The organism is Streptomyces sp. NPDC107765, from assembly GCF_055657085.1.
Window position 1 is genome coordinate 112,963 of the sequence record NZ_JBVKBL010000004.1, and the last position, 57,474, is coordinate 170,436.

Below are 57,474 nucleotides of genomic sequence, written 5' to 3' on the forward strand. Positions count from 1 at the left end.
GGACGAGCACGCACCGACGATCACCACGGACGAGCGCCCGCGGACGATCAGCACGGACGCCCCACGCGCGGCGATCAGCCCGAGCCGCTGCCGTCCACCGCCGGGCCCTCCGCCTCCGGGCCGCTCGTCGCCGGGCTTCCTTCGTCCGCCGCCTAGTTGCTGCCGGAGCGCAACAGCAGCCGCTCCCCCGCCGGGTCCGAGAACTCCGCGACCGCCGCGTACCCGGTGCGGTCCCCACGTACGGTCCGGCCGGCCGGCGTCTCGCACACGCCCGGCACATCGGCCGTCGGCACCTCACAGTTCACCTGGATGCTCCGGCCGTCCGGGCGCAGCAGGGTCAGTACGGCGCGCAGCGCGCCGCCGGTGACATTGCGGTAGTACGTCCGCGCCCAGGTCCGGCCGCGCTCGGTGAGCACACAGGTCTGCGCCTCGATGCCCCGCCCGGAGGCGAGTTCGGGGCCACAGTGGGTGATCCGGCCGGAGAGGAGCGGCAGCCCGAGGGCGTCGAGCGGGCCGTCGAGGGGGCCGCCGGGGCGGTGGGAAGCGGCGGCACCGGCACCCTTGACCTCCTTGGCGCCGCGTCCCCCGGCCTCGGCATCGCGTTCGCCCGCCTTGGTGCCGATTTTCCCCGGCTCGGCGCCGTTTCTCCGCGCCTCGATGCCGCTTTTCCCCGTCATGTCCCCTGCGCGCAGGGGGTGGTTTTCGGCCGTGCGCGTTCCTTGTCCGGCGCGGGGAGCCGCGGCCCGGCGGTGCGGGAGCAGTGATGCGGCCGGGCCGGCCGTCGCGGCGCCGAGCGGGACGGCGACGGCGAGCGCCGCCATACCGGCGAGCCCGGTCATGCGGACTTTCTGCGCACGCTGCATGGGCCCCACCTGCGATTGAGATGCCGTCGTCGACGCCGACGGCGTGACGGTGTGCCGAACCTATCGGCCGCGGGCGGTGCGTCCGGTCGCCCGGCCACCCGTTTCCCGTAGTGATCGGGCCCGTCACACCCGTACGGGTGAACCGCCCGCGGTTTCTTCGAGGTCGTCCGTGCCGCGCCCGTCAGTACGCGAGCCGGCTGCCGCCGTCCGGTGTGCTGGTGCTGGCCGTCACCAGGGCCTCGACGATGGTGGCCACCTTCGGCAGCCAGGGTGCGGCGGTGGTCGCTGCCGGCGGCCGCTCCCAGCGCACCCGGCCGGCGCCGATCTGGGACGGCGGGAGCACCACATAGCCGCCCTCGCCGTGGAACCGCAGCGAGCTGGGTACCCAGTCCTGCGAGTGCAGCAGCTCCCCCAACTCCGCGAGGTCGTACGGCGATACGAGCAGTGACCAGCGGGTGGGCGTGGCGACCACCGGGCCGACGCGGACGCCGAAGTGGTCCAGGGCGGCCAGCGCGCGGGCACCGGCGACCGCCGGCAGGCTCACCGCGCAGGGCGCGCGGCCGCCGGTGGCCAGCACGATCGGGGCGGACGGGCGGTTGGTCCACCACCAGCGCACCATCCGGGCGTCGGTGGTCGCCGCGAGCAGGCCGGGGTCGAAGGGATGCGCGCCGGGCACCACGCAGTCCGGGTCGGGGCAGCTGCACCGGCGGGCGGGCCGCTCGCCGAGGCCGAGCCGGGCACCGGCGGGCTGCCGGCCGGCGGGACCGAGGGCCACACCGGGAAGTACGGGCCACTGCCACTCGGTGGCGCAGTGGAGCGCCGCACCGAGCAGCGCCGACCTCCCCGTGCGCCGGAACAGGATCTTGCGTCGCCTTCCGAGGATCTCGCGCATGAGCGCTCGTTCCTTTCCGTTAACGCCGAGGGCTTGCCGAGGGCTTTGTCCATCGCTCTTCATGGCACTTCAAGGCACTGCGTGCCCGGTCCGCATGGTCCCGCACGGGCCGCTCGATGCCGTGGTGGCGCTCTTGCGGCCCGGTCATGCACGCCGGGGTCGATCGCGCGTCGATCACGCCACGTGGATCTCTGATCACCGCGTGTACAAGGCAGCGCATCACGTCGTACGCCGGGCGGGGAACGTGGCGAGGGGTGGCGCGCGCATGGCGCTTGCGCTTCCGGTGGTTCAGTCCCCGCCACTTGGGAGTGCGTGCGGTCGTCGCCGTATGAGACGTCGGTGCCCGCCGGAGAGTTCCCGATGCGGGCCCAACTGACCCCGCACCTTCCCGATTACGTACCCGCCATGGTGGTGATGACGCGCTGTCGATCGGCGCCAGTCGACCTCAAATTGACGCTCGTGGGGCTTTTTTCAGGCCAATCTACAGACCTCACGGACACCACAAACCCCACGGGGACAGTGCTGGACATCCCCTCTCTGGTGCGTGTACATCTGGAGCATTGATAGCGGAGCAGCATGACATGGGGGTTTGCGATGCTATTGAGGAAATTGAGCGCCCGAACGGATCGCACAACGTCACTCAACAAAAAGCCGCACTCCCTCACAATCAGCGGCCTGAACTGGAGCAATGCCTGGCGCGACGATAGCCGCCGGCCATGACTGCCCCTCACGTACCGAAAGTGGCTGGAATCGAACCAGCTCTGCCCGCTCCCCCGCACACTGTCGGCCCGCATGTGGCGAACACCCCCGCGGACCCCGGCTCCGACAGCCCGTCCGACCCCTCCGACGACGCGTCCGACACCGCCACCGACGGAGCCGGGAACGCCGCTCCCGACCCCCCGCCCGGCTCCGCCCCCGCCACCCCCGACGTCTCCGCCCTCGACCAACTCGCCGCCGTCCAGGACCGGCTGGCCGGCTGGATCTCCGACCTCAGCACCCTGCACGACCTGACCGAACGGCTCGCCCGCACGCGGACGTTGGACGAGGCGCTGCACGAGCTGCTGCGCGCCGGCGCCTCGCTGGTCGGCGCCCGCCGCGGTCTGGTCGTCCTGGCGCCGGCCGACGGACTCGGCCCGGAGACCACCGTCGGCCTCGGTCTCGGCCACGCCGAGATCGGGCACATCGAGACCGTGCCGCGCCGCGCCCTGTCGTACGCGCGGATACTGGACGGCCTTCCGGAGCCGGGCATCTCCGGCGCCGGCGACGACCCTCCCGAGGGCTGGGGCGGGCCCGACGACCCCACGGAGATCAGCGAGCCCGACATCCCCGGGGAGAAGGACCTCGACCCCCGGCTGCGGGAGGTCGCCGCCCGCCTCGGGTACGCCGCCAGCTACGCCGTGCCGCTCACCGCCGATCCCGTGGGCCGGACCGGCGCCGCGGTCTGGCTCTACGACGAACCGGCCGCCCCCACCGAGCGCCAGCGCCATCTCGTCGGCCTCTACCGCAGCCACGCCGCCGAACACCTCGCCCGCCTCCTCGAACTCCACCGCAGCCGGCAGGCCGCCGCCACGCTCCGCGCGGAGCTGCTGCCGCACCGGCTGCCGCGGGTCCCGGGCGTCCGCCTCGCGGTGCGGCACGCCACCGGCCCGCGCGGCGGCGGCGACTGGTACGACGCGCTGCCGCTGCCGGACGGCGCGCTGGGCCTGGCCGTCGGCTCGGTGACCGGGTCCGGGCCGAGCGCGGTGGCCGCCATGGGACGGCTGCGGGCGTCGCTGCGCGCCTACGCGGTCATGGAGGGTGAGGACCCGGTCGCGGTCCTCTCCGACCTGGAACTGCTGCTGCGGCTGACCGAGCCGGCGCGCAGCGCCACCGCGCTGTTCGCGTTCACCGAGCCGCCGCCGGGCGCCCCCGGCGGCCCGCCCGCGCCGCCGGTGCCGGGCGTGCTGCCGCGGAAGCTGGTGCTGGCCGGGGCCGGTCACTGCCCGCCGCTGATCCTCGGGGATCTGCGCACGGAGTTCGTGGAGACCACGCTGTCCGCGCCCCTGGGCATGCTGGCCTGCTGGGAAGCGCCCAGCGTGGAGATCGAACCGGCCGGCGGCGAGACCCTGCTCCTCTACAGCGACGGGCTGCTGCACCGCACCGGGGAGCCGATGGACCGCGCCTTCGCCCGGTTGCACACCGCCGCCGCGGGCGTCCCCCGGGCGATCCGCCAGGATCCGGAGGCGGTGGCCGACCACATCCTGCGCACCATGCTGCCGCGGGGGCTGGACGACCCGTCGTCGGAGGAGGACGTGGTGCTGCTGGTGGCGTACTTCGAGGAGTAGGGCCAGCGATTCCGCAGGTCAGACGGGTGGCCGGCGGTGCCCCGGAAAGGGGCGCGGCCGCTGCCCGACAGGTCACACCTTCTTGCCCCCTGGACCGTCATCCGTCGGCACATACGATGGAATGCGGTTCACTCTTAAAAGGAGGCATTGTGACCGACGAGCTCACGCCGGAGACCCCGGACGAGGACGAGCAGCCGATCAAGCAGCGCAAGAACGGCCTTTACCCGGGCGTCTCGGACGAGCTCGCGGAGAACATGAAGAGCGGCTGGGCCGACACCGAGCTGCGCGACCTGCAGCCGATCGAGCAGGCCCCGAACGCCGCCCGCCGCCGCGCCGCGCTGTCCGCGCGCTTCCCCGGTGAGCGCCTGGTGATCCCGGCGGGCAACCTCAAGACCCGCTCCAACGACACCGAGTACTCCTTCCGCGCCTCGACCGAGTACGTCTACCTCACCGGCGACCAGACCGACGACAGCGTGCTGGTCCTGGAGCCCACCAAGGACGGCCACGAGGCGACCCTCTACCGCCTGCCCCGTTCCGACCGCGAGAACGGCGAGTTCTGGCTCAACGGCATGGGCGAGCTGTGGGTGGGCCGCCGCCACAGCCTCACCGAGTCCGAGGCGCTGCTCGGCCTCCCCTGCAAGGACGTGCGGGAGCTGGCCGAGGCGCTCAAGGAGGCCACCGGCCCGGTCCGCGTCGTCCGCGGGCACGACGCCGGCATCGAGGCCGCGCTGACCGACAAGGTCACCGCCGAGCGCGACGAGGAGCTGCGGGTCTACCTTTCCGAGGCCCGGGTGATCAAGGACGACTTCGAGATCGGCCAGCTGCAGAAGGCCGTCGACTCCACCGTCCGCGGGTTCGAGGACGTCGTGAAGGTCCTGGACAAGGCCGAGGCGACGTCCGAGCGCTACATCGAAGGAACGTTCTTCCTGCGCGCCCGCGTCGAGGGCAACGACGTCGGCTACGGCTCGATCTGCGCCGCCGGCCCGCACGCCACCACCCTGCACTGGGTCCGCAACGACGGCCCGGTCCGCTCCGGCGACCTGCTGCTGCTGGACGCCGGCGTGGAGACCGACACCCTCTACACCGCGGACGTCACCCGCACCCTGCCGATCAACGGCCGCTTCTCCGACCTCCAGCGCAAGATCTACGACGCGGTCCACGAGGCCCAGGAGGCGGGCATCGCGGCGGTCAAGCCGGGCGCCGCCTTCCGCGACTTCCACGACGCGGCGCAGCGGGTGCTCGCCGAGAAGCTGGTCGAGTGGGGCCTGGTCGAGGGCCCGGCCGAGCGGGTGCTGGAGCTCGGCCTGCAGCGCCGCTGGACCCTGCACGGCACCGGCCACATGCTCGGCCTGGACGTCCACGACTGTGCCGCGGCCCGCACCGAGACGTACGTCAACGGCACGCTGGAGCCCGGCATGGTCCTCACCGTGGAGCCCGGTCTGTACTTCCAGGCGGACGACCTGACGGTCCCCGAGGAGTACCGCGGCATCGGCGTCCGCATCGAGGACGACATCCTCGTCACGGAGGACGGCAACCGGAACCTCTCGGCCGCGCTGCCGCGCCGGTCCGACGAGGTCGAGGCCTGGATGGCCGGGCTGAAGAAGTAGCCCTCGTTCACGGGCCGGTGGCGTCGTCCACCGGCCCGTGGCCTTCCCGCGCGTACGCGCCCGCGCGGGCCGCGGCCCACACTGCGGTGGCCGCGGATTCCGCCAGCGCCGGGTCGACCGGGCGGCGGGCGATCAGGATCCGGTAGTAGAAGGGCGCGCCGAGCGCCGACATCACCTGCTCGGGATCGGTGTCCGCGGGCAGTTCGCCGCGCGCGACGGCCCGCTCCACCATCCGGCCGGCCAGCGCCAGCCGTTCGCCGAAGAACGACCGCAGCACGGTGGCCACCTGCGGGTCGCGGGCCGCCGCGGACACCACCGCCTCGATGAGCCGCCGCGTCCGCGGCTCGCCGTAGAACGCGCTTATCGAGCGGGCGAGCGCATGCAGGTCGCCCGGGAGCGTGCCGGTGTCCGGCAGCGGCACGTCGGAGCTCAGTTCGGTCAGCAGGTCGCACACCAGGCCCTCGATGCTGCGCCAGCGCCGGTAGAGCGTCGCGACGTGGATCCCCGAGCGGTGGGCGACCTTCTCCATGGTGAGCGCGGCGAACCCGCCGGCGCCCAACTCCTCGAACACCGCGGCCAGTACGGCCTCACGGGTGCGCGCCGTGCGCCCGCCGGGTCGGGTCTCGCCCGGGGCGCCCCGGGGCTGGTGCGCTGTCGTCACGCCGGCTCCGTATTGCAGTGCGGGATCACGCCAAGTATTGTCCGGGAAAGACTAACGCGAGCATCTTCGCGTTAGATTTGGTGTGCGCCGGTCTCGCAGGGACAGGGGACGCCGCGGGGGAGGTCCTCCCACCGCGAGACCGCCGCCGCCAACCCTCCCGAGCAGGCACTTTCCGGCCAGCCCGCGGCCTCGCGAGGCACTCCCGCCCTTACACTCCGCGCCGCGTCCGATGTCCCGCCCAGCAGCCCCGGCGCCGTTTCAGGACGCCATGGGGAGCGCCGCGCCCTCGCGCCACTTGAGGATCTTGTCGAAGCTGACCACCGCGCCCGGGCGGCCGGTGCGGTTGCGGTAGCGGACGTGGTCGGTGAGGGCCTCGATCAGAAAGAGCCCCCGGCCTGCCTCCGCGTGCGCGGGGGCCTGGGCGGGGGCGGGGACGGGGGCCGGCAGGGGGCGGTCCGCGGTGCTATGGGGCGGGGCGGCGGGAGCGCCGCGGAAGCCGGGGCCCGAGTCGGTGACTTCGATGCGGCAGGTGTCGCCGTCGATGAAGACCGTCACGCGGTAGTCCTCGGGGGCTCCGTCGCCGCCGTGCTCGACGGCGTTCGCACACGCCTCGGACAGCGCGACCGACAGGTCGTAACAGATGTCCGGGTCCACGCCCGCCGTTTCCATCGTGCCCAGCAGCAGACGCCGGGCGAGCGGCACGCTCGCAGCCTCGCGCCGCAAATGGAGTGACCACCAGATGCTCATCGCTCCAGCCTCCTGGCCGCGGCTCGACATATCGATACGTATTGCCGTGCCCCAAGGTCCGTAAGCATGTCCGGGACGTGATACCGCTCATTCGGCGGATGCGAAGAGTGAGCGCATCGGTGTAGGTGCAGCGCCGCGCACGCGCCTCCGCGCGCCCTCCCGGACGCCCTGGACGCCCCCGACAGGCGCCGCCCCGGGCCGCCCTGCCGTAGGCCGCGGGCGCGGGCAGTGGGATGATGGCGCGGCCATGATTGCCCCGCCCGCCTCCCCAGCGCGCGCGGCCGCGGACCTGCGGCTGCTGAGGGCCGCGGTCTTCACCGCGGTCTGTGTCGCGCTGTCCGCGGCCGGGCACATGATCGCTTCCTGTGCCGCCGTCCCGCTGTGGACGCTGGGCGTCGCCGCCGCCGTGGTGTTCGCGGTCGCGGCGCCGCTGGCCGGCCGGGAGCGGTCGCTGCCGGGCATCGCCGCGGGACTCGCCGTGGGCCAGCTGGCACTGCACTCGCTGTTCGTGTGGGGGCAGGTCTGCGGCCTGACGACCGCCGAGCGGATGGCGCGGCAGCGGATGCCGATGGCCCAGATGGCGGCCGGCTCCGGAGGTTCCGGGCACGGCGCGCTGTCCGACGCGACGGCCGTGGACCTGGCCCGGCACCTGATGTGCGGGCTCGGCACGGGCCGGCTGGACGGTGCGCGGGCGCGGCGGCTCCTCGACGGGGGCGGCTACGACCTGGCCTCCGCGGCCGGTCTGGGCGCGTCCGGCGGACCGGCGAGGGCCGGTGGCGCCGCCACCGACCCGGCGATGACGCACGGTCTGCTGCCGTCGCTGCCCATGCTGCTGGGCCACCTTCTGGCCGCACTCGCGGTCGGCTGGCTGCTGCGGCGGGGCGAGGCGGCGCTGTGGCGGCTGGTCCGGCTGTCGGCCCCGGCGGCGTACGAGCTGACCGTCCGCGCCCTGCTCGGTGCGGTGCGCGGGGTGCTCGCGCTCGTCGGCGCCCTGCTCGCGGGCCTCGGCGCGGCGCACGAGGCACTGCTGCGCGCCCTCGTTTCGTACGGGGATGACAAACCCGGCCCGCAGGGCGCCGCGCTCGACCACAGTGTGATCCGGCGAGGGCCGCCTGCCGTGACCGCCCTGGCCCTCGCGGCCTGACGTCACGCGACGCACGTTCCCACGTGGAGGTACCTCCCGTGCCTTCAAGGCACGGGGGAGGGTACGGGGTCGCGGGGTGTCGCCGTGGGCGTGCCACCGATCACCGTCACCCGTATCTCTCTCCTTCCTGTGGAGTGCTTTCCATGCCGAACGCGTCGACCATGCCCAGCGAGCCCACGATGTCCGGGACTTCCGCTGCTTCCGCTCCTTCGAAGAGCTCCGGAATCGCCGGATTCCTCACGACCCGGCTGCCCCTGGTGGGCGGGATCGCGGCCGGCAGTGTGCTGCTGCTCGCCGGGCCGGCCTTCGCGCACGTCAGCGTGCAGCCCGGCGCGGCCCCCAAGGGCGGCTTCGCCACGGTCAACTTCAAGGTCCCCAACGAGCGGGACAACGCCTCGACGGTGAAGCTCGAGGTGACCCTGCCCACCGACCACCCGCTGGCGTCCGTCATGCCGCAGCCGGTGCCCGGCTGGAAGGTGTCGGTCACCAAGACCAAGCTCGCCAAGCCGATCGAGATGGAGGGCGAGAAGATCACCGAGGCGCCCTCGAAGGTCACCTGGACCGCCGACGGCAAGGGCGTCGAGCCCGGCCAGTTCCAGCAGTTCCCGCTCTCCATCGGCCAGCTGCCCGAGGACGCCGACCAGCTCGTCTTCAAGGCCCTCCAGACCTACGACAACAAGCAGGTCGTGCGCTGGATCGAGCCGACGAAGGAGGGCGGCCCGGAGCCGGAGAACCCCGCGCCGGTGCTCAAGCTCACCGCGGCCGAGGACGACGCGCACGGCGCGGCCGCCGACGCCAAGAGCGGGGACCACGGCGGGGACGCGAAGACCGTCGCGGCCGCCGACACCAGCGACAACACCGCTCGCCTCCTGGGCGCCGCGGGCATCGTCGTCGGCGTCATCGGCGTCGGCTTCGGCGTGTTCGCCGGCCGGCGGCGCAACGCCTGATCGCCACCACGGGCCGGCGGCGCCCCACCGCGCCGCCGGCCCGTCGCCCCGTTCCGCATGAGCGGGGCGCCGGACCACACCACACAAACGGGATACATCTGCAATGCGTAGCGCAATGCGTAGAAGGGCCCTGCTCGCCTCCGCCGTCGCGGCGGTCACGGCACTCGGCCTGACCGCCTGCGACCAGGGAAGCGACCGCGACCAGCCGGCCGCCGAGGTCTCCGGGGGCACGGCCGCCAAGCCCCTGGTCACGCTCGACACTCCGATGGAGAAGCCGGACCTGGTCCTGACCGACTCCCAGGGCGCCAAGTACGACCTGCTGGAGAAGACCAAGGGCCACCCGACGCTGATCTACTTCGGCTACACCCACTGCCCGGACGTCTGCCCGCTGACCATGGCCAACATCGCGGTCGCGGTGAAGCAGCTGCCCAAGGCCGAGCAGAAGGACCTGCGGGTCGTCTTCGTCACCTCCGACCCGGAGCGCGACACCCCCGCCGCCCTCAAGAAGTGGCTCGGCGGCATCAACAAGGACTTCATCGGTCTGACGGGCCGCTTCGACACCATCCAGGCGGGCGCGCGCAGCGTCAACATCGGGATCGAGAAGCCGGTCAAGAAGAAGAACGGCGATGTGGTCTCCACCCACGGCGCGCAGGTCCTGCTGAGCTCCCCCAAGGACGACAAGATCCACTGGCTGGGCATGCAGGAGGCGACCTCCGACAACTACACCACCGCACTTCCGAAGATCATCAAGGGACAGAACCCGTGAACCGCCGCACCACCCTCGCCGCCGCCCTCGCCCTCACCGCCGGACTCGCCCTGTCGGCCTGCGGCGCCGGGGACGCAGGCCCCCACTTCGAGGTCGACGGCGCCTACATGCCGCAGCCGGTCACCCAGGACATGGCCGGCGCGTTCTTCACGGTCAAGAACAACGGCGCCGCCGACAAGATCGTCGCGGTCACCAGCGACCTGGCCAAGGACGTCTCGATGCACAAGACGGTCGGCACCAAGATGGAGCAGGTCACGTCGCTGCCGATATCCGCGGGCGGCGAGCTCCGGTTCGCACGCGGCGGCACCCACCTGATGTTCATGGGCCTCAAGTACAAGCCGGCCAAGGGCGACGTCATCAGCGTCGAGCTGAAGTTCGCCCACGCCGAGCCCGTCAAGGTGAACGTCCCGGTCCGGGCCGCCACCTACCAGCCGAAGAAGTAACGGGCGGTCCGGTACGTCCCAGCACAGGCACTCACACGGCAGTTGAGGGAGCGATCCATGGTCACCACCGGCCTCCGGCCGCGACGGTCCGCCGCGCTGCGCCTGCTCGTCGTCGCGGTGGCGCTGGCGGGCGCGCTGCTCGGCGGTGCCGCCCCGGCCTCGGCGCACGCCGCGCTGACCGGCAGCACCCCCGCCCAGGGCTCGGTGGTGGACCAGGCGCCCGAGCAGGTGGCGCTCACCTTCTCCGAGGGCGTCGCGATGGGTGACGACTCCATCCGGGTGCTCGACCCGCAGGGCAAGCGGGTGGACCGCGGCAAACTGCGCAACCTGTGCAGCGACAGCACCGTCAAATACGGCACGGGGCTGCCGCCGGGCCTGGGCGACGGTACGTACACCGTCGCCTGGCAGGCGGTCTCCGCCGACAGCCACCCGGTCTCCGGTGCCTTCACCTTCTCGATCGGGGCGCCCTCGAAGACCACCGCGCCGGTGGCCCAGCAGGAGGCCGGCGGGGGGCTCGTGGGGGCGCTCTACGGCATCGCTCGGGCGCTGGCGTACGCGGGCTTCGTCCTGCTGGCCGGCGGTGCCGCCTTCGTGGTGGCCTGCCGGCCGGCCGCCGCCCGGGTACGGTCCGTCCAGCGCCTGGTCGTCCAGGGATGGGCGGTGCTGGCCGGCACCACCGTGGCGATGCTGCTGCTGCGCACGCCGTACACCGGCTCCGGCGATCTCGCGGACGTCTTCGACCTCGGCGGGCTGCAGCAGGTCCTGATCACCAAGCCGGGCGCGGCGCTGGTCTCCCGGCTGCTGCTGCTCGCCGCGGCGGCGCTCTTCGTGGCGGTGCTGTTCGGGGCGTACGCGCGGGCGCAGGAACCCCGAGAGGACGCTCCCGAGGGCCCCGACGCCCCCGAGGACCCCGCCGAGGAGGCCCGGCGGCGCAAGGACCTGTCGTTCGGGCTCGGCATCGGCGGGGTGATCGTCGCCACCGGCCTCGCGGCGACCTGGGCGATGGCCGAACACGCCTCGACCGGGCTGCAGCCCGCGATCGCGATGCCGGTCGACGTCCTGCACCTGCTCGCCGTCGCCACCTGGCTCGGCGGGCTGGCCGCGCTGGTGGTGTCCCTGTACTGGGGGCCGCCGGTCGAGCGGATCGCCGTCCGCCGCTTCTCCCGGATCGCGTTCGGCTCCGTCCTGGTGCTGGTGGCCACCGGCCTCTACCAGTCCTGGCGGCAGGTCGGCACCTGGACCGCACTGACCGGCACCACCTACGGGCGGCTGCTGCTGCTCAAGGTGGGCCTGGTGGCGGTGCTCGTGGGCCTCGCCTGGTTCTCGCGGCGCTGGACGGCGCGGCTGACGGAGGTTCGGGCGCCGGAACCGGAAGCGGCGGAGGCGGCCCGGGACGACGAGGAGGCCGACGCACCCTCCGAGAAGGTCTCCCAGAAGCCCTCCGAAAAGCCCTCCGAGAAGGCCGTGACGGTCCCGGCGGCCGTCCCGGCGGCCGGGAAGACGGATCGGAGCGACGAGGGACCGACGGCGCACTCGGCGGCCGGACCGGCGACAGAACCGGCCGCGGACCCGGCAGCCGAACCGGCGACAGAACCGGCCGCGGCGCCCCCCGCGGAACCGGACGACCCCGCCCGCGCCGCCCAACTCGCCCGCCAGCGGACCGCGTTGCGCACCGCCCGTACCAAGCGGCTGCGCGACGCCGATCCCGAGCGGCTGGGGCTGCGCCGGTCCGTGCTGGCCGAGGCGTCGGTCGCGGTGGTCCTGCTGGTGGTGACGACGGTGCTCACCGCCACCGAGCCGGCCCGTACCGAGGAGGCGGTCAAGGCCGCGTCGGGCGGGCAGTCGGCCACGGCCAACCAGCCGCAGGTCCTCACCGTCCCGTTCGACACCGGCGGTCCGGGCGGCAAGGGCACCGCCCGGATCGACCTCGACCCGGGCCGCAGCGGCAACGCCAACGAGCTGCGGCTGCGGATCTCCGACCCGAAGGGCCGGGCCAAGGACGTCCCCGAGGTGAAGATCGAGTTCACCCTCAAGGCCAAGAAGCTCGGGCCGCTGACGGTGGTGCCCCGGCACACCGGCAAGGGACACTGGCGCGCCAGCGGCGTCCTGCTGCCGGTCCCCGGACGGTGGCAGCTCTCGCTGCTCGTACGGACCTCCGACATCGACCAGGTGACCGAGTTCAGGAACGTGAAGATCGGCTGATGAGCAAGCGAAGCGCGCAGGCCCCCGAACCCCAGGCCCCCGAACCGCAGGCCCCGGCGCCCGAGCCGGCCGGCCCGCGGACCGCCCTGACGCTCTCCCGCCGCCGGCTGCTCGGCACCGTCGGCGCGGCGGGCGCCGCCGGGCTGGTCGTCGGCGGCGTCGGCGGTGCCCTGAGCACGGCCGCGGCCCATGAGGACGGGCCCGCCGCGGCCCTGAGCTCCCTGGGCTCGACCGAGGTGCCGTTCCGGGACGACCGGGCGAAGCAGCAGGCCGGGATCACCACCCCGCTGCAGGCCAGCGGCCACCTCGTCGCCTTCGACCTGGCACCGGGCAGCGACCGCAAGGCCGCCGCCGCGCTGCTGCGCCGCTGGTCGCGGACGGCCGAGCAGCTGATGGCCGGCCGGGCGCCGGACGCCGACACCGGTGTCGCGCTGGACGCCGGCCCGTCCTCGCTGACCATCACCTTCGGCCTCGGCCACAGCTTCTTCGACCGTACGGGTCTGACGAAGCACCGCCCCGGGCAGCTCGATCCGCTGCCGGACTTCTCCGCCGACGCGCTGGACCCGAAGCGCAGCAACGGCGACCTGTGGATCCAGATCGGCGCCGACGACGCCCTGGTCGCCTTCCACGCGCTGCGCGCCCTGCAGAAGGACGCGGCCGGCACCGCCCGGCTGCGCTGGCAGATGAGCGGCTTCAACCGCAGCCCGGGCGCCACCGCGCACCCGATGACCGCCCGCAATCTGATGGGCCAGGTCGACGGCACCAACAACCCCAAGCCGGCGGACGCGGACTTCGACGAGCGGATCTTCGTCGGGCGGGACGCGGCGCAGGAGTGGATGCGCGGCGGCTCGTACGCCGTCGTCCGCCGGATCCGGATGCTGCTGGACGACTGGGAGAAGCGCTCCCGGCACGAGCAGGAGCGGGTCATCGGGCGCCGCAAGGACAACGGTGCGCCGCTGACCGGCGGTTCCGAGACCACGCCCATGAAGCTGGACGCCACCGGTGCGGACGGGCTGCCGGTCATCCCGGCCAACGCGCACGCCCGGGTCGCGGCGCCGGAGTCCAACCAGGGCGCGGCGATGCTGCGCCGCCCGTTCTCGTACCACGACGGCTTCCGGGAGGACGGCGCGCCGGACGCCGGGCTGCTGTTCATCTGCTGGCAGGCCGACCCGCTGCGGGCCTTCACCCAGGTCCAGCGGAAGCTGGACCGCGGGGACGCGCTCTCGCCGTTCCTGCGGCACGAGGCGAGCGGCCTGTACGCGGTGCCGCCGGCCGCGGCGCCGGGCGGGTACGTGGGACAGCCGCTGCTGGAGGGCTGACGGCCCCCGCGCGCGGGCCGGGCCGGCCTGTCCGGCCCTCGGAAGCCCGGTCCGGGGGCCGGGACGGCTCGGTATCGTGGCAGGACAGGGAGACGATCGGCGGGGTGCCCCCGCAGTCACGCGAGGGAGTCCTCAAGGATGTCGGCCAGCCGCTATACGTATCTCGGACCCGCGGGCACGTTCACCGAGGCCGCGCTGCGCAGCCTGCCCGAGGCGGCGACGCGCGAGCTGGTGCCGATGGTGTCGGTGCCGGCCGCCCTGGACGCGGTGCGGGCGGGGGAGGCGGCGGCCGCCCTGGTGCCGATCGAGAACTCCGTCGAGGGCGGGGTGACCACGACCCTCGACGAACTCGCCTCCGGCGAGCCGCTGATGATCTACCGCGAGGTGCTGCTGCCGATCGCCTTCGCGCTGCTGGTGCGCCCCGGTACGACGCTCGACGGGGTCAAGACGGTGACCGGGCACCCGGTCGCCCAGCCGCAGGTCCGCAAGTGGCTGGCGGCCCAACTCCCCGAGTCCGTATGGGAGTCGGCGGCCTCGAACGCGGACGGGGCGCGGCTGGTGCAGGAGGGCCGCTACGACGGTGCGTTCGCCGGTGAGTTCGCGGCGGCGACGTACGGCCTGACGCCGCTGGTCACCGACATCCACGACGCACAGAACGCGGCCACCCGCTTCGTGCTGGTGGGCCGCCCGGCCCGGCCGGCGGCGCCCACCGGTGCGGACAAGACGTCGGTGGTGCTGTGGCTGGCCGAGGACCACCCCGGTGCGCTGCTCGAACTGCTCCAGGAGTACGCGGTGCGCGGGGTCAGCATGATGCGCATCGAGTCCCGGCCGACCGGCGAGGGCATCGGGCGCTACTGCTTCTCGGTGGACTGCGAGGGGCACATCACCGACCGCCGGGTCAGCGAGGTCCTGATGGGCCTGAAGCGAGTCTGCCGCGAGGTGCGGTTCCTCGGTTCGTATCCGCGCGCGGACGAGACGACGCCGAGCGTGCGGCGGCAGATGACCGACTCGGCGTTCACCGAGGCCGCGGACTGGCTCGCGCGCTGCCTGGACGGGCGGGGCTGAGCTCCCGGCGCATGGTCGTGGGGGGCGTGGAGCCGCCGCCGGCCAAGCCACGACCTGCGGCTTTGAACGGCCTGCGGGTTGTCCACAAAGTTATCCACAGGCTCGGTTCTCGACCTGTGGGTAAGTCGACATGACACCCGGACACAGTCGACAAATCGCCCTACCGACCCCACATCCCTCCACAGCACCCCACCTCGGACCCGTCAGCATAATTCCTGCGGTCCATCCTTTAGAGCGAGGCAATCCCACACGAAAGAGTGCGTGAACGGGGTTTGGACAGAGAATCCATAGCCGAGCAATTCGGAAGCGGAATGATCGTCGCCGACTTCCACAGATTTCACGCACAGCCTGTGGATAAAACTCCGGGAACCCCTCCACCCTGTGGACAACTCCGCCGCACGAGGGCCGCGAAGGCCGCCCAACTCCCCGCTCCCGCCTAGTGGATCACCGATCACCGGCGCGCCGCGAACGCCCGCATACCGGACGGTCCCCCAGTCACCCTCCAGAAGATCACGAGGGCAGCGAAGGGTAGCGAAGACGAGCGAATGGGCGGGAATTCCCCGGCGGATTTACCGCACCCCACCAACGGAATAAACCTCTCAAACCGGACAAACTGCAATGCCGGGGAATATCGCGTCGAAGCGCGGGGCCTGACCCCGGTAGCCTGGGGGTGTGATTGACCTTCGCCTGCTCCGTGAGGACCCCGACCGTGTGCGCGCGTCCCAGCGCGCCCGTGGAGAGGACGTCGCACTCGTCGACGCACTGCTCTCCGCCGACGAGCGGCGCAGGTCGTCCAGCGTCCGCTTCGACGAGCTGCGCGCCGAGCAGAAGTCGCTCGGCAAGCTCATCCCCAAGGCCACCGGCGACGAGAAGGCCGCGCTGCTGAAGAAGGCCGGCGAGCTGTCCGCCGCCGTCAAGGCCGCCGACGCCGCGCAGGACGAGGCCAAGGAAGAGACCCAGCAGCTGCTGCTCAAGCTCGGCAACCTCGTCCACCCCGACGTACCCGTGGGCGGCGAGGAGGACTTCACGGTCCTGGAGACGCACGGCACGGTCCGCGACTTCGCCGCCGAGGGCTTCGAGCCCAAGGACCACCTGGAGATCGGCCAGGCGCTCGGCGCCATCGACGTGGAGCGGGCCGCCAAGGTCTCCGGCTCGCGCTTCTACTACCTCACGGGCATCGGCGCGCTCCTGGAGCTCGCGCTGGTCAACGCCGCCATCGCGCAGGCCACCGAGGCCGGCTTCGTGCCGATGCTGACCCCGGCACTGGTCCGCCCGCACGCCATGGAGGGCACCGGCTTCCTCGGCCAGGCCGCCGAGAACGTCTACCACCTCGAGAAGGACGACTACTACCTCGTCGGCACCTCCGAGGTCCCGCTCGCCGCGTACCACATGGACGAGATCGTCGACGCCGGCCAGCTGCCGCTGCGCTACGCCGGCTTCTCGCCCTGCTTCCGCCGCGAGGCCGGCACCTACGGCAAGGACACCCGCGGCATCTTCCGGGTCCACCAGTTCGACAAGGTGGAGATGTTCTCCTACGTCGCGCCGGAGGACGCGCAGGCCGAGCACCAGCGCCTGCTGGAGTGGGAGAAGCAGTGGCTGAACGGCCTGGAGCTGCCCTTCCAGGTGATCGACGTCGCCACCGGTGACCTGGGCGCCTCGGCCTCCCGCAAGTTCGACTGCGAGGCGTGGATCCCGACCCAGGGCAAGTACCGCGAGCTGACCTCGGCCTCCAACTGCGACGAGTTCCAGGCCCGCCGGCTCTCCGTCCGCATGCGCGAGAACGCCGACGGCAAGCAGAAGGTCCGCCCGCTGGCCACCCTCAACGGCACGCTCTGCGCCGTCCCGCGCACCATCGTGGCGATCTTCGAGAACCACCAGCAGGCCGACGGCTCGGTGCGCGTCCCCGAGATGCTGCGCCCCTACCTCGGCGGCCGGACCGTGCTGGAGCCCGTCGCCGGTCGCCCGGAGTCCGGCGCCAAGTGACCGGATCAGCTCCGGCGGACGTCCCGCCCCTGCCGTACACGCTCATCGCGACGGACCTCGACGGGACGCTGCTGCGCCCGGACGAGACCGTCTCGGAGCGCACCCGCCAGGCGCTCGCCGCGGCCACCGCGGCGGGCGCGGCGCACATCGTCGTCACCGGCCGTGCGGTGCCCTGGACCCGGCACATCCTCGACGCCCTGGACTACAACGGGCTCGCGGTGTGCGGCCAGGGCGGGCAGGTCTACCACGCCGGCGAACACCGGCTGCTGACCTCGGTGACGCTGGACCGCCAGCTGGCCGGTCTCGCGCTGTCCAAGATCGAGGCGGAGGTCGGCCCGCTGTATCTGGCGGCGAGCCGGGACGGCCTGGAGGGCGAGGTGCTGGTCGGCCCCGGCTACCGCGTCCAGGCGGGCCCGCTGCCGAACGTCATGCTCGACGACCCCGGCGAGCTCTGGGCGGCCCCGATCAACAAGGTCTACCTCCAGCATCCGACGCTGGACGACGACGCACTGGCCGCGGCCGCCCGCCAGGTCGCCGGTGACCTGGTCGGCATCATGGTGGCCGGCCCCGGCGTCGTCGAACTGCTGCCGCTGGGCCTGACCAAGGCCACCGGGCTGTCCCTGGCCGCCCGCCGCCTGGGCCGCACCGCCAAGGAGACCCTGGCGTTCGGCGACATGCCCAACGACATCCCGATGTTCGCCTGGGCCGCCCACGGCGTGGCCATGGCCAACGCCCACCCCGAACTGAAGGCGATCGCCGACGAGGTGACCACCTCCCACGAGGCCGACGGCATCGCGGTGGTCCTGGAGCGGCTGTACGGGGTTTGAGTCTCCCGCCTGGAATACCGTCCCCTGCTGCCGCGTTGAGGCCCCGAGGGGGCGCTCGCGTCCCCTACGGGATCTGTTCGAACCACCCGTAGGGGTTCCGAAGGCCCCTTGAACCCTCAACGCCCAGCCTCGCGGCCTTCTTCCCTGCCGCCGCGGCCCTCTTCCCCACTCCCGCCGCCCGCTTCCCCCGCGGTGGCTCCCTCGGTCCGCGCGTCGGCTCCCGCTCCCCCCTCTCGCCCCGCGTCGGCTTCGGCCCCCGTTCCCTTCTCTTCCCCCGCGCCAGCTCCCTCCCCCTCTCCCTCCGCTTCCCCCGCCGCCTCCGCCGCCGGGGTCAACGGCCAGGCTGCGAAGCCCATGGTCAGTGCAATGGCGTGGCCGAAGTCAGTGAAGGTGGCGCCGGTCGTCAGGGGGATGGCGAAGAAGGCCAGGACGCCGACGAGATAGCCGTAGCGCCAGGGCGACCGCAGTCGGTACGTCAGTGCGCCGGCGGCGGCCGCCAGGCCGTACGAGACGCCGATGTCGACGACGTGCGTCATCGAGCGCGGCAGCTGGTGCCCCTCGATGGCGAGCAGGACGAGTTCCTGGCTGGCCAGGGTCGCGGCGACATGTGCCCCGCCGACCATCAGCAGCCAGCGCCAACTGCCCGTCCAGCGCTCGACGTTGGCGTGCACCAGCTCGAACATCACGACGTACAGCAGGAACGATCCGGGGTTCTCGATCCAGAAGCCGCTGATCAGCAGCGACGGCAGCGGATGCTCATTCAGTTCGTGGATGTTGCTGCTGGTGCGGTGGATGAGGAACTGACCCAGTCCCTCCGAGGCGGAGGCGATCACGAGGCTGGTGACGCCGATGATCAGCAGCCAGATGTGGGTTCCGGGGGACGACCTGACCCAGTTCTTCACCCAGGCCACGGGGTTGTCCGCGCGGCGCGCCCAGGGCTCGCGCGGCGGCTCCAGCAGGAGCCGCACCAGCGCCCTCATCGGCGGCGTCCCCGGGCCGCGGGCGAGCCGGCGACCAGCGGGCCCGGCCCCTTGATCTGCCGGATGCGGGGCGCGCTCTCCATCGTCCGTACGCCGGGCAGCGCCGCGACCCGGGTCGTCAGGTACGTGTAGAGGGCCCGGACGTCCCGGCAGAGCACCGACGCGAACAGGTTGTTCGGGCCGGTGGTGGCGCCGGCGAAGGCGACCTCCGGGTGTTCCGCCAACGCCGCGCCGGCCGCGGCGAGTTCGGCGGGGGCGACGGACAGCCAGAGGGCGACCATCACGCCGTACCCGAATTTCCGCAGGTCGTAATCGACGTCGTAATACAGCGCCCCGGTCGCGCGCAGTTCGGCGAGCCGGCGGCGGACGGTGGTGGGTGACCAGCCGGTGACGGCGGCGAGTTCGGCCAGCGGCGCCCGGCCGTCCCGGGCGAGGGCGGCGAACAGCCGTCGGTCGGCGTCGCCCAGCACCACCGGTTCGGCCGCCGGATCGACGTCCGGGGGCGGCGGGCCGAACCGGGCGGCCTCCTCGTCCGTCAGCGCACCGGACTTGCTGATCAGACCCTGCGGACCGCCGCAGAACTCGTGCAGCAGGCAGTGTGCGGTGATGCCGACCACGCTCGGGGTGCGCGGCAGCTTCTCCAGCAGCAGGGCGTCGCTGTGGTCGCTGCTGGCCGCCCGGCAGACCGCGGCGATCTCGGTGCCGCCGGACATCAGGCAGATCCACGAGGTGTCCGGGCGGCGGGCCAGTGCCTCGGCGACGGTGACCGCGGCCTCTGGCGCGCACTGCACCCGGACCATCCACTCGACCTCGCCCAACGCCCGTGCGTCGGACAGCCCCAGCACCTTGAGCGCACCACTGGTGCGGTGCCGCCCGTAGCGGCGGGCGACGGTCTGGTCGGACACCCCGAGCACCTCCGCGATCCGGCTGAACGGCGCGCGGCCGTCGAGCTGCAGCGCATGGGCCAGCCGGCGGTCGAGGGCGTCGAAACCGCCACCACCCGCGCCGGGCTTCCCGTCGGTTTTCACCGTCCGAGGCTAGCGCGGGTCGGATTGCGCCGCCGGGAGCGCGGTGGCTGGAGGACAGACGGGTGCGGAACCGACCGTGGGGTCGCCATCGAAGCGACGGAGAAAGAGGACAAGCAGTCATGCACGGACACGGCACACCCCACGGGCCCGGCAGAGGGCAAGCCGGCACGCACGGGCACGGTGCGCCCCACGGACCCGGCGGAGGACAACCAGGCATGCACGGGCACGGGGCACTCCACGGGCCTGCCGGTGGCGTGGCACCCGAGGGCGCCGCGGGTTCCGGCCGGCGCGGCAAGTGGTGGCCGCTGGCCGCCATCACCCTCGGCAACTTCCTGCTGCTGGTCGACGTGACGATCGTGAGCACCGCACTGCCCCGGATAGCCGACGGTCTGGGTGCCTCCTTCAGCTCGCTCCAGTGGGTGATGGACATCTACGCGCTGGCGCTGGCCGCGCTGCTGATGGTCGCCGGCTCGGCGGCCGACCTCTTCGGGCGGCGCCGGCTGTACGTAGCGGGGCTGGCCCTGTTCGCGCTCGCCTCGCTGGCCTGCGGGCTCGCACCGGGCCCGGGCGTGCTGATCGCGGCACGTGCCGTCCAGGGCGTGGGCGCGGCGGCGATGTTCGCCACCAACACCCCGCTGCTGATGGCCTCCTACCAGGGCCGGGACCGCGGTGTGGCGTTCGGCGTCTGGGGTGGCACCAGCGGCGCCGCGGCCGCGATCGGTCCCGTCCTGGGCGGGCTGCTCACCGAGTACGTCGACTGGCGAGCGATCTTCCTGGTCAACCTGCCGCTGACCGCGGTCGCGGCGGTGATCACGCTGCGCCGGGTCCCCGAGTCCTACGGCGACCTCCCCCGGCCTCGGACGGACCCGGCCGGCGGGACGCCCCGCGCCGCCCGGATCGACTGGCCGGGCGCGGCAGCCTTCACGGTGTGCGCGGGCGCGCTGACGTACGGGCTGATCCGCGGCGGTGAACGCGGCTGGTCGGAGGCCGGGACGCTGGGCTCGCTGGCGGTGGCGTTCCTGGCGCTGGCGGCGTTCCTCGTGATCGAACGGCGGGTGCGCCGGCCGCTGCTCGACCTGGGGTTGATGCGCCGGCCGTCGTTCGCGACGCTGCTGGCGGCGGCGCTCCTGCTGCAGGCGGCGGCGTTCCCGTACCTGACGTTCGTGGGGCTGTGGGTGCAGAACATCCTCGGGCTGAGCCCGGTGCAGGCGGGTCTCGCGGTGACGCCGATGGCGGTGATGTCGTTGCTGGTCGGCGCACTGGGCGGCCGACACCTGCAGCGGATGAGACCCCAACTCCCGGTAGGGATCGGTCTGTTGCTGACCGGTGCGGGTGCCCTGCTGCACTGGGCGCTGCTGGGTGCCGCCTCCGGAACCGGCTCCGGCTCCGGTCCCGGCCCCGGCCCCGGCTGGGCGACGCTGGTGCCCGGTCTCGCGGTGAGCGGGGTGGGCATCGGGATGGCGATGCCGGTGCTGGTATCGGCGGCGCTCGGCGCGGCACCACCGTGGCGCGCGGGCATGGCCAGCGGCGCGGTCAACACCTTCCGCCAGCTCGGCTACGCCCTGGGCATCGCGGTCCTCGGCACCGTTTTCGCCGACGCACTGCACGGCGTACGCGGATCCGCCGCGCACCCGGCCGTCTCCCGGCAAGCCGTCAACGCCGCCTACGTGTCCGGTCTGAGGGACATCGTGGTGATCTCCGGGCTGGTGGCCGTGGCGGCCGGCCTGCTGGTGCTGGCGGTCGTCCGGCAGCGGCGCGCGGTCGACGGCGCATGGCGCGGCGTAGCGTACCCGGGTGACTCTCGATGATCTGCGCGCCTTCGTGGCGGTCTGCGAGACGGGCAATCTCAGCGCCGTCGCCCGTGACCTGGGCTGCACCCAGTCCGCCGTCAGCCAGCGCATCAAGCGCCTGGAACGCGAGACGGGCATCGGGCTCCTGGAACGCCGGCCGCGCGGGGTCGCCCCCACCCAGGCCGGCCGGATCCTCCAGCGCGCCGCGGCGGACGGCCTGAGCGGGCTCGACCTGGCGCTACGACAACTCGGCGATCTGCGGGCGGGCGACGGCGGCACCGTACGGATCACCACCGGCGCGACGACCGTACGGCACTTCATGTCCGAGGCCGTGGTCGCCTTCCGCGGCCGCCATCCACACGTCAACCTGGAGTTCCGGACGGAGAGTTCGAGCCGCCGCTGCTTCGAGGCGGTGGCGGACGGCGACTCCGAACTGGCCTGGATCACCATCGGTCCACCGGTGCGCGGCATCGAGCAGCACCCGGTGATCGGACTGCCGTGGGTGCTCGCCGTACGCAGCGGTGATCCGCTCGCCGCCCGGGAGCGGATCGAGCCGGAGGAACTGGCCGGCATCCGGCACATACGGCTGCCGGAGAACTCCACCTCCCGCATGCGGCTCGACGGTCACCTCAGCCATCGACTCGACGAGCACCACAACCATCAGCTCGACGGCACCCACACCCATCAGCTCGACGGCCCCCACACCCATCGACTCGATGAGCGCCTCGGCCCTCGCTCCGACGAACACCACGACCAGCACTCCGACGGGCACCACAGTCATCGGGAGCCCCCTCACGGGGAGGGCTCCGGCGCCGTGCCACCGCCGAGCACCACCAGCGTCGCCGACTGGGACACCGCCCTGCTGCTGGCCGAACTCGGCGTCGGCCCCGCGGTCGTCCCCCGGCTCCCCGGCCTCCGGGCCACCGCCCACCCGTCCCTGCGGCTGGTCCCGATCCCCGCGCTGCCGCCGCTCGCCACGGGGTGGGCGGTGCGTCAGTGGGACGCCCTGAGCCCGGCGGCGGTGGCGTTCGCCAAGACCGTCACGGCGTCTCTGGGGCGGCCCGCACCACCGGTTCCTGGATCTCCGTGACCCACTTCTCCTGGTCCGGCGGGCACTCCAGATAGAGCTCGCGGGCGTATCCGGCGGAGCGGTAGCCGTTCGCGTCGATCCAGTGCGCCAGGTTCTGCGCGGTGGGCAGGATGCGGCTCATCGGCCCGCGGTGCACCACCGTGGCGGCGCACTCCAGCCCGGGCAGCGCGACCACGTCGAAGCCGAGGCCGGTCGCGGTGGGGGTGCCGGTGGCCGGCGCACCCGTCCCGCCGCGCTGGGCTCCGGCCCTGGCCAGCGCCTCCGCGGTGACCGTCAGCCCGGCGTGCACGACGACGGCACCGGGACCCGGCTCGTCCCCCGTCGCGCTTCCCTGCACATCCTCGTAGTACGCCAGACCCGGTCCCGCCGGGGTGACGCCGGCCGCGTCCAGGCGTGCGCACAGCTCCGTGTAGAGCGGCTGGATCACCGGGCCGATGTCCTCGGGACCGTAACTGGCGGCGGTCCCGCTCAGCTCCGCGAGCAGTACCGTCCCGGTCGGCTTGACCACCACATCGTCGGCAGACATGTGTCCCTCACTCTCGATGGAACGGAGCCTCGCCTCGACCTGCGCCAGCCGTTCGCCGGCCGCGGTCAGCGTCGCCTCCAGCTCCGCCCGGCGCAGCCGCAGCATGCCGCGCAGTTCCGGCACGCTCACCTCCTCGGCCAGGATCGCCCCCACCTGCTGGAGGCTGAATCCGAGGTCCTTGAGGGCGATGATCCGGTTGAGCCGGGCGAGCTGGGCCGCTTCGTAGAAGCGGTATCCGGTGACGGGGTCGGTACGGGCCGGGCACAGCAGCCCGAGCGCGTCGTAGTGACGCAGCATGCGCGCCGATACGCGGCCGTACTGGGCGAAATCTCCGATGCTGAACATGACGCCTTCCAGTGGAGTGCTTTCCACAGTGTCAAGGTCAAGAGCGACGGTCCACCCGATGGGGGACGGACGGTCCACCCGATGGGGACGGCGGTGGCCCACCCTGCCGCGCCCGCGCGGAACGAGTCGGCAGACGGCCCGGGGCGTCCCGGTAGTAGGCCGGCAACGAGCCCCGGCAGTCGGCCCGCAACGCGCCGGCCTCAGCCCGGAAAGAGCGGCGGTTCGGCCGGAACGCGCAGCGATTCGCCCGGAACGAGCGGTGGTTGGCCCGGAACGAACGCGGTTGGTCCGGAACGAGCGGCGGTTGGTCCGGAACGAGCGGCGGTTGGTCCGGATCCACAGCGTCACTCCTGTCCCACAATCGGCCACCGGGCAGCAGCATCGCGTCAAGTAGGGTCCACAACTCGTCAATGACGCGTCAGCATCCGGCGGAGGGGCCCGTTCTCCGGGCATAGCGTCGGCAGAGCCGAGCCCCGGCACACGCATCGTCATCCACCGGTCCGGGGCCGCCGATGTCCTGTTCTAGGAGCAACGCCGTGTCCCACCATCTCTACGCGGAAGATCCCGAGCCCTCCGATCGCGTCCCGGCCGGGCCTCTGTTCGTCCCCGTCCGGTCGGGCCCCGCGGGCTGTACGGCCCGCCTGTTCCGCACTCCGCTCGGCGGGCGTACCGCCGTCGGCTTCACCTCGGCCCAACGCCTCGCCGCGGCCCTCGGCGGCGGCCAGCCGTGGGTCAGGCTCTCCGAGCCGGCCCTGCGGGCGCTGGCCGAGCCCCTCGGGGCGACGGTCCTGACCGTCGATCCCCGTCTCACCCCCGAGGCACCCCGCGCCACCCACGCCCCGGGCGCACCACGCGTGCCCCAGGCGACCCGGACAGCGGGCGCCTCGCACCTGGCCCAGGCGTCCCGTACGCCGCGCCTGCGGGCCGTCTGAGAGGGGCGAACGCCATGAGCCACCACACCCTGCCCCGCACCGCCCAGGAGCCCGCCACCCCGGCACCGGCCGCGACCACCGGCCCCCTCACCGCCCCGACGCCCGCGACCGCCGGGCCCCTCGCCACCCCGGCGGCGGCACCAGCGGCCGCACCCGCACCAGCACCGGCCCCCACCGACCGTCTGAGGGCCCCGCTGCCCGATCCGCTGTCCGATCCGGTGCCTGTCCCGGTGCCCGATCCTCTCCCCGCCCCACCGCCCGACCCGCTCTCCGTCTGGCCCGGCTCCACGTTGCCGCACGGCACCGGTGACCTCACCCTCGGCGGCGTCCCGCTGACGGAACTGGCCGACCGCTTCGGTACCCCCGCCTACGTGGTGGACGAGGACGAGGTGCGCCACCGCTGCCGCGCCTACCTCCGGGCCTTCCCCGACGCCGACGTCTTCTACGCGGCCAAGGCATTCCTCTGCCGCGCCATGGTCCACTGGGTGCACGAAGAGGGCCTCGGCCTGGACGTCTGCTCCGCGGGCGAACTGGAACTCGCCGTCACCACCGGCTTCCCGCCCGAGCGGATCGTGCTGCACGGCAACGCCAAGAGTCCGGCGGACCTCCGGGCCGCGCTCCGCCTCGGCGTGGGGCGGATCGTCATCGACTCCACCTCCGAGATCGCCCGGCTGGCCGCCGCCGTCCCGGCCGGTACACGCCAGAAGGTGCTGATCCGGGTCGTCCCGGGAATCGCCGCGGGCGGTCACGCCAAGGTCCGGACCGGGACCGACGACCAGAAGTTCGGGCTGTCGATCGCGGACGGTTCCGCGCAGCACGCCGTCACCCGGGTCCTCGGCCAACCGCGCCTCGAACTCACCGGCCTGCACTGTCACTTGGGCTCCCAGATCACCACCGTCAAGCCGTACCTGTCGGCCGTACGGCGGCTGGTCGGCCTGCTGGCACGGATCCGCGAACAGCACGGTGTCACGCTGCCCGAGCTGGACCTCGGCGGCGGGCACGGCGTCGCGTACCGGCCCGGCGAGCCCGCGCTCGACATCGCCGCGCTCGGCGCCCGGATCCGCGCCGAGCTGGTACGCGGCTGTGCGGCGGCCGGTCTGCCGGTGCCCCGGCTCGCCGTCGAACCCGGCCGCGCGATCGCCGGCCCGTCCGGAGTCGTCCTCTACCGGGTGCTGTCCGTCAAACGCACCGGGACGCACCTCTTCGTGGCGGTGGACGGCGGGATGAGCGACAACCCACGGCCCGCGCTGTACGGGGTGCGCTACGCGCCCCGGCTGGTCGGCCGGTCCTCGTCGGCCGCCCCGGAACGGGTCACCGTCGTCGGCCGGCACTGCGAGGCCGGCGACGTACTGGCCGCCGACGCCCGGCTGCCCGGCGACCTCCGCCCCGGCGATCTGCTCGCCGTGCCCGTGGCCGGCGCGTACCACCTCTCCATGGCCTCCGGCTACAACCTCGTCGGCCGCCCCCCGGTCGTCGCGGTCACCTCGGGCACCGCCCGCCTCCTCGTCCGCCGCGAATCCCTGGCGGACATCCAGGAACGCGATATCGGTCTCTGAGGCGGGAAGCGCGGGAAGGGCGGGAAGGGGCAGGAAGCCTGGGATCGCTCCTGGCACGCGCTCTCCGCTCTCCGCTCTCCGTTCTCCGTTCTCCGTTCTCTGCGCGTCGCTGGGTCCGGGGTCCGGGCATGCCCCGGGCCCGGGCCGAGGCAGGCATGCCCCCGCGACTTCCGTGTACCATGAACCGATATTTGTAGGATGACTGGGCAACTGGCAACTGGCCTGGGCCCACCGTGCCCGGACGAGTAACAGGAACGCCCGGTCCCGTAACGGGAAAAGGCACAGGCACGCACATGGCACTGCAGGCGGCGGGACGGCAATCCCTCGTGGACACCGTGGTCGACGCGCTGCGGGCCCAGCTGACGGCCGGGGAGTGGCCGGTCGGCTCGCGGATCCCCACCGAGCACGCGCTCGCCGGGCAGTTGCAGGTGGGCCGCAACACCGTGCGGGAGGCCGTCCGGGTCCTCGTACACGCCGGAATGCTGCGCTCGCGGCAGGGCGAGGGAACCTTCGTCGTCTCCACCGCGGACCCGGGCGACATCCTGCGCGGGGTCCGGCGGGCCGGCATCCGCGACGTCCTGGAGCTGCGGATCGCGCTGGAGGCGGAGGCCGCCCGGCTGGCCGCGCTCCGGCACCGCCCGGACGATCTGGAGCGGATGCGCGCGGCCCTGGACGCCCAGGCCGAGCTGGCGGACGCGTCCGGGCAGCCCGGCTCCGGCAGCCTGGAGCTCTACGCCGATCACGACATCGCCTTCCACAAGGCCGTTGTCGACGCCGCCCACAACACCGCGCTGACCGCGACCTACGGCTGGTTCAGCAGCTCCGTAAGGGAGGCGCTGGTCAGCGCGCTGGACGACCAGGCGATGCCGAAGATCGTGCACGGCGACCACCGCGCCGTTCTCGACGCGATCGCCGCGGGCGACCCGGACGCCGCGGAGCGGGCCACCCGCGATCTGCTGGAGAAACCGAAACGGGCCGTGGAAGCCCTGCTCGGCGAGCCACCCCCAGCTGCCCCGCACGCCTGACCCCAGGATCTGGCTCCCCTCTCCCCACGGTCTCCCCGCCCCACCCCGCTCCCCCTTTCTTCTCTCCGTTTCCCGTAACGCTTGGCGAGGTACGTACGCATGTCAGGACCCCGACCCGCTGCTCCGTCGAGCCCGGACGCTCGGCTGATCGACGCCGAGGAGGATCTCGTCGCGGCACCGGCGGTCGCCGCGGCCCGGCGCCGGCTGCGGACCGTTCATCCGGCGCTCGTGCTGGCCGGGATCGTCCTCGCCGCACTCAACATGCGGGCGGCGCTCGCCGGAGTCTCGCCGCTGCTCGGGGAGATCGGCACGCACTTCCATCTGCCCGCCACGATCAGCAGCCTGGTGACCACCATTCCGCTGGTCTTCATGGGACTGGGCTCGGTCGTCGCACCCGTACTGGCCCGGCGCTGGGGCACCGAGACCGTGCTCTGCGGGGCGCTGGTGACGCTGTGCGGCGGCATCGTGCTGCGGATCGCGCCGCCGGTGGTCGCGCTGTTCGCCGGCTGTGCGGTGGTCGGTGCGGCCATCGCCCTGCTGAACGTGCTGATGCCCGGCCTGATCAAGCGGGACTTCCCGGACCGGGCCGCCGGGATGACGGCGCTGTACTCGACCGCGATGATCCTCGGCGCGACCGTCTCCGCCGCCACGGCCGTGCCGCTGGAGAGCGCGCTCGGCGGCTGGCGGGGATCGCTGGTCTCCTGGGCGCTGCTGGCTGCCGTCGCCGCGGTGGTCTGGATTCCGCAGGCGGTGCCGGCGCGGCGCGGCACCCGGCACGGCGCCGCCGCGGCCACGACCGCCCGCCCGGTCGAGCGCGGTCCGAAGCTCGCCCGCTCGCCGCTCGCCTGGCAGGTCACGCTGTTCATGGGCTCGCAGTCGCTGGTCGCCTACGTGGTCATCGCCTGGATGCCGACGATCTTCACCGACCACGGGATGGGCAAGGGCGAAGCGGGGCTGGTCTTCGCGTTCAGCACGCTGCTGCAGATGGCCGGTTCGTTCGTGGTGCCGGTGCTGGCGGGGCGGATGCGGCGGCAGCGGCTGCTGGGGGTGGCGGTGTCCGCCCTGATGGCCTGCGGCGTCGTCGGACTGCTCATGGCGCCGGTGGCGGGCGCCTGGCTGTGGGCGGCGCTGCTCGGCGTCGGGCAGGGCGGCGCGCTGGGGCTGGCCCTGACGATGATGGTGCTGCGCTCCGGCGACGCGCATACGGCTGCCCGCCTTTCCGGTATGGCGCAGACCGGTGGCTACCTCCTCGCCGCCGTCGGCCCCCTCGCCCTCGGCGCCGTCCACCAGACGACCAACGGCTGGACCGTCCCCCTCCTCCTCCTGCTCACCGTCTGCGCCGGCCTCGCCCTGCTCGCCATGGGCGCCGGCCGCAACCGCCGAATCGGGGAGACGGCGACGTACACACCCTGACGACGTACACCGAGCCCACCCTGACGAGCACGGCGCCGCCGGTGGGCACGCTCCCCGCCTACGGCCTGACGGCGGGCGCGCGCACGCCTGTGGGCAAGCCCAAGTACGACCTGACGGCGAGCGCCCGCGTCGGGCCCGACGGCACACGACGGGCAACGGACGACAGGTAGCCACCGAACAGGTAGCCACCGAGCCGACGGCAGGCGGCAAACGGCGAGCGGCGGTGGCGGGTGGCGGCCGGCAAGCCGCAGGCGGCGGGCAGCGGACGGCAGGCAGCCACCGCACTGGCGGCACCAAGACAGGCTGCGGACGGCAGGCGGTCACCGCCCTGACGGCAACGGACCGGCGGCGGGCCCCGACGGCGGAACGGCTCGGCGGTGACGTCGCGTGTGGGTGGGGGATGGCGGCCCGGTGAACGATCTCCGTCGTTGGCAACGATCCGGGGGTGGCCCGCCCGGGGGCCCGAGGGGCGTGGCTTACCGTGCCCCCATGAGCGATGTTCAGCACCCCGGTCGCCGGTCGGGCCCGCGGTTCTCCCGCACCGGCCGGCTCATCGTGGTGGCCGTGCTGGCCGTCCTGGTCGTCCTCGCCGTGGTCCTGGTGACCCGGCTGCTGCGGGAACGGGCGAACGAGGAGACTTTGACCGTCCCCGAGGGCCAGCGGGCCGCCCAGATCTACGCCGCCGCGGACAAGGCCCTCCACCTGCCCGGCGGGTCCACGGCGAAGGCCGCCAAGACGGCGCATCTCCCGCTGCCGGCCGAGGCGAAGGGCAACCCGGAGGGCTACCTCTTCCCGGCGACGTATCCGATCCGCTCGGACACCACCCCGGCGTCGCTGCTGTCGTACATGGTCAAGACCGGCAACCAGCGGCTCGCCGAGGACCGCATCACCTCCTACCGGACGGTGGTGATCGCCAGCATCGTGCAGGCGGAGGCGGACCGGCCCGCCGACATGGGCAAGGTCGCGCGGGTGATCGACAACCGGCTGGCCCGGCACATGCCGCTGCAGATGGACTCGACGATCAATTACGCGCTGGGCCGCAGCACGCTCCGCACCAGCCATGCCGACACCCGCACCAAGAGCCCGTACAACACCTACCGCTACGAGGGCCTGCCGCCCACCCCGATCGACAACCCCGGAGCGGACGCCCTCAAGGCGGCCGGCGCGCCGCCCGCGGGTGACTGGCTGTACTTCGTCACCGTCAAACCGGGCGACACCCGCTTCACCGCCGACTACCAGGAGCACCTGAAGAACGTGCAGGAGTTCAACGACCGGCAGAAGAATGGCGGCGGCGCCTAGGAAAGGTCCCCTGGGGCAGCGGGCACCCGCGCGGCGTCCTACTCCTCGCCCGCCAGGGTGAGTGCCTTCAGCCGGCGGCCGGCGTACCAGGTCGCGGCGGCGGTGAGGGCCACCAACATCCCTATCGCAAGCGGCAGTTGGACGGCCGAGGTGATCGCTCCTTCGGCGGCGGTCTGCTGGCCGACGGCGAGGGCCCACTGCTGGATGCTGAGGGTCCGCGCACCGGGAACGAGGTTGCCGACCAGCGCCTCCCAGACCAGGGCGTAGACCAGCCCGAAGACCACGGCGTGCCGGGTGATCGTGCCGAAGAGGAGGAAGAGCGCGCTGTAGGCGACCGCGGCGACGGCCGCGGACACGGCGTACCCGACGGCTATCTGCTGGCTGTTGCCGTTCAGCAGGAAGCCGGCGAGCAGCACGGGGAGGGCGGAGAAGGCGACCGTGACGCCGATGGCGACCAGCAGTTTGGTGAAGATGATCGTCGGCCGGGGGACCGGCTTGGACAGGAGGTAGACCACCGATCCGTCGTCGATCTCCGGCCCGATCGCGCCGGTGCCGGCGATGACGCCGATCAGCGGCACCATCGTGCCGAGGGCGAAGCCGCCCAGGATGCCGCCGGCGGTGGTGTCATCGGCGCCGGCCAGGGCACGGACGGCCACCGCGATGACGATGAGCAGGGCGGGCAGGACGAAGAGGATCAGGGCCCGCCGCCGGCCGAGCAGGGCTCGGTAGGTGAGCCGGGCGACGGTCGGGTGGAACAGCGAGGCCCGGGGTGCGGCGGCCGGTGGCGGCGGGGCGGTCGGGGTGGTCGTGCTCGTGGACATGCGTCAGGGCTCCTTTCAGCCTCAGGCCGCTACGAGGTAGGAGAAGACGGATTCCAGCGATTCGTCGGAGGGCGAGACCGTCAGCAGGCGGATGCCGTGGTCGCGGGCGACCCGCGGCAGGAGTGCGGTGAAGCGGCCGAAGTCGACCGCCTGGATGCGCAGTCCGCCCTCGACGAGATCGACCTCGATCCCGGACGTCGAGGGGTCGGCGATCAGCGCGCCCGCCAGCGCCCGGTCGTCGTCGGACCGGACGAGATAGCGGTGCGGGCGGTCGGTCATCAGCCGGCGGATCTTGCGGAAGTCGCCGGACGCGGCGTGCCGGCCGGCGACCACCACCTCGATGTGCGAGGCGAGTTGCTCGACCTCCTCCAGGATGTGCGAGGAGAACAGGACGGTGCGCCCCTCGTCGCCCATGCGGCGCAGCAGTTCCATCAGCTGCATCCGCTGGCGCGGGTCCATGCCGTTGAAAGGCTCGTCGAGCAGCAGCACGGACGGGTCGTGGACCAGCGCGGAGGCCATCTTCACGCGCTGCCGCATGCCCTTGCTGTACGTGGCGATCTTGCGGTCCTGGGCGTACTCCATCTCCACGGTGGCCAGCGCCCGGGCCGCCTCCCGCCGCCCGAGGCCGTGCAACTCGGCGTTGGCCACGACGAATTCGCGCCCGGTGAGGAAGTCGTACATCGCCTCGCGCTCCGGGACGATGCCGATGTGGCGGTAGATGCCGGCGTTGCGCCAGATCGTCGCCGCGTCGAGGGTGACCGAGCCGTTGGAGGGGGCGAGGAAGCCGCCCATCATGTTGATCAGCGTGGACTTGCCGGCGCCGTTGGGGCCGAGCAGGCCGGTGACCCCGGGGCCGATGGTCATCGTGATGTCGTTGACGGCCACGACATTGCCGAACCAGCGCGAGGCGTGGTCGATGTGGAGGGTACTCATAGACCGGCCTTCCGGTAGCGGCGCATCAGCAGGGCATAGCAGCCGGCGATGGCGATCAGGGTGACGAGGAGGTAGACGAATCCGGCGCCGGTCGACGGCGCGAGCCCGTTGGGGAAGGAACTGCTTCCGCCGAGGAACGTGGACTGCACCCCGTCGATGAGCGTGATCGGTGAGAACAGTCCGAGCCAGCCGACGGCCGACTCGCTGCCCTGGACGAAGGCGATGCCCTGGACCGCGCTCACCGCGCCGTACGGGATGGTGAGGACGGCGATCACGGCGGCGACGCCGAAGCCGCGGCGCGGGGTGAGCGCGGAGACGACCAGCCCTATCCCGGCGAACAGCAGCGACAGCAGCACCACGGAGACCAGCCCTTGGGCGAAGCCCTTGGTCTGCTCCAGGAAGTCCATCTTGGCCAGCAGTGCGCCGACGTAGAGGACGAGCAGCGGGGCGGCGGTGAGGACGAACAGGGCGCTCGCCATCGCCGCGAACTTCGAGGCCACGTAGTCGCCGCGCTCGATGGGGCGGGAGAAATACAGCGGCACGGTCTTGAAGCGCAGGTCCCGGGAGACCGACTGCGGGGCCTGGGCGGCCAGGTAGAGGCCGATGACGGCCTGGAGGTAGATGGCGTAGCGGGTGTAGCCGACCGGGAGGCTGCCGGCCTTGGTGAACACCGCGACCGCGACCATGATCGCGGCGGGCAGGCACATCACCGCGAAGAGCAGCATCGGCAGCACCTTGCTCTTGGCCGAGCGGCCGAGGCCGTAGGCGCCGCGCAGGCTCTGCGAGAAGAGGGACCGGCGGGCATAGGCGCGGCCCAGCCGCGGGCCGTCGTAATGGCGGTAGCCGATGTTGTGGATGGAGGCGCCGGGTGGGGCGGTGGATGCCGGGGTCATGGGCTCAGGCGACATCGTGGGCGCCTCCTTCCTCAGTGGTGTACGGGGCGCCGGGGGCGCCTGCGGGGGTGGGGTCGGCTTGGGCCCGGTCCGCGTCGCGGAAGACCTCGGCGATCTGGTGGCGACGCTGTTCCATCCGGATCAGGCCGAGGCCGAGTCCGGCGACGGTGTCCCGCACCAGGTCGTAGGTCTGCTCACCGGCCGCCTCGACGAACAGGAGGTGCCCGGAGGAGGGGAGGCCGCCGGCGCCCTGAGCGCCGGTCGTCACCGCGACGCCGGCGGCGGTCAGGGCCGCGCGCAGCGCCTCGGTGCCGTCCGGGTGGGCCTCGGTGTCCGTGACCTCCACCGCGAGGGAGGCCGTGACCTGCGTGAACTCATCGGTGGCGGAGGACCGCAACAGCTTGCCGCCGTCGATGACGACGACGTGGTCGCAGGTGCGCTCCAGCTCGCCGAGGAGGTGCGAGGTCACGAGGACGGAGATGCCGAAGTCGGTGTGGACCCGCCGGATCAGGCCGAGCATCTCGTCCCGGCCGGCCGGGTCGAGGCCGTTGGTGGGCTCGTCGAGGAACACCAGCTGCGGGTCGTGGACCAGCGCCTGGGCCAGCTTCACCCGCTGCTTCATGCCCGTCGAATAGCCGCCGATGGGGCGGTAGCGCTCCTCGTAGAGGCCGACGTGGCGCAGGGTGTCGGCGGTGCGCTCGCGGGCGGCGGTCGGCGGCAGCCCCGACATCCGGGCCATGTGCACGACGAACTCGGTGGCCGAGACGTCCGGCGGCAGGCAGTCGTGCTCGGGCATATAGCCGACCCGCTCGCGGATGGCGTTGCCGTCCTTGGCCACGTCCAGGCCGAGGACGCGCGCCGATCCCTCGCTGGCCGGGGCCAGTCCGAGCAGGATCTTGATCAAAGTGGACTTTCCGGCGCCGTTGGCACCCACCAGGCCCGTCACGCCGGGGGCGATGTCAACGGAGAGCCGGTCCAAAGCGGTCACCCGCGGGTACCGCTTGCTCAGGCTTTCGGTCACGATCACAGTCACGTCTTCGACGGTAGTGGCGCCCGCCACACCGGTCGTCAACCCACAAGTCGGTATCCGCATCCCCCTGCGGTATTACGAGCCCGTAGGGGTTCTCCTGCTTTGAGCGGCCCTCGTCTCAGGGTCGGGGTCGTAAGGGCGGGCCGTCCGGCTTCCGCCCGCCGGGTGTGTCGGCCCCCTTGACGCCGCCGCCGGTCATTGTCACATTCATCAGTGTCAAGTTACGGGCGCGTACCGCGATGAACGGCTCACGGACGGACGGTTGGCGATGGCCCCAGTCACCACAGCGACCTCAGCAGCGGCCGGCGAACTCACCGCAGAACTAAGGGGGTTCAGAGAGGTCCAGCGGCTCGCCTACGCCTGCGCGGAGGCCGTGGCCGCCCAGCTCAAGCCCGGGATCACCGAGCGCGCGGCGGCACGGATGCAGCGCGAGTGGCTGCGCGAGCGCGGGGTGCGGGACTGGTTCCACCTGCCGTTCGCCTGGTTCGGCGACCGCACTGCGTTCGTCAACTTCCGGATACCGCTGCAGTTCTTCCCCACCCACCGCGAGCTGGAACCGGGGATGCCCTTCATCCTCGACATGGCCCCCGTCCACCAGGGCTTCACCGCCGACATCGGCTACTCCGGCTGTCTCGGCCTCAACCCCGTGCACGACAAGCTGCTCGCCGACCTGGAGGCGCACCGCGAACTCATCCTGCGCGAGGTCCGCGAACGCCGCCCGCTGCGGGAGATCTACCAGGACGTCGACCGGCTCATGGTGCGGCAGGGCTACGCCAACCGCCATCGCGCCTACCCCTTCGGCGTCATCGCGCACAAGATCGACCGGGTCCGGCAGCGCCGCTGGTCCCCCACCGTCTTCGGTTTCGGTACCCAGTCCCTCAAGGGCCTTGCCTCCGACGCGCTGCACGGCCACCGGGACGGCTGGTCCCCGCTGTGGAGCCCGTACACCTTCTCCGATCATCCGCCGCAGCCGGGGCTGTGGGCGGTCGAACCCCACCTCGGGTTCCGGGGCATCGGCGCGAAGTTCGAGGAGATCCTGGTCGTGACGGGCTCCAAGGACCCCCAGGAAAGCGCCTTTTGGCTGGACGACGATCTGCCGCACGTGCGGCGCTGGCAGGAGGAGAAGGCCGCGTGAAGACGGGACGTGGACGTGGACGGGACGCGGCTGCGGGCCGCGGCCAGGAGCCGGGCCGGACGCAGGGCGGGGCGCCGGGCCGGGCATCGGGCGGAGCATCGGGCGGGGGGCCGGGGCTCGCCGGGGCGACGGAGCGCTGGGTGCACACCGGCGGCGTCGAGCTGTGCGTCGCCGAGCTGGGTGACCCGGAACACCCCACGGTGGTGCTGGTGCACGGCTATCCGGACAGCAAGGAGGTGTGGTCCGAGGTTGCCCGCCAGCTGGCCGACCGCTTCCATGTGGTGCTCTACGACGTCCGGGGCTGCGGCCGGTCCACCGCCCCGCGGCCGCTGCGCGGTGGCTTCACCCTGGAGAAGCTGACCGACGACTTCCTGGCCGTCGCCGACGCCGTCAGCCCCGACCGCCCGGTGCACGTCGTGGGCCACGACTGGGGCTCGGTACAGGCCTGGGAGTTCGCCACTGTGCGCCGCACGGAGGGCCGGATCGCCTCCTTCACGTCCATGTCGGGGCCATCGCTGGACCACTTCGGCCACTGGATCAAGAAGCGGATGGTGCGGCCCACCCCGCGCCGTGCCGCCCAGCTCCTCCACCAGGGCGCCAAGTCCTGGTACGTCTACCTGCTGCACACACCCGTGCTGCCGGAACTGGCCTGGAAGGGCCCGCTCGGCAAGCGCTGGCCGGGCATCCTGCAGCGGGTGGAGAAGGTGCCGGCCGGGGACTACCCGACCGCCTCGCTGCCCACCGACGCGGCTCACGGCGCCTGGCTCTACCGCGACAACGTCCGCGCCCGGCTCCGCCGACCGCGTGCCGACGCCTACGCGCACTGCCCGGTCCAGCTGATCACCCCCACCGGTGACGCCTTCCTCTCCCAGCGGCTCTACGACGACCTGGAGCAGTGGGCGCCGCAGCTCGTCCGCCGCACCCTCCCGGCCAAGCACTGGGTCCCCCGCACCCGCCCGGACCAGCTGGTCTCCTGGATCACCGAGTTTGTCACCGCCAAGGAGGAGGGGGACCCGGCGAAGCAGGGCGCGGCACGCGGCCCGTACGCCGACCGGTTCGGCGGACAGCTGGTGCTGGTGACCGGCGCGGCCAGCGGCATCGGCCGGGCCACCGCGTTCGCCTTCGCGGAAGCCGGCGCCCGGATCGTCGCCGTCGACCGGGACGCGGACGGCGCGGCGCGGACCGCCGAGCTGGCCCGTCTGATCGGCGCCCCGCAGGCCTGGCCCGAGGTCGTCGACGTCGCGGACGAGGCCGCCATGGAGAAGCTCGCCGACAAGGTCGACGCCGAGTACGGCCCCGTGGACGTGCTGGTGAACAACGCCGGGATCGGCCTGTCCGGCTCCTTCCTGCAGACCACCACCGACGACTGGAAGAAGGTGCTGGACGTCAACCTCTGGGGGGTCATCCACGGCTGCCGGATCTTCGGCAAGCGGATGGCCGACCGCGGTCAGGGCGGCCACATCGTCAACACCGCCTCGGCGGCCGCCTTCCAGCCGTCGAAGGTGCTGCCCGCCTACAGCACCTCCAAGGCCGCGGTCCTGATGCTCAGCGAGTGCCTGCGCGCCGAACTGGCCGGGCAGGGCATCGGCGTCTCGGCCATCTGCCCCGGGCTGGTCAACACCTCCATCACCAGCACCGCCCGCTTCGCCGGGGTGTCGGCCGAGGAGGAGAAGCGCCGCCAGGCCAAGGCCGCGCGGATGTACGGGCTGCGCAACTACCCGCCGGAGAAGGTCGCCGACGCCGTTTTGCGGGCGGTGGTCCGCAACCAGGCGGTGGTGCCCGTCACCCCCGAGGCCCGCGGCGCCCATCTCCTGTCGCGCTTCGCCCCGCGGGTCCTGCGCGCCCTCGCCCGCATCGAGCCGCGGCTGTAGTCCGCACCCGACCGGCAGCAGCCCCCCAGTGACCGGCCAGCAGGAGCCCCCAACGACCGGGGAGTGCGAGGGCCGGACAACGGCGCATATCAGGAGCCGCGTATGAGTAGCTCACCCCTCCGGGAGCAGCACCACCCGATCACCCCGCGCCGGGTCTCGTTCGACTGGCGTGCGACACCGCTGCTGTGGATACCCGACGAGCCCACCGCGACCCACGTCATCAACGTGCTGCACCTGCTGCTGCCGGCCGGGGAGCGGTGGTTCGTCAAGGTCTTCAAGGAGGCCCTCCCGCTGGTCCGGGACGAGCAGCTCCTCAAGGACGTCAAGGGCTTCATGGGCCAGGAGGCCACCCACAGCGTCCAGCACTCCTACGTCCTCGACCACCTGGCCCACCGGGGCCTGGACACCGGCCCCTACACCCGGCACATCGACTTCCTCTTCGAGCGTCTGCTGGGCGACCGGCCGCCACTCGGCGTCCCCGTCCCGGAACGGGAGTGGCTGCGCTTCCGGCTCTCCCTGATCGCCGCGATCGAGCAGTTCACCGCGGTGCTCGGGAACTGGGTGCTGGCCGCCGACGGCCTCGACCGGGCCGGGCCCGACCCGGTCATGCTCGACCTGCTGCGCTGGCACGGCGCCGAGGAGGTCGAGCACCGGGCGGTCGCCTTCGACATGTACCAGCACACCGGCGGCGACGATCCCGGCCGGTACGCCCGCCGGGTGCTGGGCATGGCCGTCACCGCCCCCGTGCTGCTCCACCTGTGGGCCTGGGGCGCGGCCTACCTCCTCCGGCACGACCCGCAGCTCGCCGCCCGCTCCCGCTACTCGCTGCGGGAGCACAACCGGGCCGTCCGTAAGGGACTGCTCCCCACCTGGCGTGAGCTGGGAACGGCGATACCGCGCTATCTGCGGCGGTCGTACCATCCCTCGCAGGAAGGGTCGCTGCGCGCGGCCGTCGCCTATCTGGCGTCCTCGCCGGCCGCCCGGGCCGCGGCGGGCGCGGTGGGCCGCGCGGCCGTCTCGTAGCGCGCGGCCGACGGAGGAGGAACACCGCAGTGACCGAGCAGCCGCCGGCGGCCGCAGCCCGCCCGGCCGAGTACCGCATCGACGACCTGGCCCATCTCAGCGGCGCCACGGTCCGGACGATCCGCGCCTATCAGGACCGCGGGCTGCTCCCCCGCCCGGAACGCCGCGGCCGCGCCAACGTCTACGGCACCGCCCATCTGGCCCGGCTGCGCCAGATCGCCGATCTGCTGGACCGCGGCTACACCCTCGCCAGCATCAAGGAACTCCTGCAAGCCTGGGACGCCGGCCTCGACCTCGGCGGGGTGCTGGGCCTGGTCGCCGAGATCGACGGGCCGTGGACCGACGAGCAGGCGTCCCGGATCAGCCGCACCGACCTGGACGCGGCCTTCGGGGGCGCCTCCGACGAAGCGGCAGTCACTGAGGCGGTCGAACTGGGCGTCCTGGAACGGCTTCCGGGGCGGGACGACGAGTTCCTCGTGCCCAGCCCGCAGGAGCTCGCCGTCGCCGCCGAGCTGCACTCCGCGGGTGTCCCCCTGCGGGCGATCTCCGCCCATCTCCGTGAGCTGCGCGGCCAGGTGGAACACATCGCCTCGCGCTTCCTGGACTTCACCACCGAGCACGTCTTCCGGCAGTTCCTGGACCACCCGCCCACCGACGCCGAGGCGGCCGAGGCCGCCACCCTCGTCCGCCGGCTGCGGCCACTCGCCCAGCAGACCGTCGATGCCGAACTCGCCCGCGCCATGCGGACCCTGGCCACCCGCTACCTCCGCCGGCACCTCAGCGAGGCGCTGCCCGCGGAGATCCACGGGCCGAGGGACACCGCCCCACCGGCAGGCTCCGGGCCGGTCACGGACCCCCGTACCGCGACCGACCCGAACCCTGCTCCCGGCCCCGCCCCCGAGGCCCCGGCGGGCCCCGGGCCGCAGCCCGCCACATCGGCCGGGCCCGGGGCCGGCGCCGAGGCGGTGGCGCTGCCCGCCGACGCCGTGGCGGCCGTACGGGCCCTGGTGGGCCCCGAGCACACCGCGGCGTTCATCGCAGCCGCCGCCCGGCGCGAGGTACAGGCCCGCACCTTGGACGCCTTGGTCCCGAACGGTCGCCATGCCCCGCCCGAGAGCGCCACGGACACCGCCCCCCGCGCCGAGCCCCCGCCCGGCACCTGAGCCGGCACCCCAACAGGCGTGCCGCTACGCGCTCTTCAGTTCTCAAGCAGCCTGCGATCGCGGTTATTCCGCCCCGGATGCACAACCTGCCGGACCATCTCGTCGGGACGTCTCGACGCCTCGCGGGCTCAACGTGCCGGTTCCGGCAGCCAGTTGCCGTGGAAGCCGTACGGCACCCGCTGCGGCAGATGGACGGTGGCCACCGGAGCGGCGGATATGTCCTCGGCGTCGAGGACGACCAGATCGCTGGTGTCGGTGGTCGCGTCGTAGACGTAGGTCAGCAGCCAGCCCGGTCCGCCCGGACGGTCGTCCGCCGGGGCGAAGACCGCCTCGCCCGGGGTGCGGCCCGGACCGAAGTCATGGCGGACCACCGCGCCGGTCTCCAGGTCGTAGCGGAGCAGGGCGCCAGGTATGTGCCCCGTCCCCGGGGCCTCGGCGACGGTGGCGTGGCCGAAGCGGGCCCGCTGCCCCACGAGGCGGTCGTCCACCCGCGGGAACTCGCAGTACTGGTCGTCGAGCTGCTCCTCGGTGACCGTCCCGGAGGTGAGGTCGATCGTCCAGCGCCACAGGCAGGACGGCTTTCTGCCGGTGAGGTCGGGATAGCGGGAGACGTGGAGGACGATCCGCTGGTCGCCGTCGTCATGGGCGTTCAGCGCATGGAAGACGTAGCAGGGGTCGATGGGGAGCCAGCGGACCTCGCCGTGCGGGTCGTCCCGGCGCAGCACGCCCAGCCGTGCGCCGTACTCCGGGTCCCAGCGGTAGGGCATTCCGGGGCGGCGGTGGGCGTCGAAGACCATCGGGAGGTCCATGAAGATGACATGGCGCTCGGTCAGATGGAAGTCGTGCATCATCGTGTGCGCCGTGACGTCGATGGGGCGGCTGATCACCAACTCCCCGTCCGCATCGGCCCGGTGGTAGGTCAGATAGGGCGGTCTGGCCCCGCCGTATCCGAAGAAGTGCAGCTCGCCGGTGGCCGGGCAGGTTTTGGGGTGCGCGGTCATGGCGGTGGTGAGCCGTCCGCCGAAGTCATGGACGCCGAGGGTCTCCAGCTCGTGGCCGGGACGGCAGTCGATTTCGTACGGGAACGACGACTCGACGAGCGCGAGGGTACGGCCGGCGTGCCGGACGACATGGGTGTTGGCCACGCCCGCCGACAGATTGTGGCGGCCCTGTGCATCGCGGGGCGGCACTGTGTCGGTGAAGGTCGAGGTGCGGACCCAGCGGTTGCGGTAGGAGACGGCCCGGCCGCCCTCCAGGCGGAGCCCGTGGACCATGCCGTCACCGAAGAACCAGTGCGGTGTGGCGGCGTCCCGCGGGTTGGGGCCGTTGCGCAGGAACCAGCCGCTGAGCTCGGGCGGCAGGGTGCCGGTGACCGGGAGGTCGTAGGCGGTCAGCTCCTCGGCGACCGGGGCGAAGTTGCCGGCCAGGTGCGGAGCGGGGGCGTCGGAGGCGGACGGGGTGGTCGGGGAGGTGGTGGTCATGACGCCAGACCTTCCTGGATGCCGGCCTGCGCGGCGGCCTGCTGCTCGAAGCGGGCCCGGGCCCGGTCGGGGTAGCTGGAGGTGAAGCGGACGGGGAGGACGAAGCCGGCGACCTGGATGAGGATCGAGTAGACCGTGTCCAGCTCGTAGGCGGAGACCAGGGCCTGGGCGGTCGCGGTGAGGGTGAAGGAGAGCGCCCACGCGGCCGTGAGCACGACGTTGATGCGGCGGAACAGCGGGGTGTGCCAGACCTCGGGCGGAGCCATCCGGCGTGCGATGCCCATCGTGAAGGGCCGCCGGACCGCTATCGACACCCAGGCGATGAGCGCCAGCCAGCCCATCGAGAGCGCACTGCCGTACAGCCGGAGGCCGCTGTCGGGGCGGGCGAAGGCCAGCGCGGACAGGGCGGCGAAGAAGACGATCGTGCCGTACTCCAGCACGCGGTGGTCCAGTGAAAGGCCCGCCGCCCGGTCGGCGAGGAGCAGCGCGACGGCCGTCAGCAGACCGGCGAGCGCGCCCCACTGCCAGCCGGTCGTGGACACTCCCGCGAAGACCAGCCACGGCACGAAGCCCCGCAGATAGTTCATGTCTCCCCCTCTTCGTCCGCGGCCGCACGACCGGCGCCCTTCGCCGTCCGCATCCTCGCCGCACATTCCAACTTCGACATGTCGAATGTAGAAGGTCCTTCTTTGACATGTCAACAGTGGAAGGTAATGTTGCCGGTCATGAGCCTGAGACATGCCGTGCTGGGCCTGCTGTCCGAAGCCCCGGCAAGCGGCTACGACCTGATGAAGCTGTTCAACGCCACGCTCTCGATGGTCTGGCCCGCCACGCAGAGCCAGGTGTACGGCGAGCTCGGCAAGCTCACCACCGCCGGCATGGTCGAGGTCACCGCCCACGGCCCCCGAGGCCGCAAGGAATACGCGATCACCGACGAGGGGCTGACGGAGCTGCGCCACTGGCTCACCAAGGTCGAGCCGAGCGGCCCGCAGCGCGATGACGGCTTGCTGCGCGTCTTCTTCCTCGGCATCGTGACGCCGCTCGAAGCCCAGACCTTCCTCCTCCACCAGGCCGAGCTCGCCGCGCGCACCCGCGCCATGTGCGAGCAGGTCGACGAGAACGCCCAGTGGGACGACGAGATGATTTCGGTCTACGGACGGATCGCCCTGGAGTACGGCCTGCGGATGTCGGCGGCCCAGGAGGAGTGGGCCCGCTGGGCGGCCGAGCAGGTGACCACCGCCAAGGCACGACGGGCCAGCGAGCTCGCGCACGCCCAGCACGAAGGGCACGGAGGAAGCCGCGAAGCACACGGGAAAAGCGCCGAGGGCCCGCAGGGGGACGAGACCGACGGGACGTGAATACGGATGCCTCCGGGGCGCCCGGCGCGGCACCCTGGAGGCATGAACACCCAACGCTCCGTGCGCCTCTCGAAGTATCTGTCGAAGCATTTGCGCCATGCACCGGAGCGGATCGGCCTCACCCTCGACGCCCAGGGGTGGGTGCCCGTCGACGACCTGATGGCGGCGGCCGCGGCCGATGGATTCCGGTTCTCGCGGGACGAGTTGGCGGCCGTGGTGGCCGGCAACGACAAACAGCGCTTCACCATCGAGGACGGCCGCATACGCGCCAACCAGGGCCATTCCCTACGGGTGGACCTCGGACTGCCGCCGGCCGAACCTCCCGCACACCTCTTCCACGGCACGGTGGCGCGCCATGTGGCCGCCATCCGTGAGGAGGGGCTCCTGCCGATGAACCGGCACGCGGTCCATCTCTCGCCGGACCGGGACACCGCGACCCGGGTGGGCGCCCGGCGCGGCACACCGGTGGTGCTGACCGTGGACGCCGCGGCGATGCACCGGGCCGGACACGTCTTCCGGGTCAGCGCGAACGGCGTCTGGCTCACCGACCGGGTGCCCGCCCCCTTCCTCCGCTTCCCCGGGTGAGCCGTACCGTCCGGTCGTTCATCCGAGGGGTCACAGCCCCGGCGCGCCCCATACGGGGAACCACCGCGCCAGGTCCTTCTCGACCGTCAGATCGTCCCCGAGCAGCGCCCTGACCTGCAGTTCGAGCGGATTCTCGCGCTTCTCCCCACCGCCCGGCTTCGGTGCGAAGGGGTAGAACGTGCCCCTCTTGTAGAGGTAGACCAGGGCAAGCGACCGCTGCCGGTCATCACGGAAGCCGACCAGCGAGCACAGTAGTTGCGGCCCAAAACCCGCCTCCTCCAGGGACGTGTTGACCGCGTGCAGGTCGTTGACCAGGCCCGCCACGTCCTCCGGCGGATGCCGTACGAGCAGCCAGGTGTAGCCGTACGCGTCCTGGGTGAACTCCACCGGCCCGTCCAGCAGGGACCGGGCCTCCTCCTGGATGCGGGAGAACGCACCGCCCTCCACACTGGCGAAGCACACCGAGCCGAGGCCGGTGGGCGTGAATCCGGCCGCGGCCTCAAGGGTGACGGCGGCGGACGGCAGCGCGAAGAGCTGGTCAAGATCGGGGCGTACCGGCTTGCTGCGGCCGAGGAGGGCGTCCAGAAATCCCATGCGCGGGGTACTCCTTGCTCCTGGAGGGGCCGGCCCGCACCGTCAGGGCGGGCCGGTGATCGTCACGGCCGCCTCACGCCCCGAGCTGCGCCGCGATCCGGCCCAGCTGGTCCAGGCGCTGTTCCAGCGTCGGGTGCGAGGACAGCAGCTGGTGGAAGCTCTCCTTGTTGAACGCCGGGGCGAAGAAGAAGGCGTTGTACGGCTGGGCCTTGCGCAGGTCTTCGGTCGGGATCCGGGCGATCTGCCCGGTGACCTTGGTCAGCGCGGCGGCCAGCGCCGAGGGGCGCCCGGTCAGCAGGGCGGCGGCGCGGTCGGCGGCCAGTTCGCGGTAACGGGACAGCAGCCGGGTCAGCAGGAAGCTGATCGCGTAGACGACCGCGCTGACGGCGGTGACGATCAGCACGGCGATGGCCGCGTTCTGGTCCCGGTTGTTGCGCCCGACGCCGCTCCACAGGGCGGCCCGGGTGATGATCCCCGCCAGGACGCCGAGGAACGACGCGATGGTCATCACCGCGACATCGCGGTGTGCGACATGCGAGAGCTCGTGGGCCAGCACGCCCTCCAGTTCCTCCGGCTCCAGCCGTCGGAGCAGGCCCGTGGTGGCGCACACCATCGAGTTCTTCCGGTTGCGGCCGGTGGCGAAGGCGTTCGGCACGTCCGACTCGGCGATCGCAACCCGCGGCTTGGGCATGTCGGCCAGGGCGCACAGCCGGTCCACCGCGCCGTGCAGTACGGGCGCCTGTTCCGGCGTGACCTCGTGCGCGCCCATGCTGAAGGCCGCGATCCGGTCGCTGAACCAGAACTGCGCGACGAACAGGGCCCCCGCGATCAGCAGCACCACCACCCAGGCGCCCTTCAGCAGGACCACCAGCACGCCGACGACCACGACGTACAGCAGCCCGATGAAGAACATCGTCGTGACCATCCGCGAGGTCAGCCCGCGGTCCGGGGCGAATCGGGTCTGTGCCATGGCTCCTCCACGAACACCGCACTTCGCGCAGTGCGCCGGCCCGCTCGTGCGCCGGTCCCGCCCGGCGCGCCGCGTCCGCCACACTGCGCCGCTGTCCCGATTCTCCCTCTTCCGGGCTATATACGGGGTAAAGCGGAGGTGAGCGAACGACCGGGCGGGTCGGGGCGGGCCGGTCGGCGTGTTTCACGTGAAACCAGCCGCAGCCCGACCCCGCGAGAAGGCCCGGCCCCGCCGATCCGGCCCGCGTCCTGAGGCCCGGACAGAGGCCCCGCGGAGCCCCCAGAGGCCGGGACGGAGGCCCTCCCGGAAGCCCGCTCCCCCCGCCCCTACGAGGTGCCGAGCTGCGCCAGGCCCTCCGTGGCGATGCGCTCGAAGACGCCGAGGTCCGCCGCGAAGAGCGAATCGGCGATCGGCCAGTGGACGACCAGCTCGTCGAAGCCCAGCGCGGCGTGATTCCCGGCGAAGTCCACGAACGCGTCGACGGAGTCCAGCGGCCGGTCCGGGGTGAAGCCGGAGAGCATGATCTTCTCCAGCTCACCGGCATCGCGGCCGATCTCGGCACAGGCCTTGCCGAGCCGTTCGCACTGCCCGCGCACCGCCTCCAGGGAGTCGGCCGAGCTGCCGCCGCCGTTGGAGACCTTGGGGTCACCGGTCGTCACCCACGCCTGGCCGTGCTTGGCCGCGAGCTTCAGGCCGCGCGGCCCGGTGGCGGCCACCGCGAACGGCAACCGCGGCCGCTGCACACAGCCGGGGATGTTGCGGACCTCGTGCGCGGAGTAGTGCTCGCCCTCGTACGAGACCACGTCCTCGGTCAGCAGCCGGTCGAGCAGCGGCAGGAACTCGCCGAAGCGGTCCGCCCGCTCCCGCGGCGACCAGGGCTCCTGGCCGAGGGCGGTGGCGTCGAAGCCGTTGCCGCCGGCGCCGATGCCCAGCGTGATCCGGCCGCCGCTGAGGTCGTCGAGGGTGATCAGTTCCTTGGCGAGGGTGACCGGATGCCGGAAGTTCGGTGAGGTCACGAGGGTGCCCAGGCGCAGCCGGGAGGTCGCGGTCGCGGCGGCGGTCAGGGTCGGCAGGGCCCCGAACCAGGTCTGGTCGCGGAAGCTCCGCCAGGACAGGTGGTCGTAGGTGTAGGCGGCGTGGAAGCCCAGTTCCTCGGCGCGCTGCCACACCTCCCGCCCACCTTCGGACCAGCGGCGGACGGGAAGTATCACGGTGCTCAGTCGCATGCCCCCGAGCGTACGGCCGTCCGGGTGTTCCCCACGATTGCTCCGGCCCCCGCACCGGGCCGGCCGTCGTGGGCGCGTACACCGCTCTGGCCCGTAAGCGGCCCCGCTTCCCGTGCTCCGCCCGGCGCCACCGCGCCGGCTCATCCGCGCGACCCACCGCACGCCTGTGCGCACTGGTGCGGGAAGATGGGCCCGTGACTGATGCCTCCGCCACGCCACCCCGGGCGCCCCAACCGGCCGTTGCCCCCGGACCGGCCGTGCTGCCCGAACCGGCCGTCGTGCCCCGGCTGATCGCCACCGACCTCGACGGCACCCTGCTGCACGACGACAAGACGGTGTCCGAGCGGACCATCGCCGCGCTCGCCGCCGCCGAGCGGGCCGGCATCGAGGTGTTCTTCGTCACCGGGCGCCCGGCCCGCTGGATGGACGTGGTCAGCGACCATGTGCACGGCCACGGCCTGGCGATCTGCGCGAACGGCGCGGCCGTCGTCGATCTGCATCGCGGCGGCCGGATCGTCGAGGTCAGCCCGCTGGATCAGGCGCTCGCGCGGGAGGTCGTGGACGCGCTGCGCAGCGCCGCGCCCGGCACCTCGTTCGCCGTCGAGCGCACCAGCGGCATCCATTACGAACCGCAGTACCCGCCGCTCCTGCTGGACCCCGCCGCGGTGGTGGCACCGGTCGAGAAGCTGCTGGCCGACGACTTCGTGGCGCCGCTGGGGCCCGACGGCCCGGCGGCCGGCGCGGAGCCGCCCGCCTTCCCCGACCAGCCGGTCATCAAGCTGCTCGCGCACCACCCGGACCTGGAACCGGACACCTTCCTCGCGCTGGCCCGGTCGGCCGCGGGCGATCTCGCGTCCTTCACCCGCTCCAGCCCCACCGCCCTCCTGGAGATCAGCGGCCCGGGCGTCAGCAAGGCCGGCACCTTGGCCCACTGCTGCGCCGAACGCGGGATCTCCCGGGAGGAGGTCGTCGCCTTCGGGGACATGCCGAACGACATCGAGATGCTGAGCTGGGCCGGCACCTCGTACGCCATGGCCAACGCCCATCCGGAGGTGCTGGCCGCCACCACGGGCCGTACCGCGTCCAACAACGAGGACGGCGTCGCGCTGGTCATCGAGCGGATTCTGCGGCGGTGCGCCGCGCGGGGTGCCGCGCGCCCCTGAGCGGCAGCCGATCGGCGCGGCGGCTCACAGCGGCGCCTCCCAGACCACCGTCGTACCCGCGCCGCCCTCGCCCACCCCGGGCCCGTACGTGCTGGAGCCGCCCAGCGACTCCGCGCGCTTGGTGAGGTTCTTCAGGCCGCTGCGGCGGCCGCCGGACGGTATGCCGATGCCGTCGTCGGCGACGGTCAGCCGGACCCCGTCGGTGCCGTCCGGCAGCCGGATCGTCGCATCGACGACGACGTCGATCCGGGACGCGTGGGCGTGCCGGAAGGCGTTGGACAGCGCCTCGCGCAGCGCGGCGATCAGGTTCTTGCCGGTCAGCTCGCCGATCCGGGAGTCGACCGGGCCGACGAAGTGGGCCGACGGCTGGAAGCCGAGCGGTACGGCGGCGGTGCCGATCTCGCGCAGCACCCGGGTCCGCAGGCCCGACGGCGCCTCCACCGGGCCCTGCTGGAGCGCGAAGATCGCGGTCCGGATCTCCTGGATGGTGACGTCCAGTTCGTCGACGGCCTTGCCGATGCCCGCCGCCACCTCCGGGACGACGGACCTGCGCTGGGCGCCCTCCAGCATCATGCCGGTCGCGAAGAGCCGCTGGATGACGAGGTCGTGCAGGTCACGGGCGATCCGGTCGCGGTCCTCGTAGACCGCCAGCCGCTCCCGGTCGCGCTGGGCGTCGGCCAGTACCAGCGCCAGCGCGGCCTGCGCGGCGAACTGGGTGGCCAGCGTCCGCTCGGCGGCGGAGAACGGCCGGGCACCCCGGGACCGCGGGGTGGCGAGGGTGCCCAGGACCCGGCCGCCGCTCTTGAGCGGCAGCAGCATGCTGGGCCCGAAGCGGGCCGCGATGTCGGTGACCATCCGGGGATCGCTGGCCGAATCGTCGACGAACACCGGCTCGCCGTCGAGGAGTTGGCGGGCCACCGGGCTGTCGGGCGGGATGTGCGTCCCCAGGATGCCGGCGGGGTCGTCGGCCGATACGGCGACGATCTCCAGCCCGCCCTCGTCGTCGGGCAGCAGCACGATGCCCGCCGCCGAATCCGCCAGCTTTCTGGCCTGCTCGGCAACCACGGCGAGCGCGTCGTCGACGTCGCTGCCCGCCAGGAGTTCGGTCGTCACCGCCACCGAACCGTCGATCCACCGTTCCCGCTGGCGGGTCGCCGCGTACATCCGGGCGTTGCCGATCGCGATGCCCGCCTCCGTGGCGAGCACCCGGACCATGTGCAGGTCCTCCTCGCTGAACTCCCCGCCGCCGCGCTTCTCGGTCAGGTAGAGGTTGCCGAAGATCTCGCCCTGGACGCGGATCGGCACCCCCAGGAAGGTGCGCATCGGCGGGTGCTCCGCGGGAAAGCCGGCCGAGCGCGGGTCCTGGGTGAGGTCGGCGAGGCGCAGTGGTTTGGGGTCGTGGACGAGCGCGCCGAGCAGCCCCTTGTGGCCGTCCGGGAGCGCGCCGATCCGCTCGTGCTCCCGCGCGCCGACGCCGTACGTCACGAAGTCCGAGAGCCCCTCGCGGGCGTCGTCGATGATCCCGATGGCGGCGTAGCGCGCGTCGGCGAGTTCGGCCGCGGTCTGCACGATCCGGTCGAGCGTGATGTGCAGATCGAGCCCCGCGCCGACCGTGCGCATCGCCTCCAGGAGCTGCGGTACCCGGGCGGTCAGCTCGGAGGACAGGCCCTGCAGGCTGCGGGTGGCCTCGGTGGCGGCGTGCATGGGGTCGGGGGTGGGCGGGTCCGTGCGGGCGGCGCGATCCATGCCCTTGAGCCTAATAAGACGCCATATAAGAGGCCATTCACCTGCAAAACCGTCAGAGCGCCGGTGCCATGCCGTAGGCCGCGTCCACCGCCCGTTCGCGCTCCAGCATCCGCCGGAACGGACCGTCGGCCGCGGCCAGCTCCGCCGGGCCGCCACGCTGCACGACCCGTCCGCCGTCCAGCACCAGCACCTCGTCGACGGCGTCGAGCCCGGTGAGGCGATGGGTGATCAGCAGCGTCGTCCGGCCCTCGGTCGCGGCCAGCAGATCGGCGGTCAGCGCGTCGGCGGTGGCCAGGTCGAGGTGCTCGGCCGGCTCGTCCAGGACGAGCACCGGGAAGTCCGCGAGCAGCGCACGGGCCAGCGCCAGCCGCTGCCGCTGGCCGCCGGAGAGCCGGGCGCCGTGCTCGCCGACCATGGTGTCCAGGCCGTCGGGCAGCCCGCGCACCCAGTCGGCGAGCCGGGCCCGGCCGAGCGCGTCCCACAGCACCCGGTTCCCGTCCTCGCCCGGACCGGTGCTCCGGTCCCGCAGCGCCAGCCGGAGGTTCTCCCGCAGTGAGCTGTCGAAGAGGTGCGCGTCCTGCGCGCACAGCCCGACCAGCCGCCGGACCGCGTCACCGTCCAGCGCCTGGGCGTCCGTTCCCCCCAGCGTGTACGTGCCCGCCTCCCGGTCCAGGAAGCGCAGCAGCACCTGGGCCAGGGTGGTCTTGCCGGACCCGGACGGGCCGACCACGGCGATCCGGCGGCCGGCCGCCAGCGTGAGGTCCACCCCGTCCAGGGCGGGCCGGTCCTGCCCGGCGTGGCGGGTGGTCAGACCGCGCACGACCAGCGGGAAGGGTGTCCCGGGGGCCGTCGCGGGGGTGGCTGGTTCGCGGACCGGTGCGGGCGCGTCCAGCACCTCGAAGACCCGCTCGGCCGCGCGCCGGGTCCGTTGCCGGTACTGCACGGCGAGCGGCAGCCCGGTCACCGCCTCGAACGCGGCGAGCGGGGTGAGCACGACGACCGCCAGCGCCACCCCGTCCAGCCGCCCGGCGTGCACCGCCTGGACGCCGACGGCCGCGGCGGCGACGACGGTCAGCCCGCACAGCAGCGCCGAGAGCCCGGCGCCGGTGCCCGCCACGGTGGCCGACCGGGCCGCGATCCGGGTCAGCTCACGGTCCGCCCGCCGCACCGCTTCCGTACGGGCCGGCAGCGCGCCGGCCACCGTCAACTCGGCGGTCCCGGTGAGCAGATCGACGACCCGGGTGGCGAGCCGGCCGCGGGCCGGGGCCAGCTGCCGCTCCGCCCGCCGGGCCAGCGCGGCCGAGAGCACCGGCACCCCGGCTCCCGCGAGCAGCAGCCCGGCGGCCAGGATCGCGCCGGCCTCGGGCAGCAGCCAGCCGGTGAAGCCGACCGCGCCCGCGCCGACCAGCGCCGCCGCCCCCGCGGGCAGCAGCCAGCGCAGGAAGTGGTCCTGCACCGCATCGACGTCGGCGACCAGCCGCGAAAGCAGGTCGCCGCGCCGGCGCCCGGCGAGCCCGGCCGGCGCCAGCCGCTCCAGCCGCCGGAAGACGGCGACCCGGACGTCCGCGAGCATGCGGAAGACCGCGTCGTGGGAGACCAGCCGCTCGGCGTACCGGAAGACCGCGCGCCCGATGCCGAACGCCCTGGTCGCGGTCACCGCCACCATCAGGTAGAGCACCGGCGGCTGCTGCGCGGCCCGCGAGATCAGCCAGCCGGACGTGGCCATCAGGCCGACCGCGCTGCCCAGGGCGAGGCTGCCGAGCAGCAGCGCCAGCGCGAACCGCGCCCGCCGGGCCCGCGCCATCCGCCGCAGGCGGGCCGGGGCCGAGGCACGCGTGGGGGCGAGGTCGAGCCCGTCGCCGAAATCGGCGGTGGGATCGGCGGTGGGCGCGGGACCGGGTGCGGTGGCGGCGTCCGGGACCGCACCCCGGCCGGCCCGTAGGCCCGCGTCCACAGCCGGTTCCCGCACGTCGGAAGCGGTGTCGGCGCCCGGCAGCCGCACCACCCGGTCGGCCACCGCCAGCAGCGCCGGGCGGTGGACGACGAGCAGCACGGTCCGGCCCGCGGCGAGCCGGCCGACCGCGGCGACGATCGCCTCCTCGGTCTCACCGTCCAGACTCGCGGTCGGCTCGTCCAGCAGCAGGATCGGGCGGTCGGCGAGGAAGGCCCGGGCCAGCGCCAGCCGCTGCCGCTGGCCGGCGGAGAGCCCGGCACCGGATTCGCCGAGCCGGGTCGCCAGGCCGTCGGGGAGCGCCTCGACGAAGTCCAGTGCGCCGGCGTCCGCGAGCGCGGTGCGTACGGCCGCGTCGTCCGCGTCCGGCCGCGCGAGCCGTACGTTCTCGGCGACGGTCCCGGCGAACAGCTGCGGACGCTGGGGCACCCAGGCGATCCGCTGCCGCCAGCTGTCGGGGGAGAGCTCGGCGATGTCGCGGCCGTCGACCAGGGCCCGGCCCCCGGTCGGCGCGGTGAGGCCGAGGAGCACGCCGAGCAGCGTGGACTTGCCCGCGCCCGAGGGGCCGACCAGGGCGACGGTCTCGCCGGGGCGGACCTCGAACGAGGTCGCGGGCAGCGAGTCCGCGGTCCGTCCCGGGTGGCGGACCACGAGGTTCTCGACGGTCAGCGCGGTGCCCTCGGGTGCCGGTGCGGTGCCGGGCGTGGGCAGCGGCGCCTCCAGCACGGCGAAGATCTCCTCCGCCGCGGCGAGCCCCTCGGCCGCCGCGTGGTACTGCGCCCCCACCTGCCGCAGCGGCAGATACGCCTCGGGCGCGAGCACCAGCACCATCAGCCCGGTGTACAGATCGAGTTCGCCGTTCACCAGCCGCATGCCGATGCCGACCGCGACCAGGGCGACGGAGATCGTGGCGAGCAGTTCCAGGGCGAACGAGGAGAGGAAGGCGATCCGCAGGGTGCGCAGCGTCGCGCGCCGGTACTCGCCGGTGATGGTGCGGATCGCGGCGGCCTGGGCCTTGGCCCGGCCGAAGACCTTGAGCGTGGGCAGGCCCTCGACGACGTCGAGGAAGTGCCCCGACAGCCGGGCCAGCAGCCGCCACTGGCGGTCCATCCGCGACTGGGTGGCCCAGCCGATGAGGATCATGAACAGCGGGATCAGCGGCAGCGTGAGGACGATCGTCAGCGCGGAGATCCAGTCACCGGTGACGATCCGGGCCAGGACCGCGACCGGGACGACGACCGCCAGCCCCAGCTGCGGCAGATAGCGGGAGAAGTAGTCGTCGAGGGCGTCGATACCGCGGGTGGCGAGCGTGGTCAGCTCGCCGGTGGCCCGCTCCGTACGCTGCCGCGCCGCCCGCTCGACCAGCCGCATCCGCAGCTCGGACTTGACCGCCGCGCCGGCGCGGTGGGCGGCCAGCTCGGTGAGCCAGGAGACCAGACCACGCCCCACGGAGACCGCGGCGAGCAGCGCCAGGGGGGTGGCCAGACCGCCGGGACCGAGCCCGTGCCGGAAGGCTCCGACCACGATCTCGGCGATCAGCATCGCCTGGCCGACGACCAGGCCCGCTCCGGCCAGCCCGAGGACCACCACCGCGATGAGGAAGCCGCGGGTGGCGTGGGCGTAACGGAGCAGGCGCGGGTCGACGGGTTTCACGTGAAACATTCCATCCTGCCGAACCACCCCGAGGGGCGGCGTATCGGCTAGTGGGATTCGGCGATGTGCTGGGTACCGATGCGCTTACGGAACACCCAGTACGTCCAGCCCTGGTAGAGCATCACGAGGGGCGCGGCGATCCCCGCACACCAGGTCATGATCTTCAGGGTGTAGGGGCTGGACGAGGCGTTGCTGACCGTGAGGCTCCAGCTCGCGTTCAGCGTGGAGGGCATGACGTTCGGGAAGAGCGTCAGGAACAGCATGGCGACCGCCGCCGCGATGGTGAGCCCGGAGAAGGCGAACGCCCACCCCTCGCGCCCGATCCTGTTGGCGCCCAGTGCCGCGACCAGCGCGACCACCGCGACGATCATGGCGACCAGGCTGCTGCCGTCGCCCTTGTCCGCCTGGGTCCAGCCCAGGAAGCCGAGCGCGAGCACAGCGGCGACCAGTCCGACGGCACCCGCCATCCTGCGCGCCCGCTCCCGGATGTCCCCCACCGTCTTGAGCGAGGCGAACACCGCGCCGTGGAAGGTGAAGAGCGTGAGCGTGACCAGGCCGCCCAGGATCGCGTACGGGTTGAGCAGGTCGAGCAGGCCGCCGACGTACTCCTTGTGCGCGTCGATCTTCACCCCGCGCACGATGTTGCCGAACGCCACGCCCCACAGCACCGCGGGCAGCAGCGAGGTCCAGAAGATCGCGTGCTCCCAGTTGCGCTGCCAGCGCTCCTCGGGCCGCTTGGCCCGGTACTCGAAGGCCACGCCGCGCACGATCAGACAGACCAGGATGAGCAGCAGCGGCAGGTAGAAGCCGGAGAAGAGGGTGGCGTACCACTCGGGGAAGGCGGCGAAGGTCGCCCCGCCCGCGCTGAGCAGCCAGACCTCGTTGCCGTCCCAGACCGGGCCGATGGTGTTGATCAGCACCCGCTTCTCGCTGCGGTCGCGGGCGAGGAGCTTGGTGAGGACGCCGATCCCGAAGTCGAATCCTTCGAGGAAGAAGTATCCGGTCCACAGGACGGCGATGAGAACGAACCAGACGTCGTGGAGTTGCACGGTCGCCTCCTAGTACGAGAAGGCCATCGGCCGGTCGGCGTCGGCGCTGTCCCCGCCGATCTTGGTGGGCGGGTTGAGGTCGTCGTCGGTGAGCTCCGGGGGCCCGGCCTTGACGTACTTCACCAGCAGCTTGACCTCGACCACGGCGAGGATCGCGTAGAGCGTGGTGAAGACGATCATCGAGGTGAGCACCTCGCCCTGCGAGACGCCGGGGGAGACCGCGTCGGAGGTGCGCAGCACGCCGTAGACGACCCAGGGCTGCCGGCCCGTCTCGGTGAAGATCCAGCCCCACGAGTTCGCGATCAGCGGGAAGCCGAGGGTGACGAAGGCGAGCGACCAGTACCACTTGCTGAGGCGGGCGCCGAGCACCGTGTTCTTGGTGAGCGCGAGCTTCGGTGGTTCCTCGTCACCCGTGCGCAGCCCGGGTGACAGCCAGAACTTCTTGCGGGTGAGCCAGAGACCGGCGAGCCCGATGGCGAACGACGACATGCCGAAGCCGATCATCCAGCGGAAGCCCCAGTAGGCGACGGGGATGTTGGGCCGGTAGTCGCCGGGGCCGAACTTCTGCTGCTCGGACCTGTTGACGTCGTTGATGCCGGGGACCGGCGAGGAGAAGTCGTCATGGGCCAGGAACGAGAGCAGGCCAGGTATCTCGATGGCCACCGTGTTGTGGCCCTTCTCCACGTCTCCGTAGGCGAAGACCGAGAACGGCGCCGGCGCCTCCTTGTCCCAGAGCGCCTCGGCGGCGGCCATCTTCATCGGCTGCTGCTTGAACATGACCTTGCCGAGCGTGTCACCGCTGACCGCGGTGAGGATGCCGGCGATGACCAGGGTGATCAGCCCGAGCCGCAGCGAGGTCCGCATGACCTTGATGTGCTTCTTGCGCATCAGGTGGAAGGCGGAGATGCCGACCATGAACGCGGCGCCCGTGAGGAAGGCGGCGGTCAGCGTGTGGAAGACGACGACCAGGGTGGTGTCCTGGGTCAGCACCTTCCAGAAGTCGGTGAGCTCGGCGCGTCCGGTGGTGGCGTTGTACTTGTAGCCGACCGGGTGCTGCATCCAGGAGTTCGCGGCCAGGATGAAGTACGCCGACAGGATCGTGCCTATGGAGACCATCCACATGCAGAAGCAGTGGAGCTTCTTCGGCAGCTTGTCCCAGCCGAAGATCCACAGGCCGATGAAGGTCGACTCGAAGAAGAACGCGATGAGCGCCTCGAAGGCCAGCGGGGCACCGAAGACGTCACCGACGAACCGCGAGTAGTCGGACCAGTTCATACCGAACTGGAACTCCTGCACGATGCCGGTGACGACACCCATCGCGATGTTGATCAGAAACAGCTTGCCCCAGAACTTCGTGGCCTTGAGGTACTGCTGCTTGCCCGTGCGCACCCATGCGGTCTCGAGCCCGGCCACCAGAGCGGCGAGGGAGATCGTCAGGGGGACGAAGAGGAAGTGGTAGACGGTGGTGATGCCGAATTGCCATCGCGCCAGAGTCTCCGGCGCCAAGGCCAGTTCCATGCCGTGCTCCTTACCTCGCCGTGTGCCCACGGCAATGTCCCTTTTGCGTCACACAAAGCGGTAAATACCGGGACGGGCTTGTGAACGCGTTCACATTCACAAGCAATTATCTCCCATTCCCCCTCACCCTTGGCCAAGGGGGTACGTGACTGCGGTCACGCTCGAATCCATGGCGCATGAAGACGTCCGCCGAGGTTGCGGGGACCTTTCTCCGAGTGTGGACGCCCTCTTCCCCAAGGCTTCAACACATTGTTGAATTCATCGCCATGAAGATCCGCATCACCTGGCCCGCCGGGCAATTGACCGCGACCCTCGACGACACCCCGACCGCGGCGGCGCTCATGGCCGCCCTCCCGGTCGACGCCACCGCCCACACCTGGGGCGAGGAGGTCTACTTCGACACCGGGCTCTCGCCCGCGCTGGAACCTGACGCCCGCCAGGTCGTCGAGGCCGGCACCGTCGCCTTCTGGCCACCGGGCAACGCCCTCGCGCTCCCCTACGGCCCCACGCCGATCTCCGAGGGCGACGAACCCCGGCTGGCCTCCCCCTGCAACGTACTGGGCCGCATCGACGGTGATCCGCGGGCACTGGCCACCGTCCGCAGCGGCGACCCCCTCCACGTAGAGCAGGCGTGAGCAGCCCCGCACGCACGCCGAAGGCCGCGGGTCGACGGACCCGCGGCCTTTGACGTGCCACTCCTCTGCAACGCCTTGCAGAGCCTTCCGGCGCGCCTGCCAGCGCCTTTCGACGCCTTTCAGCGGCTTACAGCGCCTTGCGGAACTCCTCCGCGGCCTGCAGGAACAGATCCATCGCGGCGGTCTCCCCGATCGTGACCCGGACGCCCTCGCCGGCGAACGGCCGCACCACCACGCCGGCCCGCTCACAGGCCGCCGCGAAGTCGGTCGTCCGGTCCCCCAGCCGCAGCCAGACGAAGTTGGCCTGGGTCTCGGGCACCGTCCAGCCCTGCCCGAGCAGCCCGTCGACCACCCGCGCCCGCTCGGCCACCAGCGCATCCACCCGCTCCAGCAGGGCCTGCTCGCTGCGCAGCGACGCCACCGCCGCTTCCTGCGCGAGCTGGCTCACCCCGAACGGCACCGCCGTCTTGCGCAGCGCGGCGGCCACCGGCTCGTGCGCCACCGCGAAGCCCACCCGCAGCCCCGCCAGGCCGTACGCCTTGGAGAAGGTCCGCAGCACGCAGACATTGGGACGGTCGCGGTAGATCTCGATCCCGTCCGGCACCTCGGGGTCGCGGATGAACTCGCGGTACGCCTCGTCCAGCACCACCAGGACGTCCCCCGGCACCCGGTCCAGGAACGACTCCAGCTCCGCACGGCGAACGACGGTGCCGGTGGGGTTGTTGGGGTTGCAGACGAAGATCAGCCGGGTCCGGTCGGTGATCGCGGCGAGCATCGCGTCGAGGTCGTGCACCTCACCGGAGGTCAGCGGGACCTGCACGGAGGTGGCCCCGGACACCTGGGTGATGATCGGGTACGCCTCGAACGACCGCCAGGCGTAGATCACTTCGTCGCCCGGTCCGGCCGTCGACTGGATCAGCTGCTGGGCCACGCCCACCGAGCCGGTGCCGGTCGCCAGATGCTCCACCGGCACCGAGAACCGGTCGGCCAGCTCCGCCATCAGGCCGGTGCAGGCCATGTCCGGGTAACGGTTGAAGGACCCCGCGGCGGTCACCGCGCTCTCCAGGACGCCCGGCAGCGGCGGATAGGGGTTCTCGTTGGAGGACAGCTTGTAGGTGACGGGACCGTCGGCCGGCGCCGGCCGCCCCGGCTTGTAGGTGGGGATGCCGTCCAGCGCCGCACGCAGCTTCGGGGTCTTCTCGCTCACCGCAGGTCCTCCTCGACCGTCCCGTCCATCTCCAATACTGCACACCTTAAGAGGATTGACCCGTTCGGCGGCAGCCCCGGCGGAGATCGGGCGCCCGGCACATCCCTCCGCACCCGTGCACCAAGATCACCCGGACGGGGCCGGCGTGAGAGCTGCGGGGCGCGCCCCACTCGCAGCCGCGCGCCGGTGGCCCACGCCGTGGCGCGCGTCCCTCGTCAAGGTGACTTGAGACCTCTTCGAGACCTGAACCGATCGACAGGTCGAGCCCGCAATTCTCCCCACAAATAGCCAGCACAGCCGCCAACTTCCCTTATTTGTAGGGCATCTGACGACAACTCACCTTGCAGAAACGTGCCTTTCCACTGCCGCAGTCAACGCCCCGCGAATGGCCCTATCGAGCCCTACTATCGGCTCGCCATGACAGCAGCAGGGAAGCACCAGGTGAGCCGGGCGACCGGTCGCCGGCTGGGGCGGGCGGGCATCCGCGATGTGGCCGCCGCAGCCGGTGTGTCGATCACGACCGTCTCCGACGCGCTCAACGGCAAGGGCCGGCTTCCGGATGCCACCCGTAGCCACGTCCGCGAGGTGGCCGACCGGCTGGGCTACCGCCCGTCCGCAGCCGCCCGCACCCTCCGTACCGGCAAGTCGGGACTCCTCGGCCTGACCGTGACCACGTACGGGGATGAACCTTTCACCTTCACCGAATTCGCCTACTTCGCCGAGATGGCCAGAGCGGCCACCTCCGCGGCCCTGGCCCGCGGCTACGCGCTGGTCATCCTCCCCGCGACCTCCCGGCACGACGTGTGGTCCAACGTCGCCCTGGACGGCACGGTCGTCATCGACCCCGCCGACGGCGACCCGGTCGTGACCGAGCTCGTCCGGCACGGCATCCCGGTGGTCTCCGACGGCCGCCCCGGCGGCGCCCTGCCGGTCACCGGATGGGTCGACAACGACCACGAGGCCGCCGTCCTCGGCCTCCTCGACCACCTCGCCGACGCCGGCGCCCGCCGCATCGGCCTGCTCACCGGCACCACCACCGACACCTACACCCGCCTCTCGACCACGGCGTACCTGCGCTGGTGCGAGCGGGTCGGGCAGGATCCGGTCTACGAGTCGTACCCGGCTCACGACCCGTGCGCCGGCGCGGTGGCCGCCGACCGGCTGCTGGCCCGCCCGGACCGGCCGGACGCCGTCTACGGCCTCTTCGACCCCAACGGCACCGATCTGCTCGCCGCCGCCCGGCGCTACGGCCTGCGCGTGCCCGAGGACCTGCTCCTGGTCTGCTGCAGCGAGTCCACCGTCTACGCCACGACCGAACCGCCGATCACCACGCTCTCCCTCAAACCGCGCCGGATCGGCACCGCCGTCGTGCAGATCCTCATCGACGCCATCGAGGGACTCGACACCGGACGCCCGATCGAGCAGGTGATACCGACCGATCTGATCGTGCGCACCTCCTCCCAGCGACGGCCCCCGCGCACGACCATCAGCCCGCCAAGAGGACCCGCCGGCGACTGAACGTGCCGCCGAACACGAACGAGCGGGCGCGCCGGACGACGCCGGAGCGCCCGCGTTGACGCACGGGCGCACGCGTTGACGCAGAAAAAACAGGGCGATCTCGGGAGAAATCAGCCGCGAATGCCAGGCTCCAGCGGATTCACCACCCCCGGGTGCGTCACAACCCGCGACCGGCAT

48 protein-coding genes are annotated in these 57,474 nt (G+C 72.5%); 27 read left to right on the top strand and 21 right to left on the bottom strand.

Annotation, left to right across the window (positions count from 1 at the left end; all coding sequences use genetic code 11):
* Positions 1-152: 152 nt before the first annotated feature.
* Positions 153-863 carry a hypothetical protein gene (locus ACZ7MX_RS12130; protein ID WP_472131468.1) on the bottom strand — a complete coding sequence of 237 codons (711 nt, stop codon included), beginning with the start codon at positions 861-863 and terminating at the stop codon, positions 153-155.
* Between the two features lie 181 nt (positions 864-1,044).
* Positions 1,045-1,755 (bottom strand): bifunctional DNA primase/polymerase, encoded by a 711-nt coding sequence (locus ACZ7MX_RS12135; RefSeq protein ID WP_472131469.1) that lies wholly within the window; start codon positions 1,753-1,755, stop codon positions 1,045-1,047.
* Positions 1,756-2,471: 716 nt separating this feature from the next.
* Here ACZ7MX_RS12135 and ACZ7MX_RS12140 point away from each other — a divergent pair.
* Positions 2,472-4,079 carry a PP2C family protein-serine/threonine phosphatase gene (locus ACZ7MX_RS12140; protein ID WP_472131470.1) on the top strand — a complete coding sequence of 536 codons (1,608 nt, stop codon included), beginning with the start codon at positions 2,472-2,474 and terminating at the stop codon, positions 4,077-4,079.
* A gap of 149 nt (positions 4,080-4,228) precedes the next feature.
* Positions 4,229-5,686, top strand: coding sequence for an aminopeptidase P family protein (locus ACZ7MX_RS12145; protein WP_472131471.1), 1,458 nt, complete (start codon positions 4,229-4,231; stop codon positions 5,684-5,686).
* Between the two features lie 7 nt (positions 5,687-5,693).
* Here the strand turns inward: ACZ7MX_RS12145 and ACZ7MX_RS12150 are convergent, their stop codons facing one another.
* A complete protein-coding gene (locus ACZ7MX_RS12150) occupies positions 5,694-6,347 on the bottom strand; it encodes a TetR/AcrR family transcriptional regulator (RefSeq protein WP_472131472.1) in 654 nt (217 codons plus the stop codon).
* Positions 6,348-6,605: 258 nt separating this feature from the next.
* Complete coding sequence (locus ACZ7MX_RS12155) at positions 6,606-7,094, bottom strand: ATP-binding protein (protein WP_472131473.1); 489 nt, start codon at positions 7,092-7,094, stop codon at positions 6,606-6,608.
* Positions 7,095-7,341: 247 nt separating this feature from the next.
* On the opposite strand from ACZ7MX_RS12155, the gene ACZ7MX_RS12160 reads away from it, so the two are divergent.
* The 9 genes from ACZ7MX_RS12160 to ACZ7MX_RS12200 all read left to right on the top strand — a co-directional run bounded on the left by ACZ7MX_RS12160 (position 7,342) and on the right by ACZ7MX_RS12200 (position 17,790).
* The gene (locus tag ACZ7MX_RS12160) at positions 7,342-8,238 is read left to right on the top strand and encodes a hypothetical protein (RefSeq protein ID WP_472131474.1); all 897 of its coding nucleotides are present in this window, start codon (positions 7,342-7,344) and stop codon (positions 8,236-8,238) included.
* A gap of 143 nt (positions 8,239-8,381) precedes the next feature.
* The gene (locus ACZ7MX_RS12165) at positions 8,382-9,185 is read left to right on the top strand and encodes a YcnI family copper-binding membrane protein (RefSeq protein WP_472131475.1); all 804 of its coding nucleotides are present in this window, start codon (positions 8,382-8,384) and stop codon (positions 9,183-9,185) included.
* A 115-nt stretch (positions 9,186-9,300) separates the two neighbouring features.
* On the top strand, positions 9,301-9,951 hold the full coding sequence (locus ACZ7MX_RS12170; RefSeq protein WP_472131794.1) for an SCO family protein: 651 nt from the start codon (positions 9,301-9,303) through the stop codon (positions 9,949-9,951).
* A complete protein-coding gene (locus tag ACZ7MX_RS12175) occupies positions 9,948-10,394 on the top strand; it encodes a copper chaperone PCu(A)C (RefSeq protein WP_472131476.1) in 447 nt (148 codons plus the stop codon). Before ACZ7MX_RS12170 ends, ACZ7MX_RS12175 begins: the two co-directional genes overlap by 4 nt.
* A gap of 57 nt (positions 10,395-10,451) precedes the next feature.
* On the top strand, positions 10,452-12,596 hold the full coding sequence (locus ACZ7MX_RS12180) for a copper resistance CopC/CopD family protein (RefSeq protein ID WP_472131477.1): 2,145 nt from the start codon (positions 10,452-10,454) through the stop codon (positions 12,594-12,596).
* On the top strand, positions 12,596-13,915 hold the full coding sequence (gene efeB, locus ACZ7MX_RS12185) for an iron uptake transporter deferrochelatase/peroxidase subunit (protein ID WP_472131478.1): 1,320 nt from the start codon (positions 12,596-12,598) through the stop codon (positions 13,913-13,915). Before ACZ7MX_RS12180 ends, efeB begins: the two co-directional genes overlap by 1 nt.
* Before the next feature lie 138 nt (positions 13,916-14,053).
* The gene (gene pheA / locus ACZ7MX_RS12190; protein ID WP_472131479.1) at positions 14,054-14,980 is read left to right on the top strand and encodes a prephenate dehydratase; all 927 of its coding nucleotides are present in this window, start codon (positions 14,054-14,056) and stop codon (positions 14,978-14,980) included.
* A 672-nt stretch (positions 14,981-15,652) separates the two neighbouring features.
* Positions 15,653-16,963 carry a serine--tRNA ligase gene (gene serS / locus ACZ7MX_RS12195; RefSeq protein WP_472131480.1) on the top strand — a complete coding sequence of 437 codons (1,311 nt, stop codon included), beginning with the start codon at positions 15,653-15,655 and terminating at the stop codon, positions 16,961-16,963.
* Complete coding sequence (locus ACZ7MX_RS12200) at positions 16,960-17,790, top strand: HAD family hydrolase (protein ID WP_472131481.1); 831 nt, start codon at positions 16,960-16,962, stop codon at positions 17,788-17,790. Before serS ends, ACZ7MX_RS12200 begins: the two co-directional genes overlap by 4 nt.
* 116 nt (positions 17,791-17,906) lie before the next feature.
* Here the strand turns inward: ACZ7MX_RS12200 and ACZ7MX_RS12205 are convergent, their stop codons facing one another.
* Both ACZ7MX_RS12205 and ACZ7MX_RS12210 read right to left on the bottom strand, forming a co-directional pair.
* The gene (locus ACZ7MX_RS12205; RefSeq protein ID WP_472131482.1) at positions 17,907-18,770 is read right to left on the bottom strand and encodes a rhomboid-like protein; all 864 of its coding nucleotides are present in this window, start codon (positions 18,768-18,770) and stop codon (positions 17,907-17,909) included.
* Complete coding sequence (locus ACZ7MX_RS12210; protein ID WP_472131483.1) at positions 18,767-19,798, bottom strand: Lrp/AsnC family transcriptional regulator; 1,032 nt, start codon at positions 19,796-19,798, stop codon at positions 18,767-18,769. The genes ACZ7MX_RS12205 and ACZ7MX_RS12210 overlap by 4 nt, the downstream gene beginning before the upstream one ends.
* A gap of 215 nt (positions 19,799-20,013) precedes the next feature.
* Here ACZ7MX_RS12210 and ACZ7MX_RS12215 point away from each other — a divergent pair, with 215 nt between their 5' ends.
* Both ACZ7MX_RS12215 and ACZ7MX_RS12220 read left to right on the top strand, forming a co-directional pair.
* A complete protein-coding gene (locus tag ACZ7MX_RS12215; RefSeq protein ID WP_472131484.1) occupies positions 20,014-21,606 on the top strand; it encodes an MFS transporter in 1,593 nt (530 codons plus the stop codon).
* Positions 21,593-22,678, top strand: a complete 1,086-nt coding sequence (locus ACZ7MX_RS12220; protein WP_472131485.1) for a LysR family transcriptional regulator — start codon at positions 21,593-21,595, stop codon at positions 22,676-22,678. Before ACZ7MX_RS12215 ends, ACZ7MX_RS12220 begins: the two co-directional genes overlap by 14 nt.
* Here the strand turns inward: ACZ7MX_RS12220 and ACZ7MX_RS12225 are convergent.
* The gene (locus tag ACZ7MX_RS12225; RefSeq protein WP_472131486.1) at positions 22,629-23,549 is read right to left on the bottom strand and encodes a MerR family transcriptional regulator; all 921 of its coding nucleotides are present in this window, start codon (positions 23,547-23,549) and stop codon (positions 22,629-22,631) included. The two genes, ACZ7MX_RS12220 and ACZ7MX_RS12225, sit on opposite strands and share 50 nt — an antisense overlap.
* Before the next feature lie 536 nt (positions 23,550-24,085).
* Here ACZ7MX_RS12225 and ACZ7MX_RS12230 point away from each other — a divergent pair.
* The 5 genes from ACZ7MX_RS12230 (at position 24,086) to mltG (ending at position 29,774) form a co-directional block, all read left to right on the top strand.
* A complete protein-coding gene (locus ACZ7MX_RS12230; protein WP_472131487.1) occupies positions 24,086-24,481 on the top strand; it encodes an SAV_915 family protein in 396 nt (131 codons plus the stop codon).
* A gap of 14 nt (positions 24,482-24,495) precedes the next feature.
* On the top strand, positions 24,496-26,037 hold the full coding sequence (gene lysA, locus ACZ7MX_RS12235) for a diaminopimelate decarboxylase (RefSeq protein ID WP_472131488.1): 1,542 nt from the start codon (positions 24,496-24,498) through the stop codon (positions 26,035-26,037).
* Between the two features lie 293 nt (positions 26,038-26,330).
* Positions 26,331-27,062 carry a FadR/GntR family transcriptional regulator gene (locus ACZ7MX_RS12240; RefSeq protein ID WP_472131489.1) on the top strand — a complete coding sequence of 244 codons (732 nt, stop codon included), beginning with the start codon at positions 26,331-26,333 and terminating at the stop codon, positions 27,060-27,062.
* Positions 27,063-27,161: 99 nt separating this feature from the next.
* Entirely contained in the window at positions 27,162-28,475 is a 1,314-nt protein-coding gene (locus ACZ7MX_RS12245) for a CynX/NimT family MFS transporter (RefSeq protein ID WP_472131490.1), read from the top strand.
* A gap of 489 nt (positions 28,476-28,964) precedes the next feature.
* A complete protein-coding gene (gene mltG, locus ACZ7MX_RS12250) occupies positions 28,965-29,774 on the top strand; it encodes an endolytic transglycosylase MltG (protein ID WP_472131491.1) in 810 nt (269 codons plus the stop codon).
* A gap of 38 nt (positions 29,775-29,812) precedes the next feature.
* Here the strand turns inward: mltG and ACZ7MX_RS12255 are convergent, their stop codons facing one another.
* The 4 genes from ACZ7MX_RS12255 to ACZ7MX_RS12270 form a co-directional block, all read right to left on the bottom strand.
* Positions 29,813-30,532: an ABC transporter permease subunit gene (locus ACZ7MX_RS12255; protein WP_472131796.1), complete on the bottom strand. Its 720-nt coding sequence runs from the start codon at positions 30,530-30,532 to the stop codon at positions 29,813-29,815.
* 84 nt (positions 30,533-30,616) lie between these two features.
* On the bottom strand, positions 30,617-31,528 hold the full coding sequence (locus ACZ7MX_RS12260) for an ABC transporter ATP-binding protein (RefSeq protein ID WP_472131492.1): 912 nt from the start codon (positions 31,526-31,528) through the stop codon (positions 30,617-30,619).
* Positions 31,525-32,421 carry an ABC transporter permease gene (locus tag ACZ7MX_RS12265; RefSeq protein ID WP_472131493.1) on the bottom strand — a complete coding sequence of 299 codons (897 nt, stop codon included), beginning with the start codon at positions 32,419-32,421 and terminating at the stop codon, positions 31,525-31,527. Before ACZ7MX_RS12265 ends, ACZ7MX_RS12260 begins: the two co-directional genes overlap by 4 nt.
* Positions 32,422-32,425: 4 nt before the next feature.
* Entirely contained in the window at positions 32,426-33,514 is a 1,089-nt protein-coding gene (locus ACZ7MX_RS12270) for an ABC transporter ATP-binding protein (protein WP_472131494.1), read from the bottom strand.
* A 205-nt stretch (positions 33,515-33,719) separates the two neighbouring features.
* Between ACZ7MX_RS12270 and ACZ7MX_RS12275 the strand changes: the two genes are divergently transcribed.
* From ACZ7MX_RS12275 to ACZ7MX_RS12290, 4 genes are all read left to right on the top strand, one after another.
* On the top strand, positions 33,720-34,586 hold the full coding sequence (locus tag ACZ7MX_RS12275; protein ID WP_472131495.1) for a M24 family metallopeptidase: 867 nt from the start codon (positions 33,720-33,722) through the stop codon (positions 34,584-34,586).
* A gap of 140 nt (positions 34,587-34,726) precedes the next feature.
* Positions 34,727-36,457 carry an SDR family oxidoreductase gene (locus ACZ7MX_RS12280; protein WP_472131798.1) on the top strand — a complete coding sequence of 577 codons (1,731 nt, stop codon included), beginning with the start codon at positions 34,727-34,729 and terminating at the stop codon, positions 36,455-36,457.
* 102 nt (positions 36,458-36,559) lie between these two features.
* Complete coding sequence (locus ACZ7MX_RS12285) at positions 36,560-37,480, top strand: metal-dependent hydrolase (protein ID WP_472131496.1); 921 nt, start codon at positions 36,560-36,562, stop codon at positions 37,478-37,480.
* A 29-nt stretch (positions 37,481-37,509) separates the two neighbouring features.
* The gene (locus tag ACZ7MX_RS12290; RefSeq protein ID WP_472131497.1) at positions 37,510-38,643 is read left to right on the top strand and encodes a MerR family transcriptional regulator; all 1,134 of its coding nucleotides are present in this window, start codon (positions 37,510-37,512) and stop codon (positions 38,641-38,643) included.
* A 128-nt stretch (positions 38,644-38,771) separates the two neighbouring features.
* Here ACZ7MX_RS12290 and ACZ7MX_RS12295 read toward each other — a convergent pair whose 3' ends face one another.
* Positions 38,772-40,124: a carotenoid oxygenase family protein gene (locus tag ACZ7MX_RS12295; protein WP_472131498.1), complete on the bottom strand. Its 1,353-nt coding sequence runs from the start codon at positions 40,122-40,124 to the stop codon at positions 38,772-38,774.
* Positions 40,121-40,711, bottom strand: coding sequence for a hypothetical protein (locus ACZ7MX_RS12300; protein ID WP_472131499.1), 591 nt, complete (start codon positions 40,709-40,711; stop codon positions 40,121-40,123). The genes ACZ7MX_RS12295 and ACZ7MX_RS12300 overlap by 4 nt, the downstream gene beginning before the upstream one ends.
* A 138-nt stretch (positions 40,712-40,849) precedes the next feature.
* Between ACZ7MX_RS12300 and ACZ7MX_RS12305 the strand changes: the two genes are divergently transcribed.
* Entirely contained in the window at positions 40,850-41,482 is a 633-nt protein-coding gene (locus tag ACZ7MX_RS12305) for a PadR family transcriptional regulator (RefSeq protein WP_472131500.1), read from the top strand.
* A 42-nt stretch (positions 41,483-41,524) separates the two neighbouring features.
* Complete coding sequence (locus ACZ7MX_RS12310; protein WP_472131501.1) at positions 41,525-42,067, top strand: RNA 2'-phosphotransferase; 543 nt, start codon at positions 41,525-41,527, stop codon at positions 42,065-42,067.
* 30 nt (positions 42,068-42,097) lie between these two features.
* On the opposite strand, the gene pspAB is transcribed toward ACZ7MX_RS12310, so the two are convergent.
* The 3 genes from pspAB to ACZ7MX_RS12325 form a co-directional block, all read right to left on the bottom strand.
* A complete protein-coding gene (gene pspAB, locus ACZ7MX_RS12315) occupies positions 42,098-42,661 on the bottom strand; it encodes a PspA-associated protein PspAB (RefSeq protein WP_467700673.1) in 564 nt (187 codons plus the stop codon).
* Positions 42,662-42,734: 73 nt separating this feature from the next.
* The gene (gene htpX, locus ACZ7MX_RS12320; protein WP_472131502.1) at positions 42,735-43,631 is read right to left on the bottom strand and encodes a zinc metalloprotease HtpX; all 897 of its coding nucleotides are present in this window, start codon (positions 43,629-43,631) and stop codon (positions 42,735-42,737) included.
* 326 nt (positions 43,632-43,957) lie between these two features.
* A complete protein-coding gene (locus ACZ7MX_RS12325) occupies positions 43,958-44,857 on the bottom strand; it encodes an LLM class flavin-dependent oxidoreductase (RefSeq protein ID WP_472131503.1) in 900 nt (299 codons plus the stop codon).
* A gap of 194 nt (positions 44,858-45,051) precedes the next feature.
* Here ACZ7MX_RS12325 and ACZ7MX_RS12330 point away from each other — a divergent pair, with 194 nt between their 5' ends.
* Positions 45,052-46,020: a Cof-type HAD-IIB family hydrolase gene (locus tag ACZ7MX_RS12330; protein ID WP_472131504.1), complete on the top strand. Its 969-nt coding sequence runs from the start codon at positions 45,052-45,054 to the stop codon at positions 46,018-46,020.
* Positions 46,021-46,044: 24 nt separating this feature from the next.
* Here the strand turns inward: ACZ7MX_RS12330 and ACZ7MX_RS12335 are convergent, their stop codons facing one another.
* From ACZ7MX_RS12335 to ACZ7MX_RS12350, 4 genes are all read right to left on the bottom strand, one after another.
* The gene (locus ACZ7MX_RS12335) at positions 46,045-47,724 is read right to left on the bottom strand and encodes a sensor histidine kinase (protein WP_472131800.1); all 1,680 of its coding nucleotides are present in this window, start codon (positions 47,722-47,724) and stop codon (positions 46,045-46,047) included.
* Positions 47,725-47,818: 94 nt separating this feature from the next.
* Positions 47,819-51,379: a thiol reductant ABC exporter subunit CydD gene (cydD, locus tag ACZ7MX_RS12340; protein WP_472131505.1), complete on the bottom strand. Its 3,561-nt coding sequence runs from the start codon at positions 51,377-51,379 to the stop codon at positions 47,819-47,821.
* 38 nt (positions 51,380-51,417) lie between these two features.
* Complete coding sequence (gene cydB, locus ACZ7MX_RS12345; RefSeq protein WP_472131506.1) at positions 51,418-52,419, bottom strand: cytochrome d ubiquinol oxidase subunit II; 1,002 nt, start codon at positions 52,417-52,419, stop codon at positions 51,418-51,420.
* 9 nt (positions 52,420-52,428) lie between these two features.
* Positions 52,429-53,937 carry a cytochrome ubiquinol oxidase subunit I gene (locus ACZ7MX_RS12350; RefSeq protein ID WP_472131507.1) on the bottom strand — a complete coding sequence of 503 codons (1,509 nt, stop codon included), beginning with the start codon at positions 53,935-53,937 and terminating at the stop codon, positions 52,429-52,431.
* Positions 53,938-54,203: 266 nt separating this feature from the next.
* On the opposite strand from ACZ7MX_RS12350, the gene ACZ7MX_RS12355 reads away from it, so the two are divergent.
* Entirely contained in the window at positions 54,204-54,572 is a 369-nt protein-coding gene (locus tag ACZ7MX_RS12355; RefSeq protein ID WP_472131508.1) for a cyclophilin-like fold protein, read from the top strand.
* Between the two features lie 127 nt (positions 54,573-54,699).
* Here ACZ7MX_RS12355 and hisC read toward each other — a convergent pair whose 3' ends face one another.
* Positions 54,700-55,779: a histidinol-phosphate transaminase gene (gene hisC / locus ACZ7MX_RS12360; RefSeq protein ID WP_472131509.1), complete on the bottom strand. Its 1,080-nt coding sequence runs from the start codon at positions 55,777-55,779 to the stop codon at positions 54,700-54,702.
* Positions 55,780-56,196: 417 nt separating this feature from the next.
* Between hisC and ACZ7MX_RS12365 the strand changes: the two genes are divergently transcribed.
* A complete protein-coding gene (locus tag ACZ7MX_RS12365) occupies positions 56,197-57,297 on the top strand; it encodes a LacI family DNA-binding transcriptional regulator (protein ID WP_472131510.1) in 1,101 nt (366 codons plus the stop codon).
* Positions 57,298-57,474: the final 177 nt, after the last annotated feature.

Coding starts and splice junctions, on each gene's coding strand:
- ACZ7MX_RS12275 (WP_472131495.1), top strand. CDS start 33,720: ATGGCCCCAGTCACCACAGCGACCTCAGCAGCGGCCGGCGAACTCACC.
- ACZ7MX_RS12270 (WP_472131494.1), bottom strand. CDS start 33,514: ATGCGGATACCGACTTGTGGGTTGACGACCGGTGTGGCGGGCGCCACT.
- ACZ7MX_RS12325 (WP_472131503.1), bottom strand. CDS start 44,857: ATGCGACTGAGCACCGTGATACTTCCCGTCCGCCGCTGGTCCGAAGGT.
- ACZ7MX_RS12140 (WP_472131470.1), top strand. CDS start 2,472: ATGACTGCCCCTCACGTACCGAAAGTGGCTGGAATCGAACCAGCTCTG.
- efeB (WP_472131478.1), top strand. CDS start 12,596: ATGAGCAAGCGAAGCGCGCAGGCCCCCGAACCCCAGGCCCCCGAACCG.
- ACZ7MX_RS12180 (WP_472131477.1), top strand. CDS start 10,452: ATGGTCACCACCGGCCTCCGGCCGCGACGGTCCGCCGCGCTGCGCCTG.
- ACZ7MX_RS12300 (WP_472131499.1), bottom strand. CDS start 40,711: ATGAACTATCTGCGGGGCTTCGTGCCGTGGCTGGTCTTCGCGGGAGTG.
- ACZ7MX_RS12205 (WP_472131482.1), bottom strand. CDS start 18,770: ATGAGGGCGCTGGTGCGGCTCCTGCTGGAGCCGCCGCGCGAGCCCTGG.
- ACZ7MX_RS12135 (WP_472131469.1), bottom strand. CDS start 1,755: ATGCGCGAGATCCTCGGAAGGCGACGCAAGATCCTGTTCCGGCGCACG.
- ACZ7MX_RS12305 (WP_472131500.1), top strand. CDS start 40,850: ATGAGCCTGAGACATGCCGTGCTGGGCCTGCTGTCCGAAGCCCCGGCA.
- ACZ7MX_RS12295 (WP_472131498.1), bottom strand. CDS start 40,124: ATGACCACCACCTCCCCGACCACCCCGTCCGCCTCCGACGCCCCCGCT.
- ACZ7MX_RS12350 (WP_472131507.1), bottom strand. CDS start 53,937: ATGGAACTGGCCTTGGCGCCGGAGACTCTGGCGCGATGGCAATTCGGC.
- ACZ7MX_RS12265 (WP_472131493.1), bottom strand. CDS start 32,421: ATGACCCCGGCATCCACCGCCCCACCCGGCGCCTCCATCCACAACATC.
- ACZ7MX_RS12245 (WP_472131490.1), top strand. CDS start 27,162: ATGTCAGGACCCCGACCCGCTGCTCCGTCGAGCCCGGACGCTCGGCTG.
- ACZ7MX_RS12165 (WP_472131475.1), top strand. CDS start 8,382: ATGCCGAACGCGTCGACCATGCCCAGCGAGCCCACGATGTCCGGGACT.
- ACZ7MX_RS12355 (WP_472131508.1), top strand. CDS start 54,204: ATGAAGATCCGCATCACCTGGCCCGCCGGGCAATTGACCGCGACCCTC.
- ACZ7MX_RS12365 (WP_472131510.1), top strand. CDS start 56,197: ATGACAGCAGCAGGGAAGCACCAGGTGAGCCGGGCGACCGGTCGCCGG.
- mltG (WP_472131491.1), top strand. CDS start 28,965: ATGAGCGATGTTCAGCACCCCGGTCGCCGGTCGGGCCCGCGGTTCTCC.
- ACZ7MX_RS12260 (WP_472131492.1), bottom strand. CDS start 31,528: ATGAGTACCCTCCACATCGACCACGCCTCGCGCTGGTTCGGCAATGTC.
- ACZ7MX_RS12285 (WP_472131496.1), top strand. CDS start 36,560: ATGAGTAGCTCACCCCTCCGGGAGCAGCACCACCCGATCACCCCGCGC.
- htpX (WP_472131502.1), bottom strand. CDS start 43,631: ATGGCACAGACCCGATTCGCCCCGGACCGCGGGCTGACCTCGCGGATG.
- pspAB (WP_467700673.1), bottom strand. CDS start 42,661: ATGGGATTTCTGGACGCCCTCCTCGGCCGCAGCAAGCCGGTACGCCCC.
- ACZ7MX_RS12215 (WP_472131484.1), top strand. CDS start 20,014: ATGCACGGGCACGGGGCACTCCACGGGCCTGCCGGTGGCGTGGCACCC.
- ACZ7MX_RS12240 (WP_472131489.1), top strand. CDS start 26,331: ATGGCACTGCAGGCGGCGGGACGGCAATCCCTCGTGGACACCGTGGTC.
- pheA (WP_472131479.1), top strand. CDS start 14,054: ATGTCGGCCAGCCGCTATACGTATCTCGGACCCGCGGGCACGTTCACC.
- ACZ7MX_RS12170 (WP_472131794.1), top strand. CDS start 9,301: ATGCGTAGAAGGGCCCTGCTCGCCTCCGCCGTCGCGGCGGTCACGGCA.
- ACZ7MX_RS12130 (WP_472131468.1), bottom strand. CDS start 863: ATGCAGCGTGCGCAGAAAGTCCGCATGACCGGGCTCGCCGGTATGGCG.
- ACZ7MX_RS12335 (WP_472131800.1), bottom strand. CDS start 47,724: ATGCACGCCGCCACCGAGGCCACCCGCAGCCTGCAGGGCCTGTCCTCC.
- lysA (WP_472131488.1), top strand. CDS start 24,496: ATGAGCCACCACACCCTGCCCCGCACCGCCCAGGAGCCCGCCACCCCG.
- ACZ7MX_RS12160 (WP_472131474.1), top strand. CDS start 7,342: ATGATTGCCCCGCCCGCCTCCCCAGCGCGCGCGGCCGCGGACCTGCGG.
- ACZ7MX_RS12310 (WP_472131501.1), top strand. CDS start 41,525: ATGAACACCCAACGCTCCGTGCGCCTCTCGAAGTATCTGTCGAAGCAT.
- ACZ7MX_RS12155 (WP_472131473.1), bottom strand. CDS start 7,094: ATGAGCATCTGGTGGTCACTCCATTTGCGGCGCGAGGCTGCGAGCGTG.
- cydD (WP_472131505.1), bottom strand. CDS start 51,379: ATGTTTCACGTGAAACCCGTCGACCCGCGCCTGCTCCGTTACGCCCAC.
- ACZ7MX_RS12225 (WP_472131486.1), bottom strand. CDS start 23,549: ATGTTCAGCATCGGAGATTTCGCCCAGTACGGCCGCGTATCGGCGCGC.